The organism is Holtiella tumoricola (assembly GCF_027857615.1).
Classification (GTDB): Bacteria; Bacillota; Clostridia; order Lachnospirales; family Cellulosilyticaceae; genus Holtiella; species Holtiella tumoricola.
This window is the reverse complement of the sequence record NZ_JAQIFT010000069.1, coordinates 173,015-219,282: the sequence shown is the minus strand read 5'-3', so window position 1 is coordinate 219,282 and position 46,268 is coordinate 173,015. Positions and strand designations below refer to the sequence as shown.

The window sequence follows — 46,268 nt, the reverse complement described above, 5'->3', positions numbered from 1 at the left end:
TTAGTAAGTTTTAGGCTTATTTATTTGTAGTAAGAAGGCGGTTACAAAAAAGTACCTAATTGCTTGTCTAATGTAAATATCTTATACTCATTTTAGAATAAATCAAAGATTAATGAAGAGAAAGGAAGGGATTCATGGAAAACTTAAATGTAGTTGTTGTATTTTTAGAAGGTATATTATCCTTCTTATCACCATGTGTATTACCCATTTTACCTGTCTACTTAGCTGTACTTGCCAGAAGTGCAGGAAATGGTGAAATAAATATATTGGAAGATGAGGAGCCACATAAAGCGCAAAAAAGAGTACTTTTACGTAATACACTCTTATTTGTCCTAGGTATTGCAACGACTTTCTTTATACTTGGAGTAGGGATTGGAGCTTTTAAAAGTTTCTTAAATGAATATAAACGTTACTTTTTAATTGGTGGTGGCTTATTCATCATTGTAATGGGATTCTTTTATATAGGAGATCTAAACATTCCATTTCTTCAAAAAGAACGTAAATTCCGTATGCAAGTTAAAGAAATGAATCCACTAGCAGCTTATTTACTAGGATTTACTTTTAGTTTTGGTTGGACGCCTTGTATAGGGCCACTTTTAGCATCAGTGCTGGTAATGGCTTCAACAAGTAGTAGTCAAGGAACAGGATTTATGCTAATAGGTGTGTATACTCTAGGGTTTATTATTCCATTTATGCTTTTAGCAATTTTTTCAGAAAAGATGTTGAAATTATTAGATCGAGTAAAGCTAAAAATGAGTATGATTCAAAAAATAGGAGGTTACTTACTTTTAATAGTAGGATTTATACTGTTTGTAAATGGTATTAGAACACCTAAGTTTGTTGCACCAAATGCAAATAGTACCGTATCAGAGCAAAATGAAGTGCAACAAAACCAAGCTAATAGTAAAGATGAAGTACAAACAGAGGAGCCTGCTCAAGAAGAGGAACGTCCTCAAGCACCAGACTTTACATTAGTAGACCAATATGGAAATACGCATACTTTAAGTGACTATAAAGGCAAAACAGTCTTTATGAACTTCTGGGCAACATGGTGTCCACCATGTAGAGCAGAAATGCCAGATATTGAGCAGATTTATAAAGATTATGGTTTAAACGAAGAAGAGGTTATTGTACTGGGAGTAGCTTTTCCTAATATGGGTAATGAAAAATCTAAAGAGGAAGTCATTGAGTTTTTAGAAAAAGATGGGTATACATTCCCAGTAGTAATGGATGAAGAAGGTGCACTTGCTTATTATTATAGTATCTCGGCTTTCCCAACTACGTTCTTAATTAATCCAGATGGATCAGTAGAGGGCTATGTACAGGGGATGATGACAAGAGAAAGTATGGATGATGTTATTAAGCAGACACAAGAGAATCATAAAGATGTTCAATAGTAAAATATTAAGAGGATAGAATAAAGAGAGGCAACTCATTTTTAAAATGATAAAATGGGTTGCCTCTCTTTTATTTAAAAGTTGATGTTATTCATTGGCATTTTGTGAGCACGATTTTCAAACATAACAGAAGGTGCACCTACATCTTTACCTAAATCGTTTGTATAAACCCAAGTAATAGTATCACCAGGTTTAACTTTATAAGTAGCAGGACCTTCATTTGGAAAAACATTATTTACCTTGTAGAGCCAACCGCTTAAAGGACCATTAGCTTGTTGAGCAAGGCCACCGATAGAAGTAACATATGTGCCGGCGCCACTTCCACTTGTTTGGAAAGCAAGCTTATTAGCTTTTAGTCCATCCACAGAAGCGGTTAGAGCTGTAGATGTATTGGTAACAGTAACTTTAGTAGGGGGTGCCATGACTGTCTTACCACCAGGACCAAGTACTTCAAAGGTGATAGACTGACTTGGGTCAGCAGCACGTGATGTATCATCAGAACTTCTAACTAAGCTAGAAGGATTTTGATTCATAAATAGATAAGCAGCAGCCACTGCAAGAGGAGCTAAAGATTTTGTATCCATCAAATATCATCCTTTGCTATAAAATATCATATAAGATTACACTTACATTTTATGCAAAAAATGACAGGAGGTTACAACTTGAGTAGTCCATATTTGACTTGAACACGCCCAAGAATTTGAAACCAAGATTTTGAAAACAGTAGCAAGAAGATAACATTACTTAATGCATGCGCGAAGTCAAAATAAAGGGAAGTTGCCATGGAGGTTAGAAGAAGTGGTAAGGTTAGACGATCAAAGAAGGAAACAACAGACCAAATATTCATAATCCAACCAAATAAGAATCCCCATATAAAGCCAAAAATATATAAATTAACAGAAGCTTTTGTATAGTGCCTGGTATGAAAGAGTCCACTGCTTAACCCCATCATACTCCAAGCAAACATTTGCCACAAAGTCCAAGGACCTTGTCCAAGTACTAAGTTAGAGGCAAGGGCACTTAGAGCACCTACTAAAAAGCCAGTTTCACCACCAAAGATGACCCCAGTTAAAATAATAATAAAGGATGTAGGTTGAATGCTGGGTAAGGCTGAAAAAGGAATTCTAGCAACTGCGCCTAGGGCACTTAAGACTGCAATAAGGATGACTTCTTCGGCTTGTAGAGAACGTTTTTCAAAACTATGAAAAATAGGATACATAGTTAGCAAAATCATAGCCGTACTAAGCAAGAAAAAGTACTTAGGATAGCGTATAGATAAGGTGAGTAAGAGCGCATCACCAAGTACGATACCTAAGAAAATAAATATTTTACGAATGGACAAGTGTTTGTACCTCCTCTAAAGTAATAGCATCAGGTAGCCTACCCTTTACAGAACGATGAATAGCTGTCGTGTAAAATACATTGTCTGTAAAGAAGTCATGAGTAGTAGTTAAAGAAAGTAGGTGTCCACTGAACATTAAAGTTGTAAGGGTAGCATATTTTGCAACAAATTCTAAATCATGACTCACCATAATCAGTGTAGTATTTTGAGCTAGGAGTGTTTGAAGTAACTGAGCAAATTGAGCTTTAGTTGCAGGGTCCAATCCTTTAGTAGGCTCATCTAGTAGTAAAAGATTAGGCTTTGTAAGCAGTACGGTTGCTAGTGCAAGCTTTTGCATCTGTCCTCCACTCAGATCATAAGGATGATGCTCTAGAAGTGTTTCTAGCTGAAGAAAGTGAATAAGATTATCAAGTTTAGCTTCTTCCTCCTTAGAGGAAGAGGACTGCAAGGTGGATAAGAGCTGCTGCTTGACAGTTGGCTCATGGAATAAAGTCATAGGATTTTGCGGTAAATAACCTATCCGAGCAGAAGTTTTAATCTTACCTTTTAGGGGCTTATAAATTCCTGCTAATACTTTCAAAAATGTAGATTTACCAGAGCCATTTCCTCCTAGTAGCGCTAAGAAACACCCACGAGGAACAGCTAAATCGATACGTTCTAAAACTAAAGGACTTGTCTTGGTATATTGAAAATACAAGTCTTTGCAGCTAAGAATAACTTCTTGGCTAGAAGGATATTCCTTATAATGCACCCCATTAGATTGTAGAGAGGGTGGCATTATAAGATAGTCAAAATGGTTAAACCATGCTCTAGCATCTTTAGGTGTTAGAGGGATACTTGTTTCTAAAGGGTCTTGTACCAAGTCCAGATAAAGTTTACTTATAGCTGGAATATATTCTAACAGTTCAGGTGATTTTTCTTCATAGAGGCGCATCAGAGAAGCTTTTGGGGTACCTGTATAGGTAATCGTACCTTGTTTTAAAAGAAAAACCTTATTAACGAGAGGGAATACGTCCTCTAAGTGGTGTTCAGTCATAATAATGGTAATAGAAAATTCTTCATTAAGGCGCTTTAAAATATGAAGAAAATTTTGTGTCGTAATGGGGTCAAGTTGTGAAGTAGGCTCATCTAGAAGGAGTACATCTGGATAGAGGGTCATAATACTTGCTAAGTTTAAAAGTTGTTTTTGCCCACCAGAAAGTTCATGAGTATTTTTATAGAGCCAATGGTTAATCCCTAAAAAGGTACTAATTTCACCAATACGACGTTGCATTTCGCTTGGGGAGAGACCTAAATTCTCCATACCAAAAGCAAGTTCTTCATAGACACTAGAAAGGACGATTTGTTGGTCAGGATTTTGAAAGACCATGCCAATACGACTAGCTGCATCATGAGGAGAAAGTGAAGAAAGAGGATGGCCTTCAAATAAGATGTGTCCCTCTTCAGTACCAACAGGTTTGACTTCTTGCTTAAGGTGTCTGAGTAAAGTACTTTTGCCTGATCCTGAGGGGCCAAAGAGAAGAACAAAGTCCCCATGATTAATAGAGAAATTTACATCCTTTAGAGTGGGAGCATTATGATTAGGATAGGTGAAGTTTAAGTGTTGGATTTCATAAAGTGCCATCTGAGTCGTTCCCTCATTTCTATTAAAATTGGTAAGCTAGCAAATATAAGCCAACTTGAAAAATAAATCAAGCTTAAACATCCTATGAAGAGGCTTATAGCTATAAGGTATCTATCACGAGAATCCAAGTGATAGATAGTAGATGAGGTACGCTTAGTCGTGCCATAACCTCTTGCACGCATAGAAACAGCATTATCCAAAGATTCTTCCAGTGTCCAACTTACAAGAGTGTTAAGTGTGGTCATAGCTTCTATAAGACGTTCTTTTAAAGAAAGCTTTGAGCGATTAGGAAATGTAGTTTTTTGAATCTGTCTAACATCTATAATTTCCTGAAGACGTCTTGTAAAAAGTGGGATGAATCCCATGATAATAGTAAGTATAAAGGCTATTTTAGGAATGATATTGCCAAATAAATATAAGAATTTTTTTGGTGTAATGATTAAGTTATAAGCAAGAAACATAAATAAGATGTTGAGCAAAGATAGTGCAAAAGTAATACCACCAAGAACACCTTCTAAAGTAATACTACGATTTTTAAGATAAAATAAGACAGTTGTTCCTTCTGTAGAGAAAAGAGGATTTAAAATTAGAATAACGCCTGCCATAAATAGATAAAATTTTAGATTTTGCTCTAGAGTTACTAAACCATCTAAAAAATAGAGAAGAATAGTACAGAGAATAAGCAAAAGAAAAAGAAATAATGGTTTTTTGACAACCATACTTAGAACAAGAAATATGAAAAAATAGCAAAAAGAAAGTAGGGGATGGATACTTGTAAAGCCACTTTTCATACGCCTAGCCCCCTTTCATAAACAGTAAACTCATATAACAAATTTAGTATGAGGTAAAAATGGAGAATTATACACAGTTGAAGTAAATTATGATATAATGAACAACACAACATAAAAGAAGGTGACAGAAGTGAAAGATATTTCAGTTGATTTAATGCAGTATGCACTTGTAGGTGCAAGTTTATTTATCCTAGTAGCCGTTGGTTTTTTAGCCATCTGGTGGAAAGGGTTAGCTAAACGTGATGCAAAAAAGGAACTAAAAAATAAAAAAAAAGCCGAGAAAAAACAACAAAAACTAGAAGCCAAGCAGCAAGCAAAAGCTCAAAAATCCGGTCAACAGCTAAAACCAACAGTACAGGAGGAGGAGGCAAGAGCCGAGGAAATAGCCAGAGCGGAAGCGGCAGTAAGAGCCGAGGAAGCAGCCAGAGCGGAAGCGGCAGTAAGAGCCGAGGAAGTAGCCAGAGCGGAAGCGGCAGCCAGAGCCGAGGAAATAGCCAGAGCGGAAGCGGCAGTAAGAGCCGAGGAAGTAGCCAGAGCGGAAGCGGCAGTAAGAGCCGAGGAAGTAGCCAGAGCGGAAGCGGCAGTAAGAGCCGAGGAAGCAGCCAGAGCGGAAGAGGCAGTAAGAGCCGAGGAAGCAGCCAGAGCGGAAGCGGCAGCCAGAGCCGAGGAAGTAGCCAGAGCAGAAGCAGCAGCAAAAGCACAGGTGGTAGGAGCTACAGTGGCAGCAGTAGGCGTACAAATTCCAAGGTTTGAGACGGCTCATATAGAAAATGATAGAGTATTTACTATTAAATTCTATAAGATGCAAACCAGTCAACTTTTTGAAAATTATTCTTTTAGGTTAGAAGACAGTTTAACTATAGGGCGTAATCCTGGGTATCATCACTGGACTATTGTAGATGATCTAACAGTATCAGGAAATCATTGTAAGATTTATCAAAAGGATGGGCAAGTTTACATACTAGATTTAAATTCGACAAATGGGACTTACGTAAATGATCAACGTGTACGAGGTCAAATGAAGTTAGAAAACCATGATAAGATTGGTATTGGGCAAGGCTCTTATAGGGTCAGAATTGAATAGTATAGATATAAAGAAGCTGTTACACCAAAGTGTAACAGCTTCTTTACATTTTGGTAGTATGTCTTTAAAAGAGATGTAGTATAATAAAGCTAATGATAAAATGAGATAGAAAGGGGGAAGAGGGTGGATAAACAAAAGTTATTGATGGATGTTCGATTTGAACGTAGCCTGCCAGAAACGAATAAGGCAGCTATACTGAATAAGATTGGGCAGTTTGTATGGGAATGGCATACAACCAAAGATAAAAATTTAGTAGGAAATAAATATAGTGTAAAAAAGGTAAAAGCACCTACTAAACTTGCTGAGGTGTGGAAGTTTAAGGTGTCAGCAGGGAATCGTGTACTTTTTATGAAAGGTAAGGATGTAGTAGGATTGCCAGAAGATGAGCAAGATGCCCTTGTCCTTCTTGAATTTTGTACCCATGACAAGCAGATTTTAAGTGCCAGAGCTAAGAGTACAGTTACTCTTGACGAAGAAGAAGTGATGGAAAGTGAAGAAACATTACGTAGTAAGCTTGAAGCTAAATTAGAAGAAAATGTTGAACAAGTGGTAAAAAGGCAAGTAAAACGATTGGATTATCAACTAGAGAAAAGTATAACAAGACCTTTTAAATATATGAATGTGGAAGAATTAATTGATGTAGACAATCTACAGGGAATTTTCTACTTAAATGAAGAACAAAGACACTGTGTCAATCAACCTTTTGCACCTTTTTTACTTTTTGGAAGTGCAGGAAGTGGCAAAACAACCATTGGTATCTATAAATTGATTCAACTTTTAAAGGGAGATTCAGATTTGAAGGTAGGCTATTTCACTTATTCTTCTCAGCTCTTAGATACAGCTAAGAGAATTTATAATAATGTTAAACGTAATGAATTAGATGCAATTGAGCAAGAACTTCAAGAAGATGCTATAGCATTTTATCCTATTAAAGTCTTTTTAAGACAATACATAGGAGAGAGAGAACTTGTAGACTTTGAAAAATTCACCCAAGACTTTTACCGTAATGCTTATGCCAATTATATGCAAAATCCTCGTTATAAAAATGTATGTAGAGGTAAAGAAGCTTATGATGTATGGAAAGAAATCAGAGGTCTTTTAAAAGGATTTGGAGGAATAACTTGGGACTTAGAAGTGTTAAAAACTTCTGATGGTCTTATCAAGGAAGCAAGTTATTTAAAATTAGATGAAAAGTATTCCCCCTATTCTATAGAGGAGAAAAAATTCCTTTATAAATTAGCGGGCGATTATACAAAGTGGCTTAAGGCAAACAATTTATGTGATGAAAATGACTTAGCCCGTGAGGTAATTAAAAATGGAAAACAATTTGCTTCTTTTGATTGGCTTGTTATTGATGAGGTCCAAGACTTAACAGAGCTAGAATTCTATATGCTCTTAAACTTAGTACGCTATACTCAGAATTTCTTGATGAGTGGAGATTACCATCAAACCATTACCCCTACTTATTTTGATACAAGGAGAGTAGTAAATTTTTTAGAAAGACATAACTTACGTTATAAAGAAGATGAGAACCAAGTATGCTTAAGACGTAATTATCGTAATCCGCAGGAAATTGTGAAGATGGGCAACCATATTGGGTTAGTGCGTCAGCAGTTATTAGGTTATGATAAGCGTAATGATGGCGAACAAGAAGAAGCCATGATAGAAGAGAAAGGCAATGTCTATACATTAATAGGCGATGAGGAAGAACAAATCAAGCTTTTACAAGAGGCTATTAAAAAAGCTTATACGTATATTGTTGTTCCTAATGAGGTGCAAAAACAGTATTTACAGCGACGACTTAATAATTATACGCATATCTTTACTATCAGTGAGATTAAGGGGTTGGAAAATCGTTATATTATTTGTGTAAATCTCTTAAGTATTTATAAAGAGAAGTGGGAGGTTATAGGTGAACACCTTAAGGATAGAAAATCATTAGGAGAAAGCCAGTTATATCGCTACTTATTTAATATGTTGTATGTAGCGCTTACACGTTCTCAAGAAAACATATGTTTTCTTGATCAAGGGATGAGCCAGGGACAATACCAAACTGTATTGGGTGTCATTCCACAAAATGCTACACGCTTTGATGCAAATATCTTTAATTTGTTAGAAGAATCTACGTTGATGGAGTTCTTTGAAGCAGCATTAAAGTTAGAACAAGCAGGTAAGTATGATCGTGCAATAATTGCCTATGAGCATTTGAAAGTACCAGGTGTAGCACATCGTATTAAAATTTGTAAGGCTAAGCAACATGAAGAAGCAGGATGCTATGAAGAAGCAGGAGCAATTTTTAGAGGTGAAGAGTATTTTGAAGAAGCCACAAGGTGCTATAAGCTAGCAGGAAATAAACAAGCGTATTATCATTGTCTCTTAGAACAAGGAAATGAATATTTTGTAAGTCAAGTTTTAAAGCAGCCAAGTTTTAGCTACCATAGAGATTTAAAACCTTACTTGCATGGTGCATTAAAAGAGAAGGTAGAAAGATTATGTCTTGGCTACTGTGAGCAAGAGCTTATGGAGCAAAGAGAGCAACAAGTGGATCAGACTCTTGCTATATGGGAAATAAGTGAAGCTTTAGAGGTATTAACGCAGGGATTAGTGAGTGAAAAAGAAAGGAGATGCTAGATGGAATCTTCACAAATAGAAAAGATATTATTGCAAATAAGCCAAAATAAAAAAGAAAGTAATGATTTAGGTGAAGCCCTAGAAGCTTTTACAGACCAATTTGAAAGATTAATAGATAGTTTACAAACAACTTTAAACATAGAGAAGCTAGGACAAACCGGTAAACAGGCTGAAGTGCTTGTAGATAAAGTAAGTGATTATGATGGAAAGATGACAAGTATGCTTACTCAGATGGAGAAGCTACAAGTGAGCGCAAAGGCAATGCCCCCTCTTGCATCAACAAATGCTCTTGTCCATCATGGACAATTGTTTGTGGTAAGTGAGGATAGGAAAGAAGTAAAAGCGTATAATCTTAGAAGTAAACAGGCTTGTTGCTTTTATGGTGTAGAGGATATAATCGAACAACTTTTTATTTATAAAGAAGAAGTCCATTGCTTTGTGAAAACAGGGAGAATTTGTACATTACATGGAGAATGGCTTTCTATGCCTAACCTTACAAGTTTTATAGTAGTACCTGAAGGAGTTGTAGGCTTAGATCAGATAGGAAGGCTTGTGTACTATACAACGTTAAGGCACCTTCATGTCTTAGCAGAGAATGTAGACCGATTTGACTATATAGGAGAAGAACAACTCATATATATTAAAGCAGGTACATGCTATCTAGGAACCTTTAATCAAGATGGCCTAGAAGCACAATATCCTCTTGGCGAAATGCATTAGATATAAACTGATAGATTATAAACCTATATGCAACCTTAAGAAATTTTAAGGTTACATATAGGCTTTATTTAGGTACAATGGGTATAATAGATATACAAAAAGAAAGAAGGAGAAGCCTATGCATTATAAAATTTTAGTGGCAGAAGATGATGAGGACATTATACAGCTTTTAAAGCTTTATTTAGAAAATGAAGGTTTTAGCGTGCTTACAGCCAAAGATGGTGTAGAGGCTATGGAGATATTAGAGAAAGAGGCTGTAGATTTAGCTCTTTTAGATCTGATGATGCCTAGAATGAATGGTTATGAATTAACTAAAAAAATACGAGAAATGAGTAATATTCCTATTATCATTTTAACGGCCAAAAATCAAGATAGTGATAAAATCTTAGGGCTTAATATTGGGGCGGATGATTATCTAACTAAACCTTTCAATCCATTAGAAATCATTGCAAGGGTGCGTTCTAATTTACGTCGTTTCTATGATTTAAATACAGAAAAAGCAGTTAAACAAGAAGAAAATACATTAGTTCAAGGAGAATTAACTTTAGACTTAGAGACCTTTACACTTTATAAATCAGGTGAAGAAGTCATTCTGACACCGACAGAATATAAGATTCTTCAGTTGTTGATGAAATCACCAGGGCGTATTTATACAAAGGTACAACTTTATGAAAAAATTAATGGGGAATACTTTGAAAACGATGACAACACAATGATGGTACATATTTCAAGGCTGAGAGAAAAAATAGAACAAGACTCTAAAAACCCTAAGTATATAAAAACAGTTAGGGGGTTAGGTTATAAATTTGAAAGCAAATAAAAGAAAACGATCCAGTCTATTTACTATGCTTATTTGGCATTATATATTCTTTTCACTTACTGTTGCATTTGTACTAGGGAGTTTGTATAGTATTGCCTATATGAAAGCAGATGAGATTTTTAAATATCCACAAGTAGACGATTTAATTACTCATAAACAAGCTGTTTTAGAAGGTGATTACAGTCAGGTTACAGTTGAAAAGTTTCTAGGTAAAGGTGGATATATTGAAATTTTAAACCAAAATCTTAAAACAGTTTATCAAAGTGATAAGAGTAAGCCAATGGGCGTATATACACAGGGGGAAATAGATTGTATCCCAACTTATATGGGGAATGATTATGTACTGATAGATGAATATGTAACAACATCAGGAAAACAAAAACTGCTAATGACATATGAGAGTGCTTATGATGAAGATAGTAAAGGCTATGTATTATTAGATGAAGATTTAAATGTAATAACAAGTAGTAAACCTCAGAGTAAAACAAAGTATACTGAGCGAGAGTTAGAGTATTTAACAGGTACTTTTTCAAGTGAGTATGATGTATGGAAGCATCCGTATCAAGATGGACATACCCTACTTATTTTTTCTCCAAGTATAAGAGATGAAGATATTGATCGCTATTATACGATTATAAGAGGCGTTAATTATATTTTTATTATATTTTATATTTTGATGGTGATTTTGTTTGTATATTGGCTCAATCGTAAAGTAAAAAAACCACTTAATTTATTGAATACAGCAATAGGAAGTTTTTCTAATGGTCAGAAAGAAGTTATTATTGATTATCAAGGGCCTAATGAATTCGTTGAAATCTGTGAAAACTTCAATGAAATGTCTATACAGCTTAGTGAAAGTGAAGCAAGAAGACAAGAGTTAGAACAAGAAAAGCAGAAAATGTTAGCAGATATATCTCATGATTTAAAGACACCTATTACAGTGATTCAAGGATATTCTAAAGCTATTTGTGATGGTCTTGTCAAAGAAGAGCAACTTGAACAGTATTTAACAACTATTTATCATAAGGCTACAGGTTTGACGCAGCTCATTAATAATTTCTATGAATATAGTAAATTGGAGCATCCAGAGTTTAAGTTAAATCTAGAAAAATGGGATGTCTGTGAATATATGCGTGCTTACTTAGCTGAAAAGTACGATGAAGTAGAACTTTCCGGTTTTATGCTAGATATTGATATACCAGATGAACCACTAATGTGTGAAATTGATCCACTTCAGTTAAGGCGAGTATTTGAAAATATAATGGTTAATGCAATGAAGCATAATCCTATAGGTACAACACTATATGTAACCATTAAAAAGCAAGATAAAGATATTCAAATTATTTTAGCAGATGATGGAATAGGCATACCGACTCATTTGGTAAGTACTTTATTTGAGCCATTTATAGTAGGAGATGATTCAAGAAATAATAAGCAAGGTTCAGGACTGGGACTTGCTATTAGTAAACGTATTATAGAGGCTCATAATGGAAGTATTCAACTGGCTACAAAACCTACAGTACCTTACCATACAGAATTTAGAATACAAATGCCTTATCTTAAGAAACCTTAAGGTTGCGTAAAGCATGCCTTAAGGTTATTTTTATATGCTTAAGTTGCTAGAAAGTGAGGGAATTAATTATGACTAGACGTAAAAAAGCATCAATGAAAAAGAGATTGAACTATAAAGGAATTAGTGGCGTTTTAGTTATGATCGCCACTGTTTGTATGATTGTAAGTATGACCAATGGCTACTTGATAGCAAAAAAGATGGATAAGATAGAATCTCACATTGATCAAAAACAAAAGGATAAGATAACGGTAGAACAGGAAATGAAGTTAGTACAAGAAGATGGCAAAATTCTTGAAAAGAAAATAGATGAGCTAACAGGTATCTTATGGAATTATCAACCGATCCTTATTCCGGACAGTATGAAATAAATAAGAATATAAAAAATGAGGTGAAAAATGAAACGTAGAAAAAGAAGGAGAAGAGAAATTTTTATAGCAATAATCTTTTTTATCAGTGCCATAGGACTATTTAGTACAGCAGGATGGGTTCATGTAAAGAACAAGGAGCAAAATGAAGTATTAAAAAGTATACAAGAAAAAGCATCTATATTAGAAGCATCTAAAGAGATGCTAGGTATTCAGCTAAAAGAGGCTAAAGAAAAAAATCATCAGCTTACAAAACAGATGCAAGAGCTGAATTCAGAAGTTACATTGCTCAAGAGTCAAGGCATTGATGTAGAACGTTTACTGAATGAAGATGAGAGTGATAAAAAATATGCTTATTTAACTTTTGATGATGGTCCAAGCCAAAATACTATAAAAATATTAGATTTCTTAAAGTTAAACAATATTTCAGCAACTTTTTTTGTAACTAAAAAAACGGATTATGAAGAACTATATAAAAGAATAGTAGATGAAGGGCATACTTTAGCGCTACATACCACCACTCATGATTATGCACAAGTATATAGGAGCGTGGATTCATTTTTTGAAGATTTAATGACTGTATCAGACTATGTAAAATCTCTAACAGGTGTTGAGGCAAAAATCATTCGTTTTCCTGGTGGGTCAAATAATACAGTGAGCAATCGTTATGGAGGTGTAGGACTTATGGATAAAATTATCAGTCAAGTGAAGGAAAAGGGCTATATTTACTACGACTGGAATGTGGATTCAACAGATGCAAGTCGGGCAAGACAAGATAAAAATGTTATTGTAGATTCCGTATTATCTCAAGCAAAGTATCAAAAAGAAGCTAATATTCTTATGCATGATGCAGCAGGTAAAGGAACAACCGTAGAAGCATTACCTGAAATTGTTAAAGGGCTGAGGGAGCAAGGATTTAGTTTTAAAGCAATAACAAGTGAAACAACACCTGTACAATTTAAATAAAAGTAAGTAATCACAACTTATCTTAAGAAACCTTAAGGTTGCCTAAAGCATGCCTTAAGGTTCTTTTTGTATGCTAGAGGTATGAAAAGAAATAGGAAGGAGAACGATAGATGGCCATTATAGAAGTGGAAGGCTTACGCAAAGTCTACCGTATGGGAAAAGAAAAAATTGTGGCCCTTAAGTCTGTTGATCTAACAATAGAGGAAGGGGAAATATGCTGCTTGTTTGGAACATCTGGTTCTGGTAAGTCAACACTTCTCAATATGCTAGCAGGACTTGAGAAACCTACAAGTGGTACCATCAAAGTTAAGAAAACAAGAGTAGAAAAACTCAGTGAAGTAGAGCTTGCTACTTTTAGACAAAAGTACATTGGATTTGTATTTCAGTCTTATAACTTAATACCTTCTTTAACAGCTCTAGAAAATGTATCTTTGCCTCTTATTTTTCAAGGGATGCCAAAAGCAAAAAGGGATAAGCAGGCAGAAGCAATGCTAAAAGCTGTAGGACTAAATAAAAGGTTACATCATAAACCGAAAGAAATGAGTGGTGGTCAACAACAACGTGTAAGTATTGCACGCGCCTTTGTAAACCGCCCCACTATCTTGTTTGCGGATGAGCCAACAGGAAACTTAGATACGCATACAACCATAGAAGTTATGGAAATGATCAAAGATATGGCAAGAAAGTATAATCAAACATTAATCATTGTTTCTCATGACCCAGAAATAGCAGACTATGCAGACCGTATTATTACTTTGATTGATGGAGAAATAAGGAAAATAGAGATAAAAAAAGAGAATGAGAGGGAAATCATTTATGAAAAGCAAGCGTAAATTTACAAGTTTATTCTTAGCAGGTCTAGTGGTCTGTGCAAGTGGATGTATACCAAGTTATCAAGTAATGGCGGCAACCATAGAAAATGTAGGAGCTAGGGCAGTAGGTGGCATGAGTTTGTCAGCTAAACCTGTAAGTAAGTCATTGAAAAAGGGTGACCGTTTTAATGTTTTTATTAATGTGGATACAGATCAAAATGTAGATGAACTTAGAAAAGCAATACGTTACATAGAGTTAGAAGGAAGCACTAAATCAAGCGTAGACGTACAAGGTGTACAGATTATGGAAAATGAAGGAGGTAGCAAGACGATTGTTGTCATGGACCTTACTTATAACGGAAAAGGCAAAAGTGTTGAGGTAGAAGTAGGCTATACAAGTACTGAAGGTAAAGCAGATACGGCTACAACAAGTATTGTACTTGAAAATGCAGAGGCAGCACTACAAGCATCGGAAGGCATAAGTCTTTCTACTAGTACGCTCAATGTAGTAGCAGGGCAAACACAACAGATTACATTAACGATAAAGAATGATTCTAAGTCTTACGTAGAAGCAGGGTCTATGGACCTTAAAATTAAGGATTCTAATAGTGCCAAGGGAATTACCTTAAAAAAGAAAAAAATTGATTTATCAGCTATGGACCCAGGCAGCAAGAAAGATTACTATATCACATTAGATATTGATGAAAAGGTTACAAGAGGCATACATGAGATGGAAGTCAAAATAGGAGAGGCTGTACATACAGTTAAGTTAAAAGTAGATAGTAACTTTATACCCCCTTCTCTAGAAGTTTCTGTGAATAATGGTACAGCATTTGAAGCTAATGTAGCCAAAACAGTGCAAGTAAATATTAAAAATGTTGGGCAAGTAGAAGCTAAAAATGTAAAATTAGAGATTGTTCCAAATGAAAAGGTATTTGTAGCAGATGGAAGCAATGTTAAATATATCGAAAACATAGGGAGTAATAAAACACAATCTATACCGGTGAGTTTAATTGTTAACGATACAACCAGTTTTAATTTGCCTGTAGAAATGAAGTTAAGCTACATAGATGATTTAGGAGAGACAAAAACCAATAGCCAATATATTTATTTAAGTACTAAAGGTAGTGTATCACAAAAAGCAATTGAAATTTTAACAACTAAAGAGCCAAATGGGCTTAAAAAGGTAGGAGAGGCCTTTAATGTTGGCTTTAAAGTCGCAGCACCAGATGAGGCAAAGAATGTTAAAATCGAAGTTAAAAGCGGAGAAGGTATCGTATCAAAATCTAAAAGTATTTTTATTGAACCCAAATTAACAAAAGGACAGTCAAAAAGCTACCTCGTAGATTTTGTCGCTACACAAAGTGTAACAACAGGGACTTATCCTATTGAAATTTCTGCTGATTATACGCTTAATGGAAAAGAAGTAAGTATTAAGCAATATGCTACAGTATCTGTTCAAAATGAAAAGGATACAACTGAGGGGAATAAAGGGAAAGGTAAGCCTAAAGTTATTGTAGGCAATTATAGTTCTAGTCCAGTTGTTGTAAGAGCAGGTGAGGAGTTTGATTTAGAGATTGGTTTCTTAAATACAAGCAGTGATAAAAAAGTACAAAACTTAAAAGCTAATTTAACAGTTAAAGAACAGGGAGAAAAAGATACAGGAAGTGTATTCACACCAGTAGGTGCAAGTAATACATTCTTTATTAGTCAGCTTTCTCCAGGAGAAATGGATACGAAAAAAATTAGACTATATACACTTCCAAGCGCTAAACCTAAAACTTATGAAATTACTCTAGAGATGGAATATGAAGATGATAAAGGTGAAGCAATCACAGCAACAGAAAGGTTTGGTATACCTGTAGAACAAGTAACTAAGCTAGAAGTAGCTGAGGTGAGAGTAGAGTCTACAGAAGTAGGGAGACCAACAGAAGTTTCTGCAACAATTTATAATACAGGAAAGACAGATATTAGTAATGTAAGAGTAAAAACTGTTGGAGAAGGCTTTGAGGTACAAGATAATACGCTTATTATTGGTTCTTTAGAAAAGGGTAACTCTAAAACTTACATGCCAACCATTACACCACTTCAAGAGGGAAACTTAACAGGTAAGATTCAAATAGAGTATGAAGATGTAGCAGGACAAGTACAAAACTATGAATATGAATTCCAAATGGATGTAACAGCAAGTATGACTGATACTGAAGGAGGAATGGATGAAATGTTACCACCTTTAGAAGAAGAAAAACAAGCTAAATGGCCTATTATACTTGGAATAGTGGTAGGGATAGGAAGTGCCGCGGGAATAACAGGTATTGTTATGAAAAAACGTAAACAACGCTTAGAGAGTGAAGAAGATGAGGATTAATGATTTATTAATGATGAGTATTAGGAGTTTATGGCGGCGTAAACTCCGTACTTTTCTCACCATCTTAGGTGTAGTGATTGGGGCAACTTCTATTATTTTGATGTTATCATTAGGTATTGCCATGGATGAAAATTTTAAAAAGCAAATGCAAGAAATGCAGTCACTCACAGTTATTGAGGTTTCCCCTAATACATGGTCAGACCCCAAAGCGCCTAAGTTAGATGATAAGGCTCTAAAAAGTATGGAAGCAATACCAGGTGTACAAAAGGTAGTACCATCAAGAAGTATCAATGTTTACTTAAAGTTTGGAAAGTACCGTACTAGCAGCCAGATAGAAATACGTGGCTTATCAGCAGAAGAAATGGAAATACTAGGATATAAAGTTGGAGAAGGCAAACTTTTTGATAAAACAGATACTAAGGCTATTGTATTAGGAAGAGAAATTACACGCCAGTTTGTAAAACCAGGTCAACAGATTAATTGGAATAAACCGCCTGATGCAAAGGAATTTGAGTTAGGGGAAGACCAGGTTAAAATTGATTTAGGGCAATATAGTTATGATACCAACGAGCCCGTGTCAGACCAGGATGGTAATCAGATTGAAGTACCAAGACAAGAACGTGTAACCGTATTAGGACTTTTTAAAGAGGAAGATTGGGAAAATAGTTATATAGCCCTAGTACCCCTCAATCTATTTGAAAAGTTAAAAGAAGAGCAAGAAAGATATAATAAAAAGGTTAACAATGGTCAGGAAGAAAATAATAAGGATAAAAATAAGTACCAAAGTGTACGTGTGAAAGTAGCTGATGAAAGTCAAGTTGAAACAGTGCAACAAGCTATAAAAGATGCAGGATTTAGAGCTTACAGTCCAATGGAATATTTAAATGAAATGAAAAAAGTTTCTAGTAGTATTCAAATAATGCTCGGGGGTATAGGCGGCATTTCACTTCTTGTTGCAGCGATTGGAATTACTAATACCATGATGATGTCTATTTACGAGAGAACAAAAGAAATTGGTGTTATGAAAGTTATTGGTGCCAAGCTTACGGACATAAAGAAACTATTTCTTGTAGAGGCGCTTTTAATTGGAGCACTTGGAGGTGGCGTTGGTGTAACCGTATCTTATATAACCTCTTTTCTCATCAATAAATTTGGAGCACAAGTAGCAGGTGGCATGATGTCCATGATGGGAAGTGAAGGTGGAGGTGCCATATCTATTATACCTCCGTGGCTAGCACTAGCTGCCCTTACTTTTTCAACAGTTATAGGGTTAGTAGCAGGTTACTTCCCGGCTAAACGTGCAATGAGTTTATCTGCGCTTACAGCGATTCGCACAGAGTAGAAATTAAATTTTTAGACAATATATAGTAATTAGCATAAAAAGCCTTATTCGGATAGTACCGAATAAGGCTTTAAGTATTATTTAAAATACTAGAAAAGAGGATGTTACAATGGAGGAAAAGATTTTAATTGTAGAAGATGAAAAAAATATTGCTGATCTTATAGCGTATGCTTTCAAACGAGAAGGCTACAAAGTGGAAGTGGCTTATAACGGAAAGGATGGATTAGATAAAGTCAGAAGCTTTGTACCTCATATAGTCATAATAGATATTATGATGCCTATTATGAATGGGTTTGAGGTCTGCAAGCAAATAGAGCATAAAGAAAAATTAGGAATTATAATGCTAACTGCAAAGAGTGATGTAGTAGATAAAATACAAGGTTTAGAGCTAGGAGCAGATGACTATATAACAAAGCCTTTTGATATTTTAGAACTTATAGCACGTACAAAATCATTAATTAGAAGACTTTATAAGGCAACGGATAAACAAGAAGAGATGCGAGTTAAGCATTTACAAGTTAGGCTTAATCAAAGGAAGGTTATCTTAAAAGAAGACGAATTAGAATTTACACCTAAGGAATTTGAGCTTTTAGTTCTTTTGATGTCGAATAGAGAACGTGTGTATACAAGGGATGAACTATTAGACCGAGTTTGGGGGATGGAGTATATAGGAGGGACAAGAACAGTAGATATTCATATACAAAGAATAAGAAAAAAATTAGGTGAAGAGTATGAGAATCTTATACAAACAGTATACAGAATAGGCTATAAATTTGTAGGTGAAACTGATGAAGATTAGTATAAAAGTGAAGTTTAGCATTTTTTTATTAACACTTTTAATATTTACTATGGGGATTTTGGATGTACTTATTTTAAAAGGTATACATACTAATCAAGTAAAAGAGTATGAAGTCTATTTGGCAAGTCAAGCTAAAATGGCAAATAGCTACATTAGACAAATGAATCTTCTCAATCCCTTAGAAAATCAACAAGAATTTTTGCAACAAAATGGACAAAATATAATCTTAAATCTACATTCATTAAGTGGAATTGAAATGGCAATATATGATATGCAAGGCAATGTAATAACTCACTCTGTTTCTTATCCTGTAGAAATGGAAAATGAATCTTTACTTGTTCATGCATTAAACAATGAAATTGCTTATCAAATGGTAGGAGGCTATATAGATTATATGGCACCTCTCTACGGGGATGGGCAAATAGGAGTTATTCAATTTCACTATTCACTTAAAGGCTATATAGAATTCTATGAATCTATAAAAGCTCTGTTTATTGAGATAGGAGCAGTTGTGTTTCTATTAAGTTTTATAAGTGCGTATGCCTATTTTAACACGTTTTCTAAAGATATTATTAAGATTAAAAAAGAGGTCTTAAAAATTAAAAGAGGTCAATATGATAATGCTATACCTCTGAAAAGAAATGATGAAATAGGAGAATTAAGTGAAGGTATCTATTATATGAGTAACGAAATTGAGCGCAATATAAAAAATATACAAGAAGATAAAGAACAGCTTAAACATGTTATAGATAAGCTTAAGATATTAGAACAGCAACAAAAAACATTTATTGGAAATATAACACATGAATTTAAAACACCTCTTACCGTAATAAAAACCTATATAGACTTATTAAATATATATACAGATGATCATAAGCTACTTGAGGATGCAAAGATTAATATAGGAAAAGAAACACAGCGATTATATGAAATGGTAGAAAAAATATTGTATTTATCTGCAATGCAGCAATACGATTTTGAATGTCATTTTGAGCATATAGACGTAAAAGAGGTATTAGAAGACGTGTGTAGTAGGATGGAGGGGAAAGCTAAAAAGTTTAATATAAGTTTGATAAGATCCTTAGGGCATGGATGGATACTTGGAGATCAACAAAACCTGATACATATATTTATTAATTTGATAGATAATGCGATTAAGTATAATCGAATAAATGGTAAAATATTTATTACTTCTTATACAAAGGATCAACGGGTTTATATAGAAATAAGAGATACAGGCATTGGTATTGCTAAAGAAGAAAAAGATAAAATCTTTGAGCCATTCTATACAGTGAATAAAGATCGCTCTAAAGAGTATGGTGGGACAGGACTAGGGCTTTCCCTTGTACAGGAGTTAGTGAGAAAACAACAAGGAACAATTGCTTTATTAGATGACCTAGAGACAACATTTTTAATTACTTTTCCAAAAGTAGAAAAGTTTACAGTTTAGAAACAACTAGAGATACTTTTGAAAAATGATTAAGGTATAGTAGAGTTATAAAAAGTATGGAGGAAATATAAAATGTTAAAAAGAAAATTTTTAGTAATAAGTTTATTAGCTGCAACTTCAGTTGCTACAATAGGATGTGTACAATATACATCTGCAAAGAAACAGCAAACCCCTATTAAAGTGATAAAAGATACAAAGGCCATTACGCCACCTCATATTATAGCTTCTAAAGTAGATATTTATGAAGGAATAACAGGATATGATTGGCTAAATGAAGATAAAATACTTATGACCAAGGAAAATGAAAAGTTAGAAGAAGTTGAAACGGCTGTTGGAAATTTTAAAGTCAAAAATATGTTTCTATATGATTTACGTACAAAAGAATCAATAGGCATTCATGATCAATCAAAGTTCCAAGATGGAGGTATTTTTGCACCAGATCGTAAACATATATTTTATAGAAATCAATATCAGGAACAAGGCGCAGGATATATTATAGATGAGAATGGCAATCTAACATTTGAAATTTTAGATGCTGATATGGATCCCTATGATTTAAGTGAGGCACAATGGATTAATGATGAAGAAATTATCATGCCTTGTAGTAGTATTAGAGGTTTTGCTGTAATTAATATTAATGGAACTATTACAAAGATTAAGGATGTAGAAAGTGGTGTAATGGGGACGCAGGATTTATTAAATGGATTAAGTATGCCACAACCAATGAAGGTGGGAGATAAGATATATTATACAACCATTAAGAGTGGGTCAGAAGAAAATAATAAATTAAGAGTATATGATATAGAGAAAAAAGATAAGAAAACATTAGTAACAGATGAAGTATTAGAATTTAAAGTTTCTCCCAATCAACAGCAAATATTGATGACTACATTTAATTCAGAGACATATTTAAATGAACTCATACTTATAGATTTAGAGGGACAAAATAGACAAGTTTTAGCTGAAGGAGGTATATACGGTGCAAGGTGGTCTAAGGATGGTAAAAATATTGCCTATATATCTAATGAAGAAGGAGATAAAGGAATTTATTTAATAGAAGTAGAAACAAATAAAAAATCATTAGTTTCTTCAGGAGAATACTATATTCCTATGGCATGGAGTCCGGAAGGAGATAAGATTATGGCTCATGGCAAAGTAGCTAAAAAAGGAGAAAATCCATTTGATGAAATGGATGTAACATATATTATTTCTTTAAAGTAGAAAAGATTAAAGGAATTTGATAAATAAAGTACAAGTTCTGCTAATATAATAAAGATGTAGGGAAAACTTGAACAACTGATTTTGAAAGGGGAATTTTATGTTTGGCAAACGTCAAAAAGCAGAAAAAGAAAAAGTAAATCAAGGGGTAAATACTACAAACGATACAACTACTGCTAATGGTAAGATATGGGTTTGTCCAAAATGTAAAACCGAAAACAAAAGAGAATCTCTTACTTGTAGAATGTGTGGGACATTTAAGTAAGTGTGTAAAAGGAGTGTGAAAACACTCCTTTTATTTTGTTTCTAAATTATTTAACAGGAAGAATTGTATGATATTTTGAAATAAATTATTATAGAAGTAGAATATAGCTATTTAATAACATGACTTAAAAACATAGAGATTAGGGGATGAGAAAATGCAAATTTATAATTTACATACACATACTACATTGTCAGATGGTTCAGCATCTATTGAGTATGTTATACAAAAGGCAAAAGAAAAGGGCTATAAGTTAGGAATATCAGATCATATCTTTTGTGGAGGTATTAATACACTAGATGCTGTAGAACGCTATTTAGATACGTTAGGACGTTATGAAGTATTAAGAGGAGCAGAAGCTAATATAGGCGAAGACTTTAGATTACCAGATAGATTAGCCTATAAGTTGGATTATTGTATTGCAAGTGTACACTATTACTTCAATGAACATAGAGAAAAGGAATGGTTAAGTAGCTATTTTGGAAATCGTGCAAAGCATCATAATAACTATGTCCCAAACTATAATAAAGGTTTATGTGAACACTATATGGAACAAATCTTAAAAATGGTGGAAGGAACATTTAAGACACAACGTGTAGATATTTATGGACATCCAACAGTACTCCCATTTTATGAGGATTTGGGGAGAACGAGATTTTTAGTAGAATGGGAAGATGAGATGATTGGACTATGTAAAAAGTATCAGGTTGCACTAGAAGTATCTGGGTTATGGCATGAACCCAATATGCAGTTAGTTCAAAAGGCACTAAGGCAAGGGGTGAAACTATCTTTTGGGTGCGATGGGCATAAGTTAGAGGAAGTATGTGAATTAGGCTATGTAGAAAAAATGATAGAGGTACTTGGAATTAGACAAGAGCAGTGCTATAAGCCGGCAACAATAATGAGAGATAATGACTGAAAATGCAATTCACAACATAAAAGTGATTGTTTATGACATTTTGCTGAAATAAAAGTATAAAAGCTGATATGATAATAATGAATTTAATAAATACATTGTAATAAAAATCCTAAATGATATAAATGACGAACTATAAATATTAAAATATATGAAATATATAGATGACAAATTTAAAATATTAAAATTATAAAATATAAGATAAAATGCTAATATATTAGAATGTATTTATTAAAAATTGTAAGGGTAAGCTAAAAAGACGATTATGAAAATATCTATTAAAAACTGCTGGCAAAATATATGTTGGCGGTTTTATTTTACTCATTTTGAAAAATTATGAAGGAAAATGCATTATTTTGGGAAAAAATCTTGACATAACTATAAAATTGTATAATCATTTTATAGTTAAGCTAATAATCGTAATTATAAATAATAGAGTAAAAGTATAGGTGATAGGATGTTTAATATTTGTATATGTGATGATAGTAAGTTTTTTTTTCAAGAATTAAGTGATAAGTTACATAGAATAGCTCAAAAATATGATATAAACATTTGTATACAAACATATATGACCAGTCAACAGTTAATGTTTGACATAGAAGAGTTGTGTATGAATGTAGATCTTTTCTTTTTAGACGTACTTATAGATAAGATGACGGGAGTAGAGATAGCTGATTGTTTGCGAAAACAAGGTACAGAAGTACCCATTGTTTTTTTGACATCAAGTAAAGAGCATGTATTTGATGCTTTAGAAGTTATGCCTCTCCATTATCTTATAAAAGAAGAGGTACAGAATCAAAAAATTGAAGAAATATTACTTAAGGCAAGAGATATCGTTAAACATTTTAAAGTCAAAAAATTTCATTACAAAGTAGGTAGAGAATTAAGGGTAATTAGTATAGAGGATATAGTCTATTTTGAGGTTATGAACCGTGTGATTAGTATTCAAAGTTTAAAAGGGGAAGAAGATAGATTTTACTCTACTTTAGACACTATTGAGAAGCAACTAAGCAAAGGACAATTTATACGTGTTCATAGATCGTTTTTAGTAAATGTTTCCTATATAGAAAAGATAGAAAGTAAAGAAATCGTATGCAGAAATAATATCAGGATACCAGTAGGTGCAAGTTATACTAAAAGCTTAAAAGAGGAGTATACCACCTATCTATTAGAGCATCAGTAAATAGATAGTAATAAATTATTTACAACATAAAAATTATTATTTACAACATTTTATTTAGTATATATAAGCATAAATGATAAAATTATAATATGCTTAATAAGTACACACTATAAAAACCTCAAACCCTTACAACATAAAATTAATTGAAAATTGATAAATAATATTAAAAATCTCCCCTGTGTATTTATTAAGCTCTCCCCTAAATGATATAGTATAGATAGAAAGGTAACTTGAAAGTTACCTTTTTTGTATGCTAAAAATGCATTAAGATCATATAAGACAAATGAATATGATAGCTTAATGGAATATTAATTAAAATAGATGTAATAACTGAAATGTTATAAAAAATATATAATAATAGTATATAATGTTGAAATTTAAATGTAGATAAAATATAATTCTAGAAAGAAAGGTAGAAATTGTGTAACTTAGCAATTTATATATAGGTAGGGAAATGTATGAGATGTATATATATGGCAAGACAATCCATTTTTAATAAACATAATAGAATATTTGGATATGAATTATTACATAGAGAGAATGAGCAGAATTATTTTATCCCCAACAGTCCTAATAAAAATTATACATGTGAATTGATATCAAATGCTATGCTTACATTTGGAATAAGTAATATTGCAAAAGGAAAATATGCATTTATTAATTTTGATAGAGACGTAATTATGAGTGACATACCTTTTTTGCTCAATCCTAATGAGATGATTATAGAAATATTAGAAGATGTAGAAATTGATGAAGAACTTTTAGAGCGATTAAAAAGGCTTAAAGAGAAAAATTATCTTTTAGCAATGGATGATTATATAGGAAAATCAGGATACGATTCATTAATAAAACTTGTAGATATCATTAAGGTTGATTTTAAAATGACTACGGAGAAGATACGTAGAGAAATCGCAATTAAATATAAAAATAAAGTGTTATTGGCAGAAAAGGTAGAAACAGAAGAAGAGTATGAACAAGCTAAGCGAGATGGCTATAGCCTTTTCCAAGGTTATTATTTTTCAAAACCTTTAATGCTGTCTAAGAAGACGTTAGATATAGCAGAAAATAGCTATATTAATTTATGGAAGGAAATAAAAAAAGAAAATCCTTCATATGATAACTTAGTATCTATTATTAATAAAGATGTGAATTTAATCTTAAGACTGTTGCAAAAGGTAAATACAGTAAATTATTATAGGGGCAAAGTGATTTATTCTATAAAAGAAGCACTTGTAAGATTAGGGATGACAGAAACTAGCAGGTGGATTATTCTTCTTCTTATGCAAGATGTTACTATGAAAAATCAAGATCATCATATACAAGTTGCTTTAATAAGAGGCATACTTGCAGAGCAAATATGTGTACAAGTAGGTTTAGGTAAATATAAGGAAGAAGCCTATATAAGAGGTATGTTTTCTGTTATGGAACAAAAAGATAAAGAAGAGATTTTGACTTTTATTAAAAAGGTTGATCAAACTATTGAAAACCGAATTGATGCAGTTGAAATAGAAGAAGTATTAAAAAATATTATTAATGTGACAAAATATTACGAAGAGGCAAAGTGGGATGAAGTTGATCTATTTGCTAAACAGTACAAAGTACCTAAAGAATTAATATTGAAGTTTTATTTAGAAGCAATTGACTATGCAAATAATGTATTTAGAATTGAATGAGGAGTAGCTTAGAAAATACAAGCTATTCCTTGTTTTTTATTATACAAGGAAAAATATATGAGATGAGATAAGGATAGAAATAAGATATAAATTGATTATATTTTATAAAAAAGTATAACTTTTACTTGTTTATATACTAAAATTTACTATATAATTATAAAGTAGTTTACTTTTAAATTTAACATAAAAATAGGAGTTAGAAATGAACAAACAGCCGAACATTATTTTTTATTTTTCAGACCAACAAAGATGGGATACTTTAGGATGTTACGGACAGAAGTTAGATGTAACCCCTAACTTAGATAAGTTAGCAGCAGAGGGAACTCGATTTAATAATGCATTTACATGTCAGCCAGTATGTGGGCCGGCTAGATCTTGTTTACAACTTGGACAATATGCAACATCTACAGGATGCTTTACTAATGCCATAGCACCAGATTTCTCTAAAAAAATGCTTGCAGATTATTTTAATGAGGCAGGGTATGAAACAGCTTATGTAGGTAAATGGCATTTAGCAAGTGACAATAAGGCAGATTTACATTTTGAAACAACAGCTATTCCAGAAGATAGAAGAGGTGGATATAAAGATTATTGGATGGCATCAGATGTACTAGAATTTACTTCACATGGTTACAACGGATATGTGTTTGATAAAGATGATAAAAAAGTAGAGTTTATAGGGTATCGTGCTGATTGTATCAATAACTATGCCTTAGACTATATTCGTAATAAAGAGAGTGATAAACCATTCTTCCTATTTGTATCACAAATCGAACCACATCATCAAAATGATAGAGATCGATATGAGGGACCAGATGGAAGTCGTGAACGTTTTAAAGACTTCGAACATCCAGGTGATTTACCGGTAGGGCAAGGAGATTGGGAGGCACAATATCCAAATTATCTTGGATGTTGTCATAGCCTAGACTACAATGTAGGAAGGCTAGTGGAAACTTTAAAAGAAAAAGGTATTTATGAGAATACCATTATTATTTATACTTCAGACCATGGTTCACACTTTAAAACACGTAATGGTGAATATAAACGTTCTTGCCATGATGGATGTACACATATCCCACTTATTGTACATGGGCCTGGATTTGAAAAAGGTGGCGTCGTTGAAGAACTTGTAAGCTTGATTGACTTACCAGCAACGATGTTAGACTGTGCAGGAATTGAAGTACCCAAAAACTATCATGGTCATTCAATTTGTCAGTTACTACAAGGAAATAAAGAAGACTGGCAACAAGAAGTATTTCTGCAAATTAGTGAAAGTCATATAGGTAGAGCAATTCGTACAAATCGCTATAAATATTCTGTGATGGCAAAAGGTGATGCTTGGAAAGAAGCAGGAGCAGATACATATTACGAAGCCTTCTTATATGATTTACAAGAAGATCCACATGAACTTTGTAACTTAGTTAAAGATGAGCGTTATGTAGAAGTAAGAAAAGAGCTTGCAAAACGTCTTGTAGTAAGGATGCAACAAGCTGGTGAAGAAGAAGTAACTATTTTATCTGCTAAATAGTTATAAATAGTAAAAAGCAACTGTCTATCTCTTGAGAAAGACAGTTGCTTTTTTATTACTTGCTTCTTGAAGATTCAATCATTTCTAGTCCTGTAGCATAATCTAGTTGTCGTGGTTCATACTCTTCATTTTCCTTTTGTCTAGTCATCCCTGTATAGTGCCAAGTTGGGCGGGTTGCATCTTTTCTCCAAGGTCTATTTTCCCAGTAGTATCCTCTAAATGGATCTCGAGAGCGGTTCATTTCATCTAGTAGGGCATTGTGAAGGGTGTCACGAATAGTCTGATAGCTTTCAGTGTGAATTAAGTTATGTACTTCGTAAGGGTCTTTTTCTAAATCATATAATTCGTCAGAGGTAAGTAGATTGACTACTAATTTATAGCGTCCATCAAAAACGCTACGTACAAGTTGGATTCCACCAAATCCATCATGGTCTACTTCATATCTTCCAAATTCAATAAATACATAATCGTTAGTACGTTTGTTGGTTAAAAGTTGTTCTTTGAGGCTATGCCCCATAAACATTTTTGGAATAGGTACACCCATGAAGTCAAAAATAGTTGGTGCTAAATCTAGATGTGAAACAGGATTTTGATCGATAACCCCATATTTTTTCCATTGGCTACATTGCATAATGAGTGGAATATTTGTAATCTCATTATACATAGCAGGCCCTTTTGCATGAAGTCCATGCTCTCCAGAGAATACCCCATGATCACTTGTGTAGATGATTAAAGCATCTGGTGCATATTCTTGAGCGGTCTTTAAAACACGTCCTATTTCCTCATCTACAAAAGTATTACATCCAAAGAAACGGCTATTAGGGTGACCTTGACCATTACGTGTTTGTCTATCAATGTGTTCTTGACTACGTTTAAGCTCGCCTTCATCTAGACCCGCCCAGATTTTGTGATGTTCTGGTTTATGCTCTAAGTCATCATAGTGAGCTGGTGTAATAGGTGCGCAGTAATCTTTGTAGCTATCAATATAATGTTTTGGAGCTAAGTAAGGGTCATGGGGCTCATCGTAGGAGACCACTAAGAAGAAGTCTTCAGTATGATGTTTTTCTAAGAAATCAATGGCTCTATTCGTACATCTATGTCCGAAGGTAAAGGTAGCGTCTATACCTGGTGATTCAATGGTATTTTGATCTCTAGAGGCAACACGTTCCTCGGGTGTAAGTTCTTCTAAATAATTGCGCATATCATACCAGTAGTCTTTGTCCCATCCTTGAGGGCAGCGGCCCATTCCAAAGTAATCACCACCGTCTAGATGCCATTTACCAATAAAGGCTGTATGTATACCATGATCACTTAATCTTTGGCCAATATGCTGTACATCTTGTCCAATTCCCATAGAGTTCGTCCAGCCACCTGTTGAATGAGGATATTGTCCTGTAAATAAACCTGCTCTTGCTGGTTGGCAAACGGGTTGAGCTGTATAGGCTTTTTCAAATTTGATTCCTCCAGCTGCTAGGTTATCAATATTAGGCGTACGCATATGAGGATTCCCATAGCATCCTACCATGTCTTTTCTTTGACTATCTGTCATAATAAATATAACTTTTCTAATACTACTATCCATTTTACACCTCTGATTACAATAATATTGACATGCTTTTGATGAACAACATATTTAGTAAAAAGATTATGTTGATACCATATTATCTCATAAGTAAATAATTGAGTAAATATTTAGTTAAATTTCATTTGGTAATATATTTCTTATAATCTGTAGGTGGCATACCAAATTTCTTTTTAAACATTTTAGAAAAGTTAAAGAGATCATTATAGCCGACACAAAGAGCGGCTTCGCTAGGTTTATAACCATGTAGAGTGATAAGTTCGGCAGCTTTGGTTAAGCGAAAGTCTACAAGATAAGCCTGTGGAGATTGGCCAACTTGCTTTTTGAAAAGATTACTAAAATAGCTACGTTCAAGTCCCAACTTTTGGGCAAGGCCTTCTATGGTAATAGGTTTCATATAATTAGCCATGATATAGTTTTTTGCTTTATCAATATAAGATTTAGAAGAATCTTTGTTTTGGGTATGAACTAGAGTGAGCTGTACAAGAAGCTCATAGAGTTTACTACATACATAAAATTCTCTACCAGCATCAATGGTTTCACAATTTTTGATGTCTCTAAAAATATGTTCTAAATGAGGCGCACTTAGAACATCATCTTCTAGGTAGAAGTGAGCAGGTAAATGCATTTCAAAGCCAATCCAGCAGTAGTGCCAAGGTTTTTTAAAATCTGCTTGGTAATAGGTAATTTCAAATGGATGAATAATAAAAAGTTCTCCAGAAGAAACTTGATATGTACCTCTAGGGCTTTTGAATGTACCTGTGCCAGATAGTACATAGTGAATAAGATAATAAGGTCTTGTAGCAGGTCCGTAGGCATGCCCTGTTTGACAAGTTTCTTCACCACAAATGAGAGGTTTTAAATCGTTAAAGGGATAGTCTCTTAGTAAAATTTCATTGAGCATGGGTGCACTCCTTCATAATATAAATACACACATTATAACAAATTTATCTCACATGATACAATTACATCTTTAACTTTGTTTTCTTATAATAAGGTTAAAGAAGGGAAGTGTAAACATGATAAAAATCACTTTTTTAGGTGCTGGAAGTACTGTATTTGCAAGAAATGTTTTAGGAGATTGTATGTGTAGCCCTGTGCTACGTGAATGTGAGATTGCACTTTATGATATAGATGCACAAAGACTAAAAGAAAGTCACATGATACTAAATGCAATTAATAAAGGAAAGGGTGAGTTTGCTACTATCAAAGCCTATTTAGGCTTAGGCGAACTTAAGGATGCTTTAAAAGATGCCACATTTGTTGTGAATGCTATTCAAGTAGGAGGATACGATCCTTGTACCATCTTAGACTTTGAGATTCCAAAGAAATATGGTATTCATCAAACTATAGCAGATACATTAGGGATTGGGGGGATTATGCGTACGTTGCGTACCATACCTGTCTTAGAAACGTTTGCCGAGGCAATTGAAGAAGTATGTCCAAATGCTTGGTTCCTTAACTATACCAATCCTATGTCTATGTTGACAGGATACTTACAACGCTATACTAAGGTGAAAACAGTAGGGCTTTGTCATAGCGTACAAACATGTAGTCGTGAATTACTTAAATCTCTAGGAATGGAAGATAAGGTAGAAGGACGCAAGGAACTGATTGCGGGGATTAACCATATGGGCTGGCTTTTAGAAATCAAAGATAAAGAGGGGAATGATCTTTATCCAGAAATTAAAAAGCGTGCAAAAGCTAAGAATGCTTCAGAAAAGCACCATGATATGGTACGTTTTGACTATATCGATAAATTGGGTTATTACTGTACAGAATCAAGTGAGCATAATGCAGAATACAACATGTTCTACATAAAGAATAAATACCCAGAACTTATTGAACAGTTTAATATTCCTTTAGATGAATACCCACGTCGTTGTGTAAGTCAAATTGAAGGTTGGGCAAAGCAACGTGATGATCTTCTTGCACATCCAATCCTAGAACATAACCGTAGTCAAGAATACGCTTCCTATATTATGGAGGCTATTGTAACTAATACACCTTACAAGATTGGGGGGAATGTACTTAACAGTGGCCATCTTATTGAAAACTTGCCACAAGATGCATGTGTGGAAGTGCCTTGCCTTGTAGATGGAACAGGCATTCATCCATGTTATGTAGGTAAACTTCCAGTACAGCTTGCAGCTATGAATATGACTAATGTCAATGTACAACTTCTAACAATAGAAGCAGCCAGAACTAAGAAAAAAGAGCATATCTACCATGCAGCTATGCTAGACCCACATACAGCAAGTGAACTCTCTATTCCAGATATTATGAAAATGGTAGATGAGTTAATTGAAGCAGAGAAAGAATGGTTACCAGAGTACAAATAAGTTAGTAGATTAAATTCATTACAATACCTTGAGGATAATCTCTATATTTCTCACCCAACAAAAAGATGCCGTCTAGATGAATGGCATCTTTTTTATTTGAATGTGTAATGAACTATAGGGTGAAGAATATACATAAGTAATAAAATGTACTTAGCATCAGGAGGCGAGGAAATGGTCAAAAATTATGCACATCGTGGGTTTAGTGGAGCGTATCCAGAAAATACAATGCTAGCATTTCGAAAGGCAGTAGAGGCTGGATGTGATGGGATTGAACTAGATGTCCATTTATCAAAAGATGGCGAGCTTGTCATCATGCATGATGAGAGATTAAATCGTACAACGGATGGAAATGGATTTATAAAAGATTATGACTATAAAGAGATTAGAGGTTTAAATGCAGCTCATCTATATAATGGACGTTATCAGCATGTACCTAATTTACGTGAATACTTTGAGTGGGTGAAAGGTCAGTCGATTATCAGTATTATTGAGTTAAAGACAAACCGTCTTGAGTATGAAGGTATTGAAGAAAAAGTAAATACATTGATTGTGGAGTATGGACTTCAAGACTGGGTAATTATATGTTCATTTAATCCTTATAGTATGGAAAGAATGAAAAAGATGAATCCTGCCTTGAAAGGTGCACTTTTAGTAGATCGCTGGAGTGATGATATAGGTGATTATACTGTATCGTTAGGGATGGAATACCTTCATCCTTATTACCGTATGATGACACTAAGTAGGGTAGATGAGATTAAAAGCTATGGCCTTGGGGTAAATGTATGGACTGTCAACGAAGAAAAAGATATGTTAGAAATGATTGAAATGGGTGTGGATGGTATCATCACTAATTATCCCAATCGATTAAATCAATTACTAAAAACCTGTAAAAAAATTAAGTAATATTACATTAAAAATAGATATAAAACTAAAGTGCTACATGAGTTTTATATCTATTTTTTAATAGATTAATCTTTGTATTTAATTTTTAAGTTATTCATATCTCTTGCAAGAGATTTAGTAGGTTTTTAAGATAAAACCTTCAGCATAGAAGGTATTTTCTATATTAAGTGTTGTAGTATCTAGTGTAATACGACAGCTCTCTTGTACAAAAGGAAGAGAAGTGTGGGTGCGTAAACTTATTATTTCTTGAATAGGAGAATTAGTTATAAGGTTGATGGTATTAGGGAGATGAGGGCATTCATCATCATAAAGATAAAAAACATAAATATTATCATCTTTAGCTGTGTATTTGATGTGGTCATGGAAGTAAGGAGCAACAATATGTGTATTATAAATTCCTTCGCCAAAGATATTGAGCCATTCACCTAATTGTTTCATAGAAGCTATAGCTGGTTTGGGAAGCTCGCCATCAGGTTGAGGAGCAATATTAAGTGCAAGATTACCGCCTTTACATACAATATCTAGGAGTAAGTGGACGAGTTCATGGCCTGATTTAAATTGATCAGTATAATGGAATGAAAACTTATTACCAAGTGTTGCGCAGGTTTCCCATGGGATAGAAAGAGCTGTTTCTGGTACAGTTTTTTCTGGTGTAATAATATTTTCAAACGCTCCTCCTACTGTACGGTCACAGACGATAAGGTGGGGCTGAGTAGTAGATCTTAGTTTATGAACGAGTTGGGGAAGATGAATATCCTGCCCATTAGTATGGGCATTAACCCATCCACCATCTAACCAAAGTACATCGATTTTACCATAATTGTTACAAAGTTCTTCAATTTGAGCATGAGTATAGGCAACAAATTTTTCCCATAGTTCAGGATGCTCTTTTACATCATAGTTGACGTTACGAGAAGGAGCGGTGCCAAATGCTTTGTGCCAGTAGTAGTCACTGTGCCAATCGGGTTTAGAAAAATAAGTAGAAATAGCAAGGCCTTCTTTTCTAAAAGCTTCATAAAGTGATCCAACAACATCAGCATAAGGATGTGTATGGAAAGGACAAGATGGGTCTGTAATTTTATAATCAGTTGTTTGTGTATCATACATACAGAAACCATCATGATGTTTGGTTGTAAAGAGTAGGTACTTAAATCCGCAGTCTTTGGCAAGTTTGGCCCATTTATCCGGACGGAATTTAACAGGATTAAAAGTTTTATTAGCGCTAATATATTGCTCCTTAAATGTTTTAATATCTGTCCAATCAATATCCTCTTGAGACCAGGTACTGTCACCGTCAGATAATGGCCATGATTCATAAGTGCCTAGTTGACAACCAGGAGCCCAGTGCATCATAAGACCCAGTTTTAAACCCATAAAGTAATCAATGTGTTGACGTACAGCTTCTTCCTTTGGAACAATATAATCATGTGGATTTGTATAATTATGTATGCCTTGTTCAACAATGTTTTTTAACATAATGAACCTCCTAAAAATTAAGTATAAGTCTATTTTAAAGGTAGAATAAGGAGTCTAGAAGGTGGAATTATTTTAGATGAGGTAGGATTATTTTAGCTACAAGTTGACCGTTCTCATTCAGCATGTAGTAGAGCCTGCTTTCATCTTTAAAGTATAGCTTAATACGTTCATTGACATTTCGTATCCCAAAGCCATTAGAAGGTGTAAGTGAAGTTAATTTATACTCAAGATAGTCATTGAGAAGCAAAGGGTCACAAATCTTTCCGTTACTACTTACCTCTATGTAGAGATGTTGTTCATCTGAATAGATAAATAACTTGATAATCAGCTTATCTATTCCTTTTTCGTAATCTATACCATGCTTAATAGCATTTTCCACAAGGGGCTGGATAGTAAACTTGGGAATTAAAAGTATATGTAATGGTAATTTTGTATCTACATTTAGGATAATAGGATACTCATGTCGAAGCTGATGGATGGAGATGAATTCATAGATATTTTCAATTTCATTTGATATTTTTGTAGGATGATTAGGATTAGTAATACTATAGCGCATAAGATTAGAAATAGAATTTACAATGTTAGCTAGGTCATCTTGGTTTCTAGAAAGTGCAATCCAGTTTACCACATCCATAGCATTAAAAATGAAATGTGGGTTAATTTGTGCTTGCAGAGCTTGGAGTTCTGCCTCTTTTTGCTTTTCTCCTTGAACTTGGACATCATGGATAAGATTATTGACATAACGAATAAGTTGCTTAAAGTTATTACATAAAATATTGAGTTCAAGGTCTTTGGCGAAATTAAGACGTTCTATATCAAAGTTTCTAGTATCATCAATGGACTGAATCGTACAAGAAAGATTGATGATAGGTTTGGTAATTTTGCTAGCAATTAAATAAGCTAAAGGTGGCATCAATAAAATAACGCATACGCCAAATTTAATAAAGTTATGCATAAAGGAAGTACTTTGTGCGAGAATATCGGTATAGGGCGTTAAGAAGATAATAGATAATCCCCAATCTAGGCTACTTGTATTAAAGAAATATTTTTGGTTATTACTCGTTGCTAAAATACTTTTTGAACTATGATTTTTTGAAGAAAGACTAGTGGTATATAAATCTAAAAAAGTATCAGAAGAAAGAGTATCATTACTTTTGTAAAGAATATCACCTTCCTTAGAAACTAAGCAGTAACCGCTGTTAGGGGTAAGAGGTGAAAAAGTAAGAAGAGACTCCAATTGGTCAAGCTTAATACTAATAACCATTACACCTATACCATTAGAGTCATAAGGACCTAAGTAAAAGGTATTTTGAATTTTTTTAGCAAAACAAAACTCACTACTTGCTTTATTAATAAAAACATAGTGATTGCGTGGGGATTGTAAGGTTTTTAAATACCAGTATTCTTCTTTTACATCATGATTAGAAAAAACATTACAAGAACGATTGTAAGAGTTAGTATCTAGTGTTTTGCATTCAAAGGCAGAAGTAATAGGAAGTGTGTCATTTAAAAACAGTGTATTTTTATAATAATAGTTAAAACGATTTGGGATTTGAGTTGTGGCGTATTGAGAAAATTGCTTACGAATGGCAGAACTTGTTTGGATACGTGCTAGAGGATCGGATGAAGTATTACTCAAATAGCTTCCTATTGTTTGGTCACTAATGAGCCTAAGGGCAGTTTGTTCAATAGAATCCATGAAGCTAGACATTAAGTTTTTATTCAAAGATACAATACTTTCTTGATAAGAGATTACTTCTGAAATCATGGCATCTTTAAAGAGTATAAAGATAATAGAGTATGAGCAAATAAGTACAGTACTCATAAGAATAATAAGAACGATACAAAATCTTTTTTTAATGGACATAAATACTCCTTTTATCTATTGTATAGCGTTATTTTGTATATGGAGATTGCGATACTCACTAGGTGTTAGGCCTACCTTTTTCTTAAATAGCTTAGCAAAATATCTAGAATCTTCGTAACCGCATTGTACACCAATATCACAGATGGAGTATTCCAGGTTTTGAAGAAGTTCTTTAGCTTTTGCAAGTCTTAAGTTGATGATATAGGTACTCAGATTAATCCCCATTGATTGTTTGAAAAGCGTACTTAAATAGGATAAAGAAACGTTTACTTTATCTGCTAAAAAAGAAATATTAAAATCTGCTTCAGAAAAGTGTTCGAGAATATAAGAATTTGCAAACACAATAATGGTATCTGCATTAGAGTGTTTCTGAGACTTAAGGTTGGACAAGATATCATAATACTTACTAATGAGATAATTAGCTTTTTCTTGTTGGTTGGGTAAATCCAAGTAATGAGCCAGAGATTTTTGACGAGATACATTTAAGATTTCTTTATTAATATGAATCTCTGACATATATTCATATAAAAAATTAATCAGTTGGATACCAATGGTATTATATGTTTCATGAGAGGTAGGTGTTGTAAAGAGAACTGAGCTAAAGAGTTCATCAAAAACAGATAAATCCGTATGACGTAAACCGCTCAGAATTTTATCTTTAAATTGATGGTCCCAAATATGTAAAAAATCTTGTTTATGGCTATGACGCTTATGTTTAAGCTGAAGAAGAAGTTGATCAAGACGATTAATTTTTTCTCTTGTAATAGGTTTTAAAATATAATTCGTAACTTTATATTGAATAGCTTGCTGCGCATATTCAAATTCTCCATGTGCACTGAGCAGAATAATATCTATATTGCTAGATTGTTCATAAATTCTTTTGGCTAAAGTTAGGCCATCCATAATAGGCATTTTAATATCTGAAATGATGACGTCAGGCTTTTCGTTTTCAGCAATGAGGAGTGCCTCTTGTCCATTTGAAGCTGTTCCTATAAGTTCGCCTTCGAATCCTGACCAATTTAACATATTACGTAATCCTTCGATAGCAAACTTTTCATCATCTACTAAAAGAACTTTCATACATATTTCCTCCTCGCTACAACTAATAGAATTATAACTATTATACAACAATATATAGATGATTGCAGATAAAATTGTGATAAATATTAAAAAAGTACACATCAGATAAAAATTGTATAATTGAGAGCTTAAGAAGGAGCTTTTATAATTAAATTAAGATTAATACAGAAGTAATGAGAGGAGTGAAGAAGTTTTGGTGGAGGGAAGAAAAAATACCAATAAAACATGGAAATATTTTAAGCAAAGTTTGCCACTAACTTTAATGGCACTGCCTGCCTTGATAATCATGATGCTTTTTAAATATTTACCGATGGCAGGTATTATGTTGGCATTTAAAAAGTTCAGTGTAAGGAAGGGGATTTTTGGAAGTGATTGGATAGGACTTGATAACTTTGAGTTCTTATTTAAAAGCTCAGATGCTTTTATTATTACGAGAAATACAATTTGTTATAATGTAATTTTTATTATACTTGACTTAATGATAGCAGTAGCACTTGCTATTGCACTTAATGAATTACTTAATAAAAGGAGAGCAAAAGTTTTTCAAACTATCTTTATGGCACCCTATTTCTTGTCATGGGTTGTTGTATCTTTTGTAGCCTATGCATTTTTTAGTATGGATGATGGTTTTATTAATCACCTTCTTTTAAATTTAGGTTTACAACCAATCAATTGGTATAACGATAAAACTTATTGGCCGTACATATTAGTGTTCTTCCAAATATGGAAGACGGTAGGCTATTCTACTGTTATGTATCTAGGTTGTTTAACAGGTATTTCTAATGAATACTATGAAGCAGCGCTGATGGATGGTGCAAGCAAATGGCAACAAATTAAATATATTACACTTCCATTTTTAAAACCTATGATGATTGTTCTAACTATTTTAGCGATCGGTAAAATTTTCTATTCTGATTTTGGATTATTTTATCAATTACCACGAAACTCGGGACCGCTTTTTAGTGTAACAAATGTTATTGATACCTATGTATATAGAGCATTAAAGGAAACGGGTAATATCGGAATGGCATCAGCAGCCAGTCTATACCAATCTGTTGTTGGATTTGTTCTTGTTATAGGAGCGAACTTAATAGTAAGGCGGGTTGATAAAGATAGTGCATTATTCTAGAGGAGGTGAGAAAATGAGAAAAAAAGAAGAAGCAATGTATGAGTCAGCAGTTAATAATATTTCAAAAAGATTTAATGGGGTACTCAATATTCTTATGTTTTGTATGGCTCTAGCATGTGTATTACCTGTTATTCTTGTATTTATTGTTTCAGTTAGTAGTGAGCAAAGTATTTTTCAAAATGGCTATAGCTTTTTCCCGACGGAATTAAGTTTAGAGGCTTATAGATTTTTCTTTAAATTAGGAGATCAGATTATACGTTCTTATGGCATAACTATTTTTGTAACGATTGTAGGAACGGTATTTAGCTTAGTTATTACAACAATGTTTGCTTATGTTTTATCTAGGTCTGACTATAAGTATGGAAAGGTTTTTACTTTTATAATGCTTTTCACTATGCTTTTTAATGGAGGACTTGTGCCAAGTTATATGGTAAATACTCAAGTATTAAACTTAGGTAACAGTGTGTGGGCATTAATTTTACCTATGTCTTTAAATGCATTTTATGTCATTGTTCTTAGAACCTTTTTTAAAAGTATACCAATGGAAATTATAGAAGCTGCAAAAATAGATGGTTCAGGAGAATTTTCTACCTTTGTTAAAATTGTTTTACCGCTTTCAAAACCAGGTATTGCAACTATTGGACTATTTACAATGATTGCTTATTGGAACGATTGGTTCCTAGGTATGCTCTATATGATGGATCAAGAAAAATATCCTATTCAAACCTTGTTGTGGAGTATGCAAAATAGTTTAGAGTTTATGAAACAGTCTTCCGTCAATGCCTTAGAGTATGCTGAAATGGCTCAAAATGCACCAACTGATAGTGGAAGAATGGCTTTAACGGTTCTGGTTGTTGCACCTATATTACTTGCGTACCCATTTTTCCAAAAATATTTTGTAAAAGGTCTAACAGTAGGTGGAGTAAAAGGTTAAAGGTAGTTATTAATTTAAAATAAATTTAAGGGGGAAGTAGTTATGATTAAGAAGTTAGTAGTTACAGCATTATGTACAACGGTAATGGCAACTATGCTAGGAGGGTGTGCACAAAAAAATGAACCAGCACAAACGAGTACGGACACAACGTCTCAATCAGAAACATCAAATGGGGATACAGCAAAAGAGAAGGAAGAGATTGTAAAATTAAAATGGTATATGTCCATTAATCCTGTTGCAACAGATACAGCAAAAGTTATTGAAGAACTCAACAAATATACAAGAGAAAAAATAGGTGTAGAAATCGATTATACAGTGATGGCAAATCCAGATTATAAGGAGAAAATGCCAACTTATATTAATTCAGGAGAGTATTTTGATATATGTTTTACATCTAACTGGACAACAAACTACTTACAGTTTGTTGGTAGAGAAGCCTTTATGGATATTAGAGAACTTCTACCAGAATATGCAAAGGAGACTTATGAGTTTATTCCAGAAATGATGTGGGATGCAGTAAGTGTTGATGGGGGCATCTATGGTGTACCATCTTACAAAGAGACAGGTTGGCAAGGAGGGCTATTTGTTAACTCTGATATTGCTAAAGACTATGGTATTGACCTTTCTACAGTAAAGACGTTAGAAGATTATACAGAAGTTTTAAAAGTAGTCAAAGAAAAGTCTAGTGCTGAAGGCAAAGATATGATTGGTATAAGTGGTTTAAGTTTTGCACTTACGACACCTTATGAGAGCTTAACAGGGACACCAGCACTTCCGGGAGCATCAGCAGTAAGTGATTATAATAACTTTGGAGGGACACAAGAGGTATTTAATCAATATGCAAGTCAAGAATATATGGATTACTGTAAGCTAGTGTATGCTTGGAACCAAGCAGGCTACACATCAGGAGACCCAGTAAACTATGATACAGATACTGCCAATAGAGACAATGACTTTAAAAATGGTAACTTATTCTCTTACGTTATTTCCTATGCACCAGGTGCAGCTGAATCTACAGCAGCAACAATGGGACATGGTGTAGAGTTCATACCTCTCATGGACCCATTATTTGAAACAAGAAATGCAATGGGTGGATTACTTGCTATTTCATCGGGTTCAGAACACCCAGAAAAAGCATTAGAATTTATTAATTTACTCAATACAGATGTATATGTAGGAACACTTATTAGACATGGTATAGAAGGTGTACATCATAGTACAGTAGGTGACAATCAAGTAGATAAAACAATGGGTGGAACACTTTTGGCTGAGAAAAATGGTTATGATTACACATTTGGATGGCAATTTGGAACACCATTTAATCAAAAATGGGATATTTCTTACCCAGATAACATTGAGCAGTTATTTGAAGAGTATAACAATAGTGTGATTACATCACCACACAATGGGTTTACCTTCAATACATCACCTGCTGAAACAGCTATAGCCGCCCTTACAAATGTAGTCGCTGAATATGCTCCAGCCCTTGAAACAGGTTCAGTAGATCCAGAACAAAATGTACCTAAATTCTTAGAAGCATTAAAGGCAAATGGAGTAGATAACTTATTAGCAGAAATTGAAACCCAGTTAAGTGGATGGAATACAGCTAAATAAGGTGAAATATGTAAGGAGAAAAATAATGAGAAAAAAGCCTAATATTATATTTATATTGACAGATGACCAAGGTGCATGGGCGATGAACTGCGCAGGTAATAAGGATATTGTGACACCTCATTTGGATTATCTAGCAGAACAAGGGATGAGATTTGATAATTTTTTCTGTGCATCGCCTGTATGCTCACCAGCTAGAGCTTCTATTTTGACAGGACGTATACCTTCTCAACATGGTGTGCATGACTGGATAAGGTCAGGGAGCTTGGACAAAGATAAACTAGGGGAGATGAAAAATGACCCTTATTACTCAAATGAAGATAAACCTATTCAATATTTAGAGGGAATGCGTACTTATACGGATATTTTAAGTGAGAATGGGTATGTATGTGCACTTGCAGGAAAATGGCATTTGGGCGATAGTATGACACCTCAACATGGTTATAGCAAATGGTTTACAATAGGAAGAGGTGGATGTCTTTATTATAAGGCTGACGTTATTGAGGATGGAAAAATTGGTTATGAAAATCGTTATATTACAGATGTTATTACGGATAAGGCACTGGGTTATATTGATGAACTAGGAGCAGAGGGAAAACCTTATTATATCAATATCAATTATACAGCACCTCATGATCCATGGGATGAAGACCAGCATCCAAAAGAATTTGTAGAGTTGTATAGAACATGTAAATTTGAGGCAACACCAGATAAACCTATTCATCCTAATCAAATTAATAGTGCACCATCAGGTGTGGGAGAAGAGCGCAAACGTCTTCTAAGAGGATACTATGCAGCAGTAAGTGCTATGGATGCAGGGGTAGGTAAGATTATTGATAAACTTAAAGAAAAAGGTGAGTTTGAAAATACAATCATTGTCTTTAGTGCAGATAATGGTATGAATATGGGACATCATGGGATATGGGGCAAAGGCAATGGAACCTTCCCAATGAACTTATATGATACATCTGTAAAAGTACCTTTTATCATAAGTTATCCGGCAGGCATTCAAGGGGGAAAGGTAAGTTTGGATATGGCGAGTCATTATGATATCATCCATACTTTGGTTGATTATCTAGAACTTGATGAAAAGCTAGATGAAAACTTACCAGGTAGAAGTTTTAAGAAGAGTCTATTAGGAGAAACATTAGATGAACAAAGTGTTGTTATCTTAGATGAGTATGGTCCAAATCGTATGATACGGACAAAGGAATGGAAGTATATTCATCGTTATCCTTATGGTCCCCATGAGCTTTATCATTTGGTAGAAGACCCGGATGAAGAAAATAATTTAATAGGAAAGCCAGAATGTCAATTAGTAGAAGAACAGCTTCGCGCTGACCTACAAAAATGGTTTACAAGGTATGCAGATCCCAAGCTAGACGCTGCAAAGGAAGCCGTAACAGGATGCGGACAACTTAGAAAAGCAGGTGTGTATGCAGAAGGTAAAACAACTTATTATCCTTTGTAGGTGTAAATTAAATAGGGCAAGTAAAATAAAGCTCACCTAGACTTCAGTTTTAATAAAGTGGAAGTCTAGGTGAGCTTTTATAAATGATATTTAGGTTAGCAAGATGCTTATACTTAGACGGGGACTTTAAGTATAAGCACCTCATACGCTTCTAAATGAAACGCCTCATGAATGGATTTGCAAGAAGAGAGTGCTTGATAGGATGCATCAAGGGGAGGAATCTCTTGCTTAGTATTTGTAAAGTTTTGGAGGAAGAGGTTGCGTGTACGATTGGCTTCCATTCATTATTTAACGGAACCCACCATACCTGCTACGAAATGCTTTTGCATTAAGAAGAAAATAAGTACAGTAGGAAGTGTTGTAATGACAATCGCTACCATGATGATCCCATAATCGGGACTATAAGCAGAAGCGAGAGAAGAAATAACTAAAGGCATTGTCTTTTTGTCTTGACTTTGTAAAACGATAAGTGGCCATAAGTAGCTATTCCAGTAACTCATAAAAGTAATAATCGTTGCAGCAGCATAGGTTGATTTCATAGTTGGAACATACATATAAAAGAATGCTTGAATTTCAGAAAGCCCATCTATACGTGCAGCTTGTAAGATTTCTTTAGGATAAGACTTAGTATTTTGTAAGAAGAAGAAAATCATAAAAGCTGTAGACATAGAAGGAAGAATAATAGCAGTAGCAGTATTCATTAGTTTCATCTGACTAAAAAGTTTAAAGAGAGGTACCATAATGCTGGCAAAAGGCATCATCATTGATAGCATCAAAAGACTCATTAAACGGTCTTTGCCTTTAGAGCGATACACTTCAAAACCATAACCTGCCATAGAACACAGAAGCAAGGTGCAAAGTGTACCTATAATTGCTACTTTAAAAGACATCCATAAGATGGCACCTACATCTGTAGAGGCTAAGAAGCCTTCGATATTTGTACCTAAAGCATTTCCAAAACTCATCTTCCCACGAATGACATCAGAAGAGGTATTAGTGGTTCCTATAATCATCCAAATGAAAGGGAAGATGGAAAGGAACGCTGCAAGACCTAGAAATAGATGGGTGCAGTATGTTTTAAGTTTAGTCATTTTGATCACCTACCTTTGAAACTTTAAATTGAATGATTGCAAGAACAGCTACCATGAATAAAATAGCGTAGGATATGGTTGCGGCATAACCGAAGTTTGGTGTATATACAAAGGATTGATTATAGATATACTGGGAAATGGTCATGGTTGAGTTACCTGGTCCACCATTTGTAATATTCATAGCTTCATCAAAGAGTTGGAGTGTACCATTAGTAGACATGATAGTAGTAAGTAAGATGATAGGTTTAAGTAAAGGAATTGTAATGAGCTTAAATTGTTGGAACTTACTTGCGCCATCAATATCAGCAGCTTCATAAATACTTGTATCGATGTTTTGCATCCCAGCAAGATAGAAAATCATATTGTATCCCGTCCATCTCCAAGTAATAGCGATAATAATTACGACTTTTGCCCAGAAAGGATCTAAAAGCCATGAGATGGGCTCCTCTAAAATGTGAATTGCCATCAAAAAGCGGTTAACGATACCATCATAAGCGAAAATACTTTTAAAAAGTACAGAGTAAGCCACAAGAGAAGTTACACAAGGGAGAAAAATCGCTGTACGATAAAAACCACGGAATTTTAGAGAAGGCGCATTAAGAAGGGCAGCAATGATAAGTCCTAGAAGGAGCATAATAGGTACTTGAATAATAAGGTAAAGAAAAGTATTTGCAACAGCTTGCTTAAACATAGGATCAGAAAAGAGTCTGATATAGTTTTTGAAGCCTACGAATTCATAGACAATCCCTTTACCGGATTGTAGAGAAAGGAAAAACGATTGAATCATAGGATAAAAAGAAAAAACAAAAATGAGTAAAGAAGGGATGAGGACAAAGCCCCATCCTATAATTTGTTGTTTTCGTTCTAGCCCATGCACTTTTTGTTTATGCATATAATCACCCCATATTTTTTGAGTTATTGAACTTGTAGTGAGAAGAGAGATTGAACGGTTTCTAATGACTTATCAATATCTGCACCATTTAAGATGTTTGGAAGTTCGTTTTTAAGTGCATCTTTTGCTTCTTGAGTATACATACCTAAAGAAATACTTGGTACTTCAGGAAGCCATTTTGCAAAGAGTGAATAGATTGGTTGACCACCAAAGAACTCAGCTTCTTCTGCAAAGACATCACTCTCATAAGCAGGAAGGTAAGAACATACACCACCACATTGTGCTAAGAATGACTCATAGAATGCTGTACTATTACCGAATGTAGAAGCAAGGAAGTCAGTAGCAACATCTTTGTTAGCAGCTTGATCAAGTACGAACCAACTAGAACCACCTTCGTTAGAAGCGTTTGTACCACCTTCAATATCTAAGCGAGGAATAGGTGCTACACCCCATTTACCACTTTGTCCTTCACCATCCATAATCGTTGCAATTTGCCATACGCCAGATACAACTGTTGCCACGTCACCATTATTGAAGCTATTTACAAATTCGCTCCAACCTGTAACAGGTTTAGCAATACCAGAACTTGCAAGTTCTCTATAAACACGCATGGTTTCTGTCATAGCAGGGTTATCTATAAAGTTACCCTTGTTATCAGGTGTGATGTACCAAGAACCAGCTGACTGAAGCATGATAGAAGTGATAGCTTCATCGTTAGGGTTAACTGTACACATATATTTGCCTGTTTTTTCTTTAATTTGTTGACCAATTTCGATGTAACGATCCCAGGTAATATTTTCTAGATCACTTGGTGTGAAACCAGCTTCTTCTAAATAATCTGTACGGTAGAACATACCTGTCACACCTACATCAAAAGGAATACCATAAATTTTACTATCTTCAGTAACACTTTCTACCTTATAAGAAGCGAAGTTAGAATAGTCTACAGCGTTTGTAAGATCGGCAAATGTATTTGGATAAGAAGTAATGTATTTTGCAGCATTGCTGTCATTAACAAGGATGATATCTGGGAGAGAATCTGTAATACCAGAAGCTAAGTTTGTTGTAAGCTTTTGCTCTAAGTCTGTTTTTGATAAATCAATGATTTCTAGTGTGAATCCAGGGTGCTCTTTTTGATAAAGTTCTTCAGCAATTTTTAAAGCTTGCCCATTGAAGGCTTGATCCCAACACCAAGCAACAACTTTTTGTTCGGCATTTGTTGTATTAGTATCTGTAGAATCTGCTGGTGCAGTGACAGGTGTTGAAGTGTTGTCTGTAGCAGGTGTTGGTGTAGCGTTTGAAGAACTACTACTACAACCTGTCATTGTTGTAGCAAGTAAAGTTAAAGCGACCATAATTATTTTTTTATTCATCTGAATAAACCCCCTTAGAGAATATTGAATAGAATACCTGTGTTTCATATTGACATTTTAACAAAATAAAAAAAGAATCTATAGTAAAAAATTAACAAGATTTAGTATAAATTTGATTTAAAATTGGTAAATATTAATTTGGCAAAAAGGAATAGTAATAATTTGATAATTGTATAATTTTTAGGTTAATTAACGTAAATCAAACTTAAATAATTGCTAGTTTGTTGTGAGATATGATAAAATTAGGAATAAGTTAATAAGCAAAAATGTTAATATGCACTATAGAAGAGAGGGGGCTTAGCTCAGGAGGTATTTCAAGGTTGTTTATTTGTTCTATCTAGAGCGGATGAGCATATAGGCAATAGTTATCAGATGAAGGGGAAATTTTATGGATAAATTATGTAGGTTGTTAATTGTTGATGATGAATTGATCTTACGTAATGGTCTGAGATATTTGTGTAACTGGGAGGCGCATGATATTCAAATTGTAGGAGAAGCGGCAAATGGAGAGGAAGCGCTAGAGCTTGTAGAAGAGCTACAGCCTCATATTGTGCTAGTAGATATTGTTATGCCTATGATGAATGGCGTAGAATTTGCCAAGATCATGCAAGAGAAACATCCTCAAGTGAGGATGATTGTACTGAGTAGCTTTAGTGAATTTGACTATGTAAGAGAGGCTTTCAAATATGGTGTGTCTGATTATTTATTAAAGCCTAAACTAAAGGTAGAAGATCTTCTTACTTTAATTGAAAAAGTAAAAGGAGAGATGGATTTAAGTAGTAAGCAAGTGGTTAAGAAAGATAATACATCTTCCTTATTAAAGCAACTGCTCAATCCTTTTCATCAAGAGGTCTGTATCAGTAGTCCTCTAGAAGAAGTCATGCCCGAACCTAACTTTATTTTGATGAAATGTAAGATTTGTGATTCTTACAAAGAAGAGTTAGTAAGCTGGGTACATCATGCTTTAAAAAATATTAATTTTATTGAAACAATTATACAAGAGGAGTACATTGTACTTGCCAATCTAAAACATTATGATGAAAGAATATTTTTACATACTTTACGAGAAGCGGTGTCTTATCTTACGTTAGATAAAGTAAATTTCATAGTAAGCTCAATATTTATTAATCCGTCAAGTTTAATACAAATAAGTAATGAACTTAGTCAACTGCTTGGTAAGGCTTTTTACTTTAAGGAAAAAACATTTATATTACAAAGTGAGATGAAGAAAGAGGGCGAGAAGAAGGAATTTGATATTGCCCTTTTTAATTCCACACTCAATGGACTAGATATGGAGTCTTGCAAAAAGCAACTGCTTGACTACTATGAAGAAGTGAAAAAAGAACAAGGTTATGATGAGTATAGTCTTAAACGTTTTTGCCAAAACGTCATTTATAATTTAATCAATACCACAAGTCATCTAGGTTTTGATATAAGCCTTTTGAGTAAGGATAAGATTCGTATATTTAGGGATATTGATAAGGCGACCTATTTTGAAGAACTTGTAGAAGTGATGAAACAAGTCTTTGAAAAATTGACAACACTTATGAATGAACAAGTGGAGCAGAAGAACTCAGTTATTTTAAGTAAGGTTATTCAATATGTAGAAAAGCACTATAGTGAAGACTTTACATTATCTGATATAGCAAATGA

39 protein-coding genes (1 of these 39 cut by a window edge) are annotated in these 46,268 nt (G+C 33.9%); 26 read left to right on the top strand and 13 right to left on the bottom strand.

Features of this window, described 5'->3' with window-relative positions; genetic code table 11:
- Nucleotides 1-134 precede the first annotated feature (134 nt).
- Complete coding sequence (locus PBV87_RS21750; RefSeq protein WP_271013741.1) at nt 135-1,397, top strand: cytochrome c biogenesis protein/redoxin; 1,263 nt, start codon at nt 135-137, stop codon at nt 1,395-1,397.
- Nucleotides 1,398-1,471: 74 nt separating this feature from the next.
- Here the strand turns inward: PBV87_RS21750 and PBV87_RS21745 are convergent, their stop codons facing one another.
- The 4 genes from PBV87_RS21745 to PBV87_RS21730 form a co-directional block, all read right to left on the bottom strand.
- Nucleotides 1,472-1,981 (bottom strand): DUF4430 domain-containing protein, encoded by a 510-nt coding sequence (locus tag PBV87_RS21745; RefSeq protein ID WP_053985724.1) that lies wholly within the window; start codon nt 1,979-1,981, stop codon nt 1,472-1,474.
- Between the two features lie 71 nt (nt 1,982-2,052).
- A complete protein-coding gene (locus PBV87_RS21740; RefSeq protein WP_271013740.1) occupies nt 2,053-2,739 on the bottom strand; it encodes an ECF transporter S component in 687 nt (228 codons plus the stop codon).
- A complete protein-coding gene (locus PBV87_RS21735; RefSeq protein ID WP_271013739.1) occupies nt 2,726-4,363 on the bottom strand; it encodes an ABC transporter ATP-binding protein in 1,638 nt (545 codons plus the stop codon). Before PBV87_RS21735 ends, PBV87_RS21740 begins: the two co-directional genes overlap by 14 nt.
- Nucleotides 4,336-5,154 (bottom strand): energy-coupling factor transporter transmembrane component T, encoded by an 819-nt coding sequence (locus tag PBV87_RS21730; protein ID WP_271013738.1) that lies wholly within the window; start codon nt 5,152-5,154, stop codon nt 4,336-4,338. Before PBV87_RS21730 ends, PBV87_RS21735 begins: the two co-directional genes overlap by 28 nt.
- Before the next feature lie 121 nt (nt 5,155-5,275).
- Between PBV87_RS21730 and PBV87_RS22985 the strand changes: the two genes are divergently transcribed.
- The 18 genes from PBV87_RS22985 to PBV87_RS21640 all read left to right on the top strand — a co-directional run bounded on the left by PBV87_RS22985 (nt 5,276) and on the right by PBV87_RS21640 (nt 26,864).
- Nucleotides 5,276-6,238 carry an FHA domain-containing protein gene (locus tag PBV87_RS22985; protein ID WP_271013737.1) on the top strand — a complete coding sequence of 321 codons (963 nt, stop codon included), beginning with the start codon at nt 5,276-5,278 and terminating at the stop codon, nt 6,236-6,238.
- Between the two features lie 123 nt (nt 6,239-6,361).
- On the top strand, nt 6,362-8,869 hold the full coding sequence (locus tag PBV87_RS21720; protein WP_271013736.1) for a UvrD-helicase domain-containing protein: 2,508 nt from the start codon (nt 6,362-6,364) through the stop codon (nt 8,867-8,869).
- Entirely contained in the window at nt 8,870-9,589 is a 720-nt protein-coding gene (locus tag PBV87_RS21715) for a hypothetical protein (RefSeq protein ID WP_271013735.1), read from the top strand.
- 118 nt (nt 9,590-9,707) lie between these two features.
- Nucleotides 9,708-10,409 (top strand): response regulator transcription factor, encoded by a 702-nt coding sequence (locus PBV87_RS21710; RefSeq protein ID WP_053985717.1) that lies wholly within the window; start codon nt 9,708-9,710, stop codon nt 10,407-10,409.
- Entirely contained in the window at nt 10,396-11,982 is a 1,587-nt protein-coding gene (locus PBV87_RS21705; protein WP_053985716.1) for a HAMP domain-containing sensor histidine kinase, read from the top strand. Before PBV87_RS21710 ends, PBV87_RS21705 begins: the two co-directional genes overlap by 14 nt.
- A gap of 68 nt (nt 11,983-12,050) precedes the next feature.
- Entirely contained in the window at nt 12,051-12,350 is a 300-nt protein-coding gene (locus tag PBV87_RS21700; RefSeq protein ID WP_271013734.1) for a hypothetical protein, read from the top strand.
- A 27-nt stretch (nt 12,351-12,377) separates the two neighbouring features.
- On the top strand, nt 12,378-13,313 hold the full coding sequence (locus PBV87_RS21695) for a polysaccharide deacetylase family protein (protein ID WP_271013733.1): 936 nt from the start codon (nt 12,378-12,380) through the stop codon (nt 13,311-13,313).
- A gap of 110 nt (nt 13,314-13,423) precedes the next feature.
- On the top strand, nt 13,424-14,146 hold the full coding sequence (locus tag PBV87_RS21690; RefSeq protein WP_053985713.1) for an ABC transporter ATP-binding protein: 723 nt from the start codon (nt 13,424-13,426) through the stop codon (nt 14,144-14,146).
- A complete protein-coding gene (locus PBV87_RS21685; protein ID WP_271013732.1) occupies nt 14,130-16,493 on the top strand; it encodes a COG1361 S-layer family protein in 2,364 nt (787 codons plus the stop codon). Before PBV87_RS21690 ends, PBV87_RS21685 begins: the two co-directional genes overlap by 17 nt.
- A gap of 10 nt (nt 16,494-16,503) precedes the next feature.
- Nucleotides 16,504-17,835 (top strand): ABC transporter permease, encoded by a 1,332-nt coding sequence (locus tag PBV87_RS21680; RefSeq protein ID WP_271013731.1) that lies wholly within the window; start codon nt 16,504-16,506, stop codon nt 17,833-17,835.
- 109 nt (nt 17,836-17,944) lie between these two features.
- A complete protein-coding gene (locus PBV87_RS21675; RefSeq protein WP_271013730.1) occupies nt 17,945-18,634 on the top strand; it encodes a response regulator transcription factor in 690 nt (229 codons plus the stop codon).
- On the top strand, nt 18,624-20,084 hold the full coding sequence (locus tag PBV87_RS21670; RefSeq protein ID WP_271013729.1) for a sensor histidine kinase: 1,461 nt from the start codon (nt 18,624-18,626) through the stop codon (nt 20,082-20,084). The genes PBV87_RS21675 and PBV87_RS21670 overlap by 11 nt, the downstream gene beginning before the upstream one ends.
- Before the next feature lie 72 nt (nt 20,085-20,156).
- Nucleotides 20,157-21,305, top strand: coding sequence for a TolB family protein (locus PBV87_RS21665; RefSeq protein ID WP_271013728.1), 1,149 nt, complete (start codon nt 20,157-20,159; stop codon nt 21,303-21,305).
- A gap of 97 nt (nt 21,306-21,402) precedes the next feature.
- Entirely contained in the window at nt 21,403-21,567 is a 165-nt protein-coding gene (locus PBV87_RS21660; protein WP_271013727.1) for a zinc finger protein, read from the top strand.
- A 154-nt stretch (nt 21,568-21,721) separates the two neighbouring features.
- Nucleotides 21,722-22,483 carry a PHP domain-containing protein gene (locus PBV87_RS21655; RefSeq protein ID WP_271013726.1) on the top strand — a complete coding sequence of 254 codons (762 nt, stop codon included), beginning with the start codon at nt 21,722-21,724 and terminating at the stop codon, nt 22,481-22,483.
- Between the two features lie 454 nt (nt 22,484-22,937).
- Nucleotides 22,938-23,663, top strand: coding sequence for a LytR/AlgR family response regulator transcription factor (locus tag PBV87_RS21650; RefSeq protein WP_271013725.1), 726 nt, complete (start codon nt 22,938-22,940; stop codon nt 23,661-23,663).
- Between the two features lie 458 nt (nt 23,664-24,121).
- Complete coding sequence (locus tag PBV87_RS21645; protein ID WP_271013724.1) at nt 24,122-25,336, top strand: EAL and HDOD domain-containing protein; 1,215 nt, start codon at nt 24,122-24,124, stop codon at nt 25,334-25,336.
- Between the two features lie 202 nt (nt 25,337-25,538).
- Complete coding sequence (locus PBV87_RS21640) at nt 25,539-26,864, top strand: sulfatase-like hydrolase/transferase (protein WP_271013723.1); 1,326 nt, start codon at nt 25,539-25,541, stop codon at nt 26,862-26,864.
- A gap of 55 nt (nt 26,865-26,919) precedes the next feature.
- Here the strand turns inward: PBV87_RS21640 and PBV87_RS21635 are convergent, their stop codons facing one another.
- Nucleotides 26,920-28,446 (bottom strand): sulfatase-like hydrolase/transferase, encoded by a 1,527-nt coding sequence (locus PBV87_RS21635; RefSeq protein ID WP_271013722.1) that lies wholly within the window; start codon nt 28,444-28,446, stop codon nt 26,920-26,922.
- A 121-nt stretch (nt 28,447-28,567) separates the two neighbouring features.
- Nucleotides 28,568-29,350 (bottom strand): AraC family transcriptional regulator, encoded by a 783-nt coding sequence (locus tag PBV87_RS21630; RefSeq protein WP_271013721.1) that lies wholly within the window; start codon nt 29,348-29,350, stop codon nt 28,568-28,570.
- A gap of 115 nt (nt 29,351-29,465) precedes the next feature.
- Here PBV87_RS21630 and melA point away from each other — a divergent pair, with 115 nt between their 5' ends.
- Together melA and PBV87_RS21620 are read left to right on the top strand one after the other, a co-directional pair.
- Nucleotides 29,466-30,788, top strand: a complete 1,323-nt coding sequence (melA, locus tag PBV87_RS21625; protein WP_271013720.1) for an alpha-glucosidase/alpha-galactosidase — start codon at nt 29,466-29,468, stop codon at nt 30,786-30,788.
- 171 nt (nt 30,789-30,959) lie between these two features.
- Complete coding sequence (locus PBV87_RS21620; protein WP_271013719.1) at nt 30,960-31,691, top strand: glycerophosphodiester phosphodiesterase; 732 nt, start codon at nt 30,960-30,962, stop codon at nt 31,689-31,691.
- Nucleotides 31,692-31,805: 114 nt separating this feature from the next.
- Here PBV87_RS21620 and PBV87_RS21615 read toward each other — a convergent pair whose 3' ends face one another.
- The 3 genes from PBV87_RS21615 to PBV87_RS21605 all read right to left on the bottom strand — a co-directional run bounded on the left by PBV87_RS21615 (nt 31,806) and on the right by PBV87_RS21605 (nt 36,114).
- On the bottom strand, nt 31,806-33,167 hold the full coding sequence (locus PBV87_RS21615; RefSeq protein WP_271013718.1) for an alpha-L-fucosidase: 1,362 nt from the start codon (nt 33,165-33,167) through the stop codon (nt 31,806-31,808).
- Between the two features lie 67 nt (nt 33,168-33,234).
- Entirely contained in the window at nt 33,235-35,034 is a 1,800-nt protein-coding gene (locus PBV87_RS21610; protein WP_271013717.1) for a sensor histidine kinase, read from the bottom strand.
- 15 nt (nt 35,035-35,049) lie between these two features.
- Complete coding sequence (locus PBV87_RS21605; protein ID WP_271013716.1) at nt 35,050-36,114, bottom strand: response regulator; 1,065 nt, start codon at nt 36,112-36,114, stop codon at nt 35,050-35,052.
- A gap of 262 nt (nt 36,115-36,376) precedes the next feature.
- On the opposite strand from PBV87_RS21605, the gene PBV87_RS21600 reads away from it, so the two are divergent.
- The 4 genes from PBV87_RS21600 to PBV87_RS21585 are packed head-to-tail and all read left to right on the top strand — an operon-like array spanning nt 36,377 to nt 41,259.
- Nucleotides 36,377-37,243 (top strand): ABC transporter permease, encoded by an 867-nt coding sequence (locus PBV87_RS21600; RefSeq protein ID WP_271013743.1) that lies wholly within the window; start codon nt 36,377-36,379, stop codon nt 37,241-37,243.
- Between the two features lie 13 nt (nt 37,244-37,256).
- Nucleotides 37,257-38,177, top strand: coding sequence for a carbohydrate ABC transporter permease (locus tag PBV87_RS21595; protein WP_271013715.1), 921 nt, complete (start codon nt 37,257-37,259; stop codon nt 38,175-38,177).
- Nucleotides 38,178-38,219: 42 nt separating this feature from the next.
- The gene (locus PBV87_RS21590) at nt 38,220-39,791 is read left to right on the top strand and encodes an ABC transporter substrate-binding protein (protein WP_271013714.1); all 1,572 of its coding nucleotides are present in this window, start codon (nt 38,220-38,222) and stop codon (nt 39,789-39,791) included.
- 25 nt (nt 39,792-39,816) lie between these two features.
- Complete coding sequence (locus PBV87_RS21585; protein ID WP_271013713.1) at nt 39,817-41,259, top strand: sulfatase-like hydrolase/transferase; 1,443 nt, start codon at nt 39,817-39,819, stop codon at nt 41,257-41,259.
- Nucleotides 41,260-41,372: 113 nt separating this feature from the next.
- Here the strand turns inward: PBV87_RS21585 and PBV87_RS21580 are convergent, their stop codons facing one another.
- The 4 genes from PBV87_RS21580 to PBV87_RS21565 are packed head-to-tail and all read right to left on the bottom strand — an operon-like array spanning nt 41,373 to nt 44,615.
- Nucleotides 41,373-41,540 carry a hypothetical protein gene (locus PBV87_RS21580; protein ID WP_271013712.1) on the bottom strand — a complete coding sequence of 56 codons (168 nt, stop codon included), beginning with the start codon at nt 41,538-41,540 and terminating at the stop codon, nt 41,373-41,375.
- 3 nt (nt 41,541-41,543) lie between these two features.
- Nucleotides 41,544-42,350 (bottom strand): carbohydrate ABC transporter permease, encoded by an 807-nt coding sequence (locus tag PBV87_RS21575; RefSeq protein ID WP_271013711.1) that lies wholly within the window; start codon nt 42,348-42,350, stop codon nt 41,544-41,546.
- Nucleotides 42,343-43,242: a carbohydrate ABC transporter permease gene (locus PBV87_RS21570; protein WP_271013710.1), complete on the bottom strand. Its 900-nt coding sequence runs from the start codon at nt 43,240-43,242 to the stop codon at nt 42,343-42,345. Before PBV87_RS21570 ends, PBV87_RS21575 begins: the two co-directional genes overlap by 8 nt.
- 23 nt (nt 43,243-43,265) lie before the next feature.
- Entirely contained in the window at nt 43,266-44,615 is a 1,350-nt protein-coding gene (locus PBV87_RS21565; protein ID WP_271013709.1) for an ABC transporter substrate-binding protein, read from the bottom strand.
- A 388-nt stretch (nt 44,616-45,003) separates the two neighbouring features.
- On the opposite strand from PBV87_RS21565, the gene PBV87_RS21560 reads away from it, so the two are divergent.
- Nucleotides 45,004-46,268: the 5' portion of a response regulator transcription factor gene (locus PBV87_RS21560; RefSeq protein ID WP_271013708.1), read on the top strand. The gene runs 250 nt beyond the window's last position; the window shows 1,265 of its 1,515 coding nt (coding positions 1-1,265); its start codon is at nt 45,004-45,006; its stop codon lies beyond the right edge, outside the window.

What these genes read in the sequence shown, in the direction of transcription:
- PBV87_RS21750 (WP_271013741.1), top strand. Translation starts at nt 135, where the DNA reads ATGGAAAACTTAAATGTAGTTGTTGTATTTTTAGAAGGTATATTATCC.
- PBV87_RS21745 (WP_053985724.1), bottom strand. Translation starts at nt 1,981, where the DNA reads ATGGATACAAAATCTTTAGCTCCTCTTGCAGTGGCTGCTGCTTATCTA.
- PBV87_RS21735 (WP_271013739.1), bottom strand. Translation starts at nt 4,363, where the DNA reads ATGGCACTTTATGAAATCCAACACTTAAACTTCACCTATCCTAATCAT.
- PBV87_RS21730 (WP_271013738.1), bottom strand. Translation starts at nt 5,154, where the DNA reads ATGAAAAGTGGCTTTACAAGTATCCATCCCCTACTTTCTTTTTGCTAT.
- PBV87_RS21715 (WP_271013735.1), top strand. Translation starts at nt 8,870, where the DNA reads ATGGAATCTTCACAAATAGAAAAGATATTATTGCAAATAAGCCAAAAT.
- PBV87_RS21710 (WP_053985717.1), top strand. Translation starts at nt 9,708, where the DNA reads ATGCATTATAAAATTTTAGTGGCAGAAGATGATGAGGACATTATACAG.
- PBV87_RS21700 (WP_271013734.1), top strand. Translation starts at nt 12,051, where the DNA reads ATGACTAGACGTAAAAAAGCATCAATGAAAAAGAGATTGAACTATAAA.
- PBV87_RS21695 (WP_271013733.1), top strand. Translation starts at nt 12,378, where the DNA reads ATGAAACGTAGAAAAAGAAGGAGAAGAGAAATTTTTATAGCAATAATC.
- PBV87_RS21690 (WP_053985713.1), top strand. Translation starts at nt 13,424, where the DNA reads ATGGCCATTATAGAAGTGGAAGGCTTACGCAAAGTCTACCGTATGGGA.
- PBV87_RS21685 (WP_271013732.1), top strand. Translation starts at nt 14,130, where the DNA reads ATGAAAAGCAAGCGTAAATTTACAAGTTTATTCTTAGCAGGTCTAGTG.
- PBV87_RS21680 (WP_271013731.1), top strand. Translation starts at nt 16,504, where the DNA reads ATGATGAGTATTAGGAGTTTATGGCGGCGTAAACTCCGTACTTTTCTC.
- PBV87_RS21675 (WP_271013730.1), top strand. Translation starts at nt 17,945, where the DNA reads ATGGAGGAAAAGATTTTAATTGTAGAAGATGAAAAAAATATTGCTGAT.
- PBV87_RS21670 (WP_271013729.1), top strand. Translation starts at nt 18,624, where the DNA reads ATGAAGATTAGTATAAAAGTGAAGTTTAGCATTTTTTTATTAACACTT.
- PBV87_RS21665 (WP_271013728.1), top strand. Translation starts at nt 20,157, where the DNA reads ATGTTAAAAAGAAAATTTTTAGTAATAAGTTTATTAGCTGCAACTTCA.
- PBV87_RS21660 (WP_271013727.1), top strand. Translation starts at nt 21,403, where the DNA reads ATGTTTGGCAAACGTCAAAAAGCAGAAAAAGAAAAAGTAAATCAAGGG.
- PBV87_RS21655 (WP_271013726.1), top strand. Translation starts at nt 21,722, where the DNA reads ATGCAAATTTATAATTTACATACACATACTACATTGTCAGATGGTTCA.
- PBV87_RS21650 (WP_271013725.1), top strand. Translation starts at nt 22,938, where the DNA reads ATGTTTAATATTTGTATATGTGATGATAGTAAGTTTTTTTTTCAAGAA.
- PBV87_RS21645 (WP_271013724.1), top strand. Translation starts at nt 24,122, where the DNA reads ATGAGATGTATATATATGGCAAGACAATCCATTTTTAATAAACATAAT.
- PBV87_RS21640 (WP_271013723.1), top strand. Translation starts at nt 25,539, where the DNA reads ATGAACAAACAGCCGAACATTATTTTTTATTTTTCAGACCAACAAAGA.
- PBV87_RS21635 (WP_271013722.1), bottom strand. Translation starts at nt 28,446, where the DNA reads ATGGATAGTAGTATTAGAAAAGTTATATTTATTATGACAGATAGTCAA.
- PBV87_RS21630 (WP_271013721.1), bottom strand. Translation starts at nt 29,350, where the DNA reads ATGCTCAATGAAATTTTACTAAGAGACTATCCCTTTAACGATTTAAAA.
- melA (WP_271013720.1), top strand. Translation starts at nt 29,466, where the DNA reads ATGATAAAAATCACTTTTTTAGGTGCTGGAAGTACTGTATTTGCAAGA.
- PBV87_RS21620 (WP_271013719.1), top strand. Translation starts at nt 30,960, where the DNA reads ATGGTCAAAAATTATGCACATCGTGGGTTTAGTGGAGCGTATCCAGAA.
- PBV87_RS21615 (WP_271013718.1), bottom strand. Translation starts at nt 33,167, where the DNA reads ATGTTAAAAAACATTGTTGAACAAGGCATACATAATTATACAAATCCA.
- PBV87_RS21610 (WP_271013717.1), bottom strand. Translation starts at nt 35,034, where the DNA reads ATGTCCATTAAAAAAAGATTTTGTATCGTTCTTATTATTCTTATGAGT.
- PBV87_RS21605 (WP_271013716.1), bottom strand. Translation starts at nt 36,114, where the DNA reads ATGAAAGTTCTTTTAGTAGATGATGAAAAGTTTGCTATCGAAGGATTA.
- PBV87_RS21600 (WP_271013743.1), top strand. Translation starts at nt 36,377, where the DNA reads ATGGCACTGCCTGCCTTGATAATCATGATGCTTTTTAAATATTTACCG.
- PBV87_RS21595 (WP_271013715.1), top strand. Translation starts at nt 37,257, where the DNA reads ATGAGAAAAAAAGAAGAAGCAATGTATGAGTCAGCAGTTAATAATATT.
- PBV87_RS21590 (WP_271013714.1), top strand. Translation starts at nt 38,220, where the DNA reads ATGATTAAGAAGTTAGTAGTTACAGCATTATGTACAACGGTAATGGCA.
- PBV87_RS21585 (WP_271013713.1), top strand. Translation starts at nt 39,817, where the DNA reads ATGAGAAAAAAGCCTAATATTATATTTATATTGACAGATGACCAAGGT.
- PBV87_RS21580 (WP_271013712.1), bottom strand. Translation starts at nt 41,540, where the DNA reads ATGGAAGCCAATCGTACACGCAACCTCTTCCTCCAAAACTTTACAAAT.
- PBV87_RS21575 (WP_271013711.1), bottom strand. Translation starts at nt 42,350, where the DNA reads ATGACTAAACTTAAAACATACTGCACCCATCTATTTCTAGGTCTTGCA.
- PBV87_RS21570 (WP_271013710.1), bottom strand. Translation starts at nt 43,242, where the DNA reads ATGCATAAACAAAAAGTGCATGGGCTAGAACGAAAACAACAAATTATA.
- PBV87_RS21565 (WP_271013709.1), bottom strand. Translation starts at nt 44,615, where the DNA reads ATGAATAAAAAAATAATTATGGTCGCTTTAACTTTACTTGCTACAACA.